This window comes from Yersinia sp. IP36721 (genome assembly GCF_003634395.1).
GTDB classification, from domain to species: domain Bacteria; phylum Pseudomonadota; class Gammaproteobacteria; order Enterobacterales; family Enterobacteriaceae; genus Yersinia; species Yersinia entomophaga.
This window is the reverse complement of record NZ_QCZL01000011.1, coordinates 1-57671: the sequence shown is the minus strand read 5'-3', so window position 1 is coordinate 57671 and position 57671 is coordinate 1. Positions and strand designations below refer to the sequence as shown.

Sequence of the window (57671 nt, the reverse complement as noted above, 5' to 3'; positions counted from 1 at the left end):
GATATCTGGATTATCATCTTTTGCATCATTTTCCGAGAAGCGATACCAAGGTTTCAGATCTATCTCCCAATCTCCGCGCTGCGCCATCACGCGCGCATAGGCGCGATCCCAGCTACGAGAAGTTGGGTCTGCTTTACCGTTAGATTGGTGGTTCAAACCCACTTCTATTTCGCGGAAAGTCCAGCCCGCAAAGTCATAATCCGTTGCCCAGGCCAGGAATACCTGCGGCTCATAGTTAGTTTCGCGGAATGGCGAAGATTCCCCGCTGTTCGAAGCCTGCCACCACGAACGCTGAGTGTAGGATGCGCCCAACAGAGAGTTTTCCCCGGCAATGCCACGCCAGATAGGGAACCCTAAGCTCAGTTGGAATTTAATCTCATCTTTACGGGCATTTTCGGCCCAATCATAGGAACTAATGGCTTCTTTATTGATATTGCTGGAGTAGGTATAAAGCAGGTAATTGGTTTCGTACGGATATAGCAGGAAAGGATTATCGTGGTCTTGCAGCATGGCGGCAATAATACTTCCACGAATCGCAGGCGCATCATGAATCTTTTCTACCTTGGCTTCCTCAGCCTGTGCTAAAACCGGCACAAATAACAATACCATCAATATTCGCCAAAAGTGTCCCATCATTACTCTCATCGCCTCATAGATTATTCGTAATTTTAATGAAAAGCAGCTCATTCTACACACAAATGGCAGTCTGGCTTAGCGTTGTTTATTTTTATGAATCCGTCACTAGCGCGCAACAAGTTATGGGCATAAAATAAACATTTAGTTAACAGCCGCCGTATTATTATCGGCTACGAAAGTGAGAATCAAGCCACATGTCTGGAACCATATTAACCCTTGAAGAAGCGCGCCGCTTGATTGGCGAAGTTTTTGTCTACCACATGCCGTTTAATCGTGAGCTAGGTCTGGAATTACGCCGCTTTGAACAAGATTATGCAGAGTTAGCCTTTAGTCATCAGGATAGATTAGTCGGAAATATCGCTCAGCGCATCCTGCATGGCGGTGTTATTGCTTCCGTACTGGACGTCGCCGCCGGTCTGGTCTGCGTTGGTAACAGCCTGACACGTTACGAACCCTTGATTAAAGAGCAGTTACAGCAACAGCTATCTAAAATGGGCACCATCGATTTGCGCGTGGATTATTTGCGCCCCGGCCGCGGCGAGCATTTCACCGCCAGCAGCAGCATTCTGCGCAGCGGTAATAAAGTCGCTGTCGCTCGCGTTGAATTACATAATCAGGATGCGGTTCATATCGCCAGCGCCACTGCGACTTATTTAGTCGGGTAATTGTCTTTTTTCAGTGAGTAAACGCCAATGATGCTTAGCTACAACAAGTTAAGTACACTCACCGTATCCCTTTTTTGTTCAGAGCTATTCCATGGATAAGCAACAAACGCGTCAGGGCATTTTCTTTGCTCTGGCGGCCTATTTTATTTGGGGTCTTGCCCCGGCCTATTTCAAATTAATCCAGCAGGTTCCGGCAGATGAAATTCTGACCCATAGGATTATCTGGTCATTCTTTTTTATGCTGATTCTGCTCACGCTGAGTCGCAATTGGCCACAGGTACGCCAAGCCTGTCGGAATAAAAAACGCCTGTTATTACTGGCGTTCACTGCACTGCTGATTGCCAGCAACTGGCTGCTGTTTATTTGGGCGGTCAACAACCACCACATGCTGGAAGCCAGCCTGGGCTACTTCATTAATCCCTTGGTTAACGTATTGTTCGGTATGCTATTTCTAGGCGAGCGTTTTCGACGGATGCAATGGGTCGCGGTCGCGCTGGCGTTTGGCGGCGTGCTTATTCAACTGTGGCAGTTTGGCTCGTTACCGGTGATTGGGCTGGGGCTGGCGATAAGCTTCGCGCTTTACGGCTTATTACGTAAGAAAATGGGCATAGACGCGCAGACCGGCATGCTGGTAGAAACGCTGTGGCTGTTACCTATTGCCGCAGTATATTTATTCTTCTTTGCCGATAGCCCAACCAGTCATTTGAGCGCTAACGCCTGGTCGCTCAATCTGCTGCTGGCCGCTGCCGGTGTGATTACCACCATTCCGTTGCTGCTGTTTACCGCCGCTGCCGGCCGGTTGCGCCTCTCTACGCTGGGCTTTTTCCAATACCTCGGCCCAACGCTGATGTTTGTCCTAGCCGTCACTTTCTACGGTGAAACCATCAGTAACGACAAGATGGTGACCTTCGGGTTTATCTGGGCGGCGCTGCTAATATTCACGCTGGATGCGCTCTATACCCAACGTAAGTTACGCAAATAGGCTGCGACGCCCGATGTAGCCTCATCGGGCGCTCACACAGTTTGGGCCTTACAGCCAGTTTTTACGTTTGAAGTACAGATAAGGGGCTAAACCGGCGACGATCATCAGACCAATAGCCCCCGGATAGCCGAATGACCAACGCAGTTCCGGCATAAATTCAAAGTTCATACCGTAGCTCGAAGCCACCAGCGTCGGCGGCAGGAAGACCACGGAGACCACCGAGAAGATTTTGATAATCCGGTTTTGTTCGATGTTGATAAAGCCCATCGCCGCCTGCATCAGGAAGTTAACCTTTTGGAACAGGGATTCGTTGTGCGGCAGCAGGGATTCGATATCTCGCAGCACTTCCCGCGCCTGCTCTAGCTGACCAGTAGGCAAACGCGCTTTACGCACCAGGAAATTCAGGGCGCGCTGAGTATCCATCAGACACAAACGCACCTTCCAGCCGATATCTTCCTGCTCCGCCAACGTGGACAGCGCGGCATCGTACTCATCTCCCTGATGCCCTTCCATAATCACGCGGCTAAGCGCTTCCAGATCGCTGTAAATATTCTCTATTTCGTCAGCCAACTGCTCGATTTTGGTTTCAAACAAGTCCAGCAGCAGCTCATAGGCGTTACCGTCGACCAACGTCTGGTTGCGGGCGCGCATCCGATACAGGCGGAAAGCGGGTAACTCGCGCTCACGCAGGGTATACAGGCGGCCATCCCGAATGGTAAATGCGACGGTGGAGTTACCAGCGTGATCTTCGGCGTCTTCAAAATAGAAGAATGAGTGAATGTGCAAACCGTCTTCGTCTTCAAAGAAACGAGCGGAAGCCTCGATATCATCCAGTTCTGGCCGGGTCGCCAAACTCTGCCCTAACTCACATTGAACACGCTCACGCTCACCTTCTTCTGGCTCCACCAGATCCACCCACAGCGAGGTAGTCAGATCTTCGGATTCATCCAGCTCCAGACGGGATAAGCGATTGTTCTCTAATTTAAATGCGCTCAGCATGTGCCATAACTCCCTTGGGGAATGGATAGAGATTACGCATTGAAGCACAGAAACAAGGGGATGTCGTTACATCAGCAAGTTTCAGACCATAAGGAGATCTGACTCACAGCGACGGTCAAACGAGGTCGCTGACAACCACGAAGGCTATCAGCAAAAGAGGATAGCCTTAGAAGTTGCACCATATGAACAGGTTATTGAGCCAGCATCTACTGGGTGTGTCCAAGGCGAATGTCCTCATTAAGAATAGTGCGCGCATGTTACGCTGAGAAGAAAAAGGCTGTCAACCGCTACGCCGCAGTTAGTCGCAGCCTGAGATTCATCCTATTTCCTGGCAAATATTGTTGTCAGCGTAAACAGATGATAAACGGCAGACTTAGGCTAATCACTCTGGCTTATATCTGCCTTCCGCTTCGGCTACATTGGGCGCTACGCCTCAACTGGAATAACGGTAAATGAAACAAATCACTCGACCTATGCTGGCACAAATGAGCGAACAGGCTAGACAACTCAGCCGTTTGCGCACTCATCATAATTTTCACCCGGAACTGAGCGATTCCGTCCAGCGTCTGGCGATAGCCATGGAGCCACTAACCTACGTGCGCCCACATCGTCATCCACATACCTGGGAAGTACTAACTGCCCTTTCCGGACATTTTGTGGTGCTGTTATTCAACGATAATGGCGAAGTGACAGAGCGGGTAGTACTGGGAAAAGAAGCGACCATTCTGGAGATTCCTGCCAATACTTGGCACGCGGTGCTGTCGATGGAAGAAAATGCAGTGATTTTTGAGGTGAAACTCGGCCCCTATCAGCCAGTCAACGCGGAAGATTTCGCGCCTTGGTCACCGGCAGAGAGTGAACCAGAAGTCGCCAATATGCTGGCATGGTATCAAACGACTACGGTCGGCGAGCGTTATTCCGCTTAACTATTTGATTTAAAAATGATGAAAAAAACCGGAGTTATCATTAGCTCCGGTTTTTTTATGCTGCAACGGCGAATGATGGCTTATACCGCTTCCAGTCTCGCATAGGCTGCAACAAGCCATTTAATCCCTTCGCCTGGAAAAGCAATTTGCAGGCGGCTGTGCTCGCCGCTGCCTTCCAGATTCACCACCGTACCTTCACCGAATTTAGGATGACGAACTCGCTGACCCAGAGTGAAACCGCTGTCGTTTTCATTCATTGGCGTCCCCATACGGCGATGATTTACCGGACGAGAAACGCTGGCGCGTAGTCTGACTTCTTCGATACACTCCTGCGGCAGCTCACCGATAAAGCGGGATGGGCGATGATTGACTTCTTTACCGTACAGTCTGCGGCTTTCCGCATAGCATAAGGTCAGTTTTTGCATCGCACGGGTTAAGCCTACGTAGGCCAGCCGCCGCTCTTCTTCTAAGCGTCCACCTTCATCCAGCGACATTTGGCTCGGGAACATGCCCTCTTCCATACCTACTATGAATACCTGCGGGAATTCCAACCCTTTAGCTGAATGTAGCGTCATTAACTGTACCGCATCCTGATAGGCGTCCGCCTGCCCTTCCCCAGCTTCCAGCGCGGCGTGGGACAAGAACGCCTGCAACGGCATCAGATCTTCATCCTCGTCCTGATAACTGTACTGACGCGTGGCGTTGACCAGTTCCTCAAGGTTTTCGATACGAGCCTGACCTTTTTCGCCTTTTTCCTGCTCATACAGGGTCCACAGGCCGGAATCGCGAATCACGCGGTCGGTTTGCACGTGCAGCGGCATATCTGCTGTTTCGTGAGCCAGTGAATCCACCAGTTCCACAAAACGCTGTAAAGCAGAGGCAGCGCGCCCCGCCAGCACTTTTTCCTGCAATAACGCTCGAGTAGATTGCCACAGCGTAAGCTGGCGATCCCGCGCAGTCTGGCGCACTACATCTAGAGTACGATCGCCGATACCACGGGTTGGCGTATTGACCACTCGCTCAAAGGCCGCGTCATCGTTACGATTGGAAATTAAGCGCAGATAAGCCAATGAGTCTTTGATTTCCTGACGTTCGAAGAAGCGCTGACCACCATAAATGCGGTACGGCATCGCCGTTTGCAGTAAAGCCTCTTCCAATACGCGAGATTGGGCGTTGCTACGGTACAAAATAGCGCAGTCGTTTAACGCACCGCCGTTGTCTTGCCAGGCTTTAATCCGGTTCACCACAAAGCGCGCTTCGTCTAATTCGTTGAAAGCGCAATAGATCGAAATCGGATCGCCTTCCACGCCGTCGGTCCACAGGTTTTTCCCCATTCGGCCATCATTGTTGGCAATCAGGGTATTCGCCGCTTTCAGAATATTACTGGTAGAACGGTAATTCTGCTCCAGACGGATGGTTTCCGCGCCGGGGAAATCCTTCAGGAAGCGTTGAATATTCTCAACCTGCGCACCACGCCAGCCGTAAATCGATTGATCGTCATCGCCGACGATCATTACGTTGGAACGATCGCCCGCCAGCAGGCGAATCCATGCATATTGGATGCTGTTGGTGTCCTGAAACTCATCCACCAGAATATTGGTAAAACGTTCACGATAATGATTCAGAATATGCGGTTTATTCAGCCACAGTTCATGAGCACGCAGTAATAACTCGGCAAAATCGACCAGACCGGCGCGATCACAGGCTTCCTGATAGGCCTGATAAATACGCAGCCAGGTGGCTTCTACCGGATTACCGTAGCTTTCTACGTGCTGCGGCCGTAAACCTTCGTCTTTCTTACCGTTGATGTACCACATTGCCTGACGCGGCGGCCACTGTTTTTCGTCTAAATTCAATGCTTTAACGATGCGTTTCAGTAGCCGATGCTGATCGTCGCTGTCGAGGATCTGAAAGTCCTGCGGCAGATTGGCGTCCAAATGGTGTGCCCGCAATAAACGGTGCGCCAACCCGTGGAAAGTCCCAATCCACATACCGCCCTGGCTGGTACCAATCAAATGTTCGATACGGTGACGCATCTCCGCCGCCGCTTTATTGGTAAAGGTCACGGCAATAATGGAATAGGGTGAAGCATTCTCAACGGAGAGCAGCCAGGCAATTCGATGCACCAGCACCCGGGTTTTACCACTGCCCGCACCGGCCAGTACCAACAGGTTGCAGCGCGGCGCGGCCACGGCTTCACGTTGTTTTTCATTCAGGCTGTCGAGCAGATCAGAAACGTCCATAGGCACCGTTTATCGGGTAAGGGAAAACCGCGCTGTCGCCCGGTTTGACCGGACGACCATCAGCATTCCACTGGGAATTTATACAGAGTAATTGATAGGATTATAACAATGCTGTGAGAGATGCCAACTGCGAAATCTCAATATGTGGCAGTAAACGGGCATCATTGACCGCCATGATATTTTTCTGCCGATCGTTAATCCAGCAGGCCTGCATGCCGCAACGCAGGGAACCAGCGACGTCGGTGGTGAGATCGTCACCCACGTGCAAAATGCTTTCCAGCGGCAAATCCAGCTTATTGGCCGCCTTTTGGTACATATCACGATAAGGTTTGGCACGGCCATTGGGGCCAGAGCGCAGCACAAACTGGAAATAGCGGCTTAAACCGCAGGCGGCAGGATCGGCGTTACCGTTTGTGATAGCCACCAGCGGGAAGCGTTCTGACAAGGTCTCCAGCGTATCGTGAGTCGCCGCAGGCACATGAATACGGCTACGCCACAGGGCGAAATTCTCCATCGCCGCGTCAGCACCTTTACGGGCTTCATCTTTGGTCAGGCCGTGGCGAATAAGACCTAACTCCAACGCCTGCCAACGCCACTGGGTAACATCGTGATAAATATCCGGATCGCTGGCCAGCAGTTCAATGCGAAAACGATGAAAATCCGCCACCTCAAGCTGGCGTAAATTCGGATGATACTGTTGCAGAAACGCCACCGATTCCTGTTCGGTACGGGAAATCACCGGGCGGTTGTCGTACAGAGTATCGTCCAAATCGAAGGTTATAGCCGCAATCGGCTGTAATGGTCGGTAAAAATGCATCAGGATTTGCCTCGTTTGGCTCGCGGATGGGCGGCATCATACACCGTTGCCAAATGTTGAAAGTCGAGATGGGTATAAATTTGTGTGGTCGTTAGATTGGCGTGGCCGAGTAATTCCTGCACCGCACGCAGATCGCCGCTGGATTCCAGCATATGAGTGGCGAAAGAGTGGCGCAGTTTATGGGGATGAATATGGCTGCTAACGCCTTGTTTTATACCCCATTCGGCAAAGCGTTTTTGCACATTGCGCGCAGAAATACGCTTACCGGTATTGGCGAGGAAAATGGCGTCATCGGCGGGTTCAAACAACTCCCGTAGCGCTAGCCAATGCTGTAACCAAGTCACCGCCGTAGCGCCCATCGGTACTTTACGTTCTTTGCTGCCCTTGCCCATCACCCAGATTTCGCCACTGGCCAAATCCACATGTTTGCAATCCATTCCCACCAGTTCGGCTAAACGTAAACCCGCGCCGTACATGACTTCCAGCATCGCCCGATCCCGCACCGCCAAAGGATCGTTAAGATCGATGTCCAACAGTCGACTGACTTCATCCACATCAATATTTTTTGGCAGATGGCGCCCCGTCCTCGGCGTACTGACGCCTTTGGCCGGATTGGCGTGTAACACGCCCTGGCTGACCAACCAATCGAGAAAACTGCGTAATGCCGACAGGCGCAGCGCCAGGCTAGAAGACTGTAATCCAGCACGCTTGCTGCGGGAAACCAGCGAACGTACCTGCGCCGCATCCAAACTCTCCCACTGGCTCAGCCCCATTTGACCCGCCAGTTCCATCACCGCCTGTAGCTGTCGAGAATAACTGGTTATGGTTAAGGGACTCAGTTGCCGTTCAACCTTCAGATAACGCAAAAAGGCTTCAACGGACGGAGAGAGCGTAGCGGGGATTTCACTCATACTCGTTCGATCCAGCGCTCCAACAAGGTAGGCAACATCAGCGCTAACTGATGCAGCATCACCGTACCCATACCCTGCTGATAATGTTGTGTATCACGGCTACTAAAGATAACCACGCCCAAATCGCCATTCGCGCCCATCAGGGACATCGCAACCGAGCCGACCTGTTTAGCCTGAGGCAACAGCAACAAAAGCTCTGGCCCATTTAGGCTGCCGAGGTAATGACGCTCATCCCCCAAACGCTGAATGCGCATCGGTTCAAAAGCGTGGCGTGCTAAACCCAGATGAGTGAAATCGGAAGGCGCGCCAATATGCCAGCGGTCGTTAAACAGGCGCACATTGGCTCCTGCCAATCCAAAATCCCGCGCCCAGCGCTGTAGGCGATTCAGCATATCTTGCAGGCTTTCGGCGGAGGTCAGATTAGTTTGTAACTGTAACAGACGGTTAAACAGCAGCTCATTCAGACCGGCCTGCTCCATCAACAGGGTAATTTCTTCTTCCAGTTGATGAATCTGATTACGTTGACGAGCCAGTTGCCACTCGACCAGAGACACGCTGCCTCTGACCGGATGGGGAATTTGCATCTGTTCAACCAAACGGGCATTACGGATAAAGAAGTCGGGATTTTGCAATAAATACTGCATGACAGCGTCGTCGTCTAACTCAATGCCAGCCAGCGCCTGTTCCTCATAATTCTTCATTCTTCAACACCCATCATAAATGAATAAAACCGTCGTAGACGTGGGTCGCAGGCCCGGTCATATACAACGGGTGACCCGGTCCTTTCCAGCTGATATCCAGGCTGCCACCCGGTAGCTCGACGTGAACCTCTTCACTCAGCAATGCCTGCTGAATACCGACTGCCACAGCCGCACAGGCTCCGCTGCCGCAGGCTTGTGTTTCTCCTGCGCCGCGTTCGTAGACCCGTAAACGAATGTGTTCCCGACTGACAACCTGCATAAAGCCAATGTTGGCGCGCTCAGGAAAACGCTCATGATTTTCCAATACTGGACCCAGCAACTCAACGTTGGCAACCGAAACATCGTCCACTTGCAGTACACAATGGGGATTTCCCATCGAAACCACCCCGCACAGCACCGTGTGCTCTGCCGCGCGCAAAATGTAGGTTTTTTCAGCTTTTATCGCTTTAAACGGAATCGCCTGCGGCTCAAAATTAGGTTCACCCATATTGACGCACACCAGCTCATCCTCCGTCACGCTAAGCACCATACGCCCAGTTTGCGTACTGACGCGAATATCACGCTTGTTGGTCAGCCCCTTAATCCGCACGAAACGAGCGAAACAGCGGGCACCGTTACCACATTGAGAGACTTCGCTGCCATCCGCATTAAAAATGCGATAGTGGAAATCCAGCTCAGGATCGTAAGGCGGTTCAACCACCAGCATCTGATCAAAGCCCACGCCAGTGTGCCGGTCAGCCAGTCGTCGGATAAGCTCCGGCGAAAAATAAACATTCTGTGTGACGGCATCGACAACCATAAAGTCGTTGCCAAGACCGTGCATTTTGGAGAACTGCATATCATGCTCCACTGACTACTGGCTAAATCCGGACGCAATAAAGCGATTTATCGCAGTAAGCATCTGGCCTCCAACAGCAGGAGGCCAACGTCAAACTGCGGGGAGAATCTGGGTTACTGTAAGCCGCCGATAGACTGAGTCTGCTGCGAGCCAACATTATCTTCTTGGTTTTTCTGCACTTTGCCTGAATCTGGCGGTACAGTTTCTGTCTTTGAATTTTCCGCAGGAGGGAAATAAAGTGGCCCTTTTAAGCCACATCCGGATAGCCCCACCAACATCATGGCGACCAGCGGCCAGCGTAGTTCTCTTTTCATTGCATTAATGCCTGTAATTCATGCGTCCAAGGTCTCTATAATCGCAGGTGGATCATGAAAAGCAATAGGAATTGAATATGAACGACAGCGAGTTCCACCAGTTAGCCGATCAATTGATGTCAAACATTGAAAATGCAGTGGATAATTTTGATGGCGACAGCGATATAGACTGTGAAACTAACGGGGGCGTTTTGACCCTGACTTTCGAGAACGGCAGCAAAATTGTGATTAACCGCCAGGAACCCTTTCATCAGGTTTGGCTGGCAACCAAAACCGGTGGTTACCATTTTAACTATCGGGAAAATGAATGGCACTGCGACCGCAGCGGGAAAACTTTCTATACGCTGCTTTCTGAAGCCGCCACGGCTCAAGCCGGTGAAGAGGTTAGCTTCGACTAACCTTTATTCCAGCGCCGGCCAGTAAGAATCGGTAAAAGGACACAAAACAGCGTGTCCTGATTTCCGGTTTACCAATGACGTTTAACGATAACTAGTGCAGCTGAAACTGTTGCGGCGGCGTGGAAGACTCTTTTTCCGTCGCGTTATGACACAGATGAGAAAGCGTAGTGCTGCGGAACGGAATCACCTGAGTGCGCCCGTCTAACTGCACAATCTGATAGAACTGCGGCAGGTTAAAGTTAATAAAGCTGGAGCCATAGGTGAAACGATCGTGAGACGATGAGTAGAAGCGGCTGACATCGCGCACCAACTCTTCTTTACTGCCTTCGCAATGATGGTAAACCTCAACTCTATTGCTCTCGTCGAGAATGTAGATATTGAAGCCTTTCCCATCGCTAGTGCCTTCAAAGAAGAACTGAATAATTCCTTCACTAGCGAATCCGTCGACAACCGGCGGTAAATGAATCTGATCGGTTTCTACCTGAATCGACAGACCATGCAGCTTGTTATTGGAAATGGCACCGTAGAATTCCACCGCATTTTCCAGTTTCTGCACCGATACACTAAGACGCTCGAAGAACAGCCCCCAGGTCTGCCCGGCGACTCGAACCGCTTTAAAGCGACCCGGTTCTTGACGAGTGCTGGAAAGGCGCAGCTCGATGCATTCGGATACCAATTGTTGAATGCGGGTGCGAATCAGCCCGCGTAAATGCTGGCTGTAGCAGAATACATCAACGGATTCCGGCGGCGCGGCGTCCTGATGCATTTTGCCTAAAATGGTTTTCAATGCCTCCAATACCGCCTGTTCGCCGCTGAAATGCAGGGTTCGCACTTCGTTCCACGAGTTGCGATACAGTAAATCGATACTGCCCACCAGACACTGCTGTTGCTCACCGAAACTGAATACGTCCAGTTTTCGGAAATCAAAATGCACAATCTGGTTGCGGAAAGCGGCCGTCGGATCGTTTTCCAGATTGACGATGATCGCCAGATGGCGGATTTCGCACGGGCTGTACAGCGCTTTCGGCGTCGGCGCAGGCAAACGCAATGGGAAATGGTGAGAAACATCCGTCACCAGTTCTTGCAATTTTACCGTATCGCACAAATTGGCGCTTTTAATATGTAAATGCGTTTTTGACGTCAGTAAGCCGTTGAAATAAGCCCAAGCCACCAGTTTGTTCAGATAGCGGTTATATTCCAGCGGCTGATGGCTCACTATGGCATCCATAGACGGAGCCTGATTATACAAATACCAACCGGGCCGGTTAGCGCGTCCTGCCGGTACGTGAATAAAGGTCAAATGTTCTTCGGACAGATCCGGCGAGATTTGTGGGTTAACTAAAGTAACTTTACCCGGTAGCGCCTCAAAGGCCGCATAGAGTTTACGGGTCAATACCCCGATATCCTGCGGACTGGCACTAACGCTCAGATTATTACGACGCGCGAAACGGATCAGATTGCGATAACTCTGCATCATCGCATCCAACAGCTCGTTATGCGCTTCACGCACCCGCTCAATTTTCCAGTTGGCGCGATTGTCCAGCATTTCCAGACGCTCTTCGCTCCAGCCCCACTCACTAACCAGTTGGCTCAGTATCTCCCGACGCCAACCGCTGCTGGCCGGCGTTTTAGACAGTTTTTCGCAAACTTTCAGATAGAAACAGCGGCGGACTAAATCCAGACGAGTAGTATCTTCGATTTGCGTCAGATAACGCGTGACGCGATCCAGCATCATGCAGTAGCCATCCAGACCGAATGACACAATCTCGCCTTTATGCAGACGCTGCTTGATTTCCATCGCCAGCAGCTGAGAATTCGGGTATTCCCACGAATACGCTTCCAACAGCAGCGTTTTCAAGACGGCTTTGTAGGGTGAATCAATACTCTTATAGAGCTGCCACAGGCTGGCTCCGAAATACTCTTCAGCCGATAGGGTACTCAAGCCACCGAGATCCAGCCATTCATTTGGCGTCAGCGCACCTTGGGCATATAAAGAAAGCACGTAATCGTCGTAATGGCCTTCTTCTTCTATCGGCACCATATTCCACAGAATACGTTTCCCCGCCAGGCGCACTGCGCTGCGGTAGAACTCGTCTAATAACAGAATATGTTGCGTAGAACCGCAGTCTTCACCGCCCAAACTGCCGCTGGCATTGTGGCGGAAACGGTTTTCGTCGATCAGGAAAAAGCTGACTTCGACGCCCATAGAGGCCGCCCATTTCTCCAATTGGCTGCATTTTTGTTGTAGCTGATTGCGTTCTTCGTTATCCAGCCAGGCTTGGTGGCACACCCAAATGTCCAGATCCGAAGTGCTGCTTTGCCCAATAGAAGAGGTACTGCCCATGGTGTAAACGCCGGTGATCGGCAGTTCGCCTTCCCGCGCTAATTGCAGCGGTTCACCCCATTTGCTTTCAACTTCAGTAATATACTGTTGTTGGGTTTCCGTAGGCGTGAAGAAACAGACGCCGTGGGGAACGTTACCATCAAGGTAACCTGGCATCAGTGGGTGATGATAATGTAATAAGGTTGGCAGCAGACTGTAGACCTTTTGGAAGGCTGGCCCCATGGCCGCCAAGGCGCGATCGACTCGTAATTGGTTGATCGCATCCAGTCGCTGTTTCAGTGTCTCGATGTAGAGGTACAAGACGTCTCGCCTGATTGTTCCAGTGCCTAGAAAAAAACCCGTGTTCCCGATTCGCCTTTAGTTTAGAAGAATATTTAACGAATTATTGCTGGAAACGTGATCAATCTAACACCTTGCCGATTGACCGTAAAGAAAGTAAAGCTATATGCGCCATTCTAATACTTACCCAGCCACCCTATCCAGCCGTCCATTTGTTACCATAGCGTCTTTCTTGCACGGTTATCCGCCTGAATCCTGTGGCTTCTACACTGACAGTTTTCCCTTCTCGGTGTTAGGATGGTTAGCTAAATATAAAAACGGTAATGAGCATGTTAGACAAAATTATTCGAATTGCCACGCGACAAAGCCCATTGGCATTGTGGCAAGCACATTATGTACAGCAGCTGCTGCAAGCCTGTCATCCGGGGCTACAGGTGGAGCTGGTTCCGATGGTGACCCGCGGAGACATTATCCTTGATACGCCTTTGGCCAAAGTGGGTGGCAAAGGCCTGTTTGTAAAAGAGCTGGAGCTGGCGTTGCTGGAAGGCCGAGCCGATGTCGCCGTGCATTCTATGAAAGACGTGCCGATCGCCTTCCCCGAAGGATTGGGGCTGGTCACTATTTGTGAACGTGACGATCCGCGAGATGCTTTTGTTTCGAATAATTACCAGCATATGGATGAATTACCGGCGGGCAGCGTGGTGGGTACTTCTAGCCTGCGCCGTCAGTGTCAGCTACGCCAACGCCGCCCGGATCTGATCGTCAAAGATTTGCGCGGCAACGTAGGCACTCGTTTGTCGAAACTGGATCAGGGCGACTACGATGCCATTATTCTGGCCGTCGCCGGTTTAAACCGCCTTGGTTTGAAAGAACGTATCCGCTACGCCATGAGTCCGGAAGAATCCTTGCCAGCAGTCGGCCAGGGCGCTGTCGGTATCGAATGCCGTCTGGATGATACTCTCACCCGCGAACTGCTTGCGCCACTCAATCACCGCCAGACTGAGCTGCGCGTGTGCGCCGAACGCGCCATGAATACCCGCCTTGAAGGCGGCTGTCAGGTGCCAATTGGTAGCTACGCGGTGCTAGAAGATGACACTCTGTGGCTGCGCGCGTTGGTCGGCGCGCCGGACGGTAGCCAAATGATCTGCGGTGAACGCCGCGGCCCATCTGCCAATGCAGAACAAATGGGCATCGAGCTGGCCGATGAGCTGCTCTCTCGCGGTGCCAAAGAAATTCTGGCGCTGGTTTATCAGGATAATCCGCCACTATGACTATTCTGGTCACTCGCCCTTCTCCTGCCGGTGAACAGTTAGTCAGCCGCCTACGAGCACTAGGTCGGGTTGCCTATCATGCGCCTTTAATCGATTTCTCTCCGGGCCGAGATTTACCTCGTCTACCGGAAATGTTGGCAGAAATGCAGGCAGGCGATCTGGTTTTTGCGCTGTCGCAGAACGCCATTCGCTATGCCAACCCGCTGTTAAACAGAAATAAACTGTTCTGGCCTGCCGAGCTATCTTATTATGCTATAGGTCGCTCGACGGCATTGGCGCTGCACACGGTGAGTCGCCTACCGGTCACTTTTCCGCCGATGGGTGAAACCAGCGAAATGCTGCTCCTACTGCCTGACTTGCAGGAATTACAGGGTAAAAAAGCCCTGTTGCTGCGTGGTAACGGTGGTCGGGAGCTATTAGGTGAAAGCCTCGCTGCACGCGGCGCCGAGGTCACATTTTGCGAATGTTATCAACGTAGCCCGATCTATTACGATGGCAGTGAGCAAAGCGCCCACTGGCAGCGAGCCGGCGTTGATATCCTGGTGGTAACCAGCGGCGAAATGTTACAGCAGATCTATACTTTAATTCCTGATTACTATCGTTCTTCCTGGCTGCTGCGCTGCCGCCTGATAGTGGTGAGCGATCGTTTGGCCGCCCTTGCCAGTCAACTAGGCTGGAATGACATTCGAGTGGCTGAGAATGCCGATAATGACGCGCTGATCCGCGCGCTACAATAAACCTGACTATGGGATGCCCAATATGACGGAACACACTACCCCATCCGCCCCAGTGGAAGAGACAACCACAGCGGTTGAGCGGCCCCAACAGCCAGAGGCTGAAACACCAAAAGACAAGCGTAGCGGGCCCATTCTCGGCGCTGTTGCTATCGCCATTGCAATTATTCTGAGTGCCGGCCTTTATTATCAGGGCCATCAACAGAAACAACAGTTGGTCGCCGCCAATCAAGCGTTACAAGACCAACTGGCTGCGTTAAAAACCAGCCAAACGCAGGAAAAACAGCGGCTTGAAGCTTTGTTACAGCAACAAGGTAAAGCGCTAGACACCGCTGACCGCCAGCAAGCGTCTTTGGCTCGCCAACTCAATGAACTGCAAGGGAAAGTCGCCACCATTTCCGGCAGTGATGCTAAAGCCTGGCTACTGGCTCAGGCTGATTTTCTGGTGAAAATGGCAGGACGTAAACTGTGGAGCGATCAGGATGTCCTCAGCGCCGCAACCTTATTAAAAAGCGCCGATGCGAGTCTGGCGGATATGAATGATCCGAGCCTGATTGAGGTACGCCGCGCCATTACCGAAGATATCAGCGCACTGTCTGCCCTAAGCCAAATCGATTTTGACGGGATCATTCTCAAGCTAAATCAGCTTTCTAATCAGGTCGATAATCTGCGCATGGCGGATAACGTGACTGATGATGCGCCGATGGATGAAGACAGCACCGAACTGTCCAGCTCCCTTTCCGATTGGAAACAGAATTTATCCAAAAGCTGGCACAGTTTCCTCTCCGATTTCGTGACTATTCGCCGCCGCGATAGCAGCGCCGAGCCGCTGTTAGCACCGAATCAGGATATTTATCTACGGGAAAATATTCGTTCTCGCCTGTTGGTAGCCGCTCAGGCGGTTCCGCGCCATCAGGACGAAGTGTACAAACAGTCGCTGGAAACCATTTCAACATGGGTTCGGGCTTATTTCGACGTTAACGACCCGAGCACCAAGGCTTTCCTCGATGAACTGGAAAGCCTGAGCCAACAATCGATCTCAATGGACGTGCCGGATCAGCTAAAAAGCCAGCCGCTACTGGAAAAGTTGATGCAAACTCGTGTCCGTAACCTGCTGGCGCAAACGCCTGTGGTCAATCAGGAGGGATAAGTATGATTCGAGTCTTACTGCTATTTCTGCTGCTGATCGCCGGGATCATTCTTGGCCCGATGCTCGCCGGTCATCAAGGCTATGTATTGATTCAAACTGATGATTACAATATTGAAACCAGCATCACTAAATTGACCATTATGCTGGTTGGATTGATTTTCGTGCTGTATCTCATCGAATCTGTATTACGTCGAATGTTCCGCACGGGGGCTCGCACCAGAGGCTGGTTTATCGGTCGCAAACGCAGCCGCGCTCGCAAGCAAACCAAAGCCGCGCTGATCAAACTGGCCGAAGGCGATTTTAAGCAGGTTGAACATTTGCTTACCCGCAACGCCGAGCACGCCGAACAGCCAATGGTTAACTATTTGCTGGCAGCCGAGGCGGCTCAGCAATGCGGCGACGAGTTCCGAACCAATCAATATCTGGAGCGAGCTGCCGAAGTGGCAGATACCGACCAATTACCGGTAGATATCACTCGGGTACGTATTCAACTGGCTCAGGGGCAGATCCACGCCGCTCGCCACGGGGTTGATCGCCTGCTGGAACTGGCGCCGCGTCACCCGGAAGTATTAAGGCTGGCGGAGCAGGCTTATCTACGCACCGGGGCTTTCAGCTCATTGCTGGAAATTTTACCGGCGATGCAGAAAATACAGTTGCATACCGCGGCTGAAATCAGCGCGCTGGAACAGCAAGCTTATATTGGCATCATGAATCAGTGCATGGCCGAAGAAGGCAGCGATGGATTGAAGCGCTGGTGGCACGATCAAAACCGCAAAATCCGCCATAATGTGGCGCTGCAGGTAGCTCTAGCTGAACACCTGATTGAGTGTAACGATCACGAAGTGGCGCAACAGGTGATTCTAGATGGGCTAAAACGTCAATATGACGAAAGACTGATCTTACTGATCCCGCGCCTTAAATCAGGTAATCCCGATCCTTTGGAAAAAGCATTACGTCAGCAAATCAAGCAGCACGGCGCGACGCCATTGCTAAATAGTACGCTGGGGCAATTGATGCTGAAGCACGGCGAGTGGGAACAGGCTAGCGAAGCCTTCCGCGCTGCGCTGCAACAGCGTCCCGACGGCTACGATTACGCCTGGCTGGCCGATGCTTATGACAAACTGCACCGTCCAGAAGATGCGGCTCAGGTACGTCGTGAAGGGTTAATGCTAACGCTGAAACAAAACGGCGAGTAAAATCTTTTACTGTGATTGAGACAGGCTCCTGCGGGAGCCTTTCTTTTATCTGCCGAACCGCAAACTTTCCTACCGGCAAAAAAAAACACTTGCCGATTAAGCAAGTGTCATAAAATATCAGGTCTACAGTCAACAGATTGGTGCCTCACTCAACGTTACGCCCGGTATGTGATGAAGGAGGGGATTGGTTACCGCTCAACATCGTTTACGTGGACAATAGGCACCCTAAAATTGGCTCTGCATCATCCCTGGGTTTATGAAGACTAAGCTGTCATAAGAAGTGGGATGAGCATCTACAAGATAGATATTGCACTTCCCGTGCCAACTTATTTAATCTCTTGAACGTTACTGTAAATAAAGCCAAAAAAGTGACTTAACATTATGAAATAAATCAATTTTTAATATTTTTAGACCAAGACCGATTTATTCCTCTTCAGGCTCTGAGTTTCATCACGTTTGGATTTGATCTGTCGCTACAAAACGACGTAAAAACCGATTCCTATTTTTATTCATATTTATCATTATGTTATATGTCTCCATTGAGAGACATTACCGATATCTAGTGTCGCAAAAACCCAACACCGATAAATCGCAATAGCTTTGGCTTTGGCTTTGGCTTTGGCTTTGGCTTTGGCTTTGGCAGGGGAACTGAATCCATTTAGCTGAGAAAACGCTACCTGATGAATCCTTTAATTGAAGTATTGCTCTTTGAATGATGCACAAGAGAATTAAAGCAGCGGAATATTGATAAAGCAGAATGCCAGCGGCATCCTCTTCTCAGCGATAAGCAGAAAGGGTTAACGCTGAGAGACAAATTCAAGACGAAAAAAAACCCCGCATTGCGGGGTTTTCTTCGGAATGTGGTCGGCGAGAGAGGATTCGAACCTCCGACCCACTGGTCCCAAACCAGTTGCGCTACCAAGCTGCGCTACTCGCCGATTTCTTACTGCCTACTCTACATAGTCTTTCGACTTATGTCTATGTAAATATTAATAAAATCTACATAGTTTGTGTGGTGCGAAGGGAGGGACTTGAACCCTCACGTCCGTAAGGACACTAACACCTGAAGCTAGCGCGTCTACCAATTCCGCCACCATCGCATGTTCCACAAAAATTTGGGGTGGCTAATGGGACTCGAACCCACGACAACTGGAATCACAATCCAGGGCTCTACCAACTGAGCTATAGCCACCATAACTTCTTTACTGCTCACAACCGTCGTACGCGGCAATATTACCACCGCAGCTCTTGCACACAAAATTAATGGTGCGCCCGACAGGATTCGAACCTGAGACCTCTGCCTCCGGAGGGCAGCGCTCTATCCAGCTGAGCTACGGGCGCTTAGCGCCGTTGCGGGTGAGGATACTACGGTTTTAATGCCTAACTGTCTAGTGCTTTTTTAGAAGAAATAGTGCGTTTGATTACGCTTTGCTCTCTCTGCCGCAAAAGACAGCTATTTAGTCCCCTCACCCTACCTTTATCGCTGGTTTTATAGACGTTTCGTCATCACACGCGTTTCTTATGCATCCCTAAGGCGAAATAGCACAGTGACACTAACGCCAGGAAAATCGCTCCCACTAATAAAGATAAGCGCGTATCCGGATTAATCCCCATACCAACCAGCACACAAATCAGGAAGGCGATGGTCAGATAGTTCACATAGGGGAACATAATGGATTTAAACGGATGTTGCTTAATCGCTTCTTTATGTACCTGACGGAAACGCAGCTGGCTAATCAGCACCACAAACCACGGTACCATACCTGGCAACACGCTGGCGCTGTAGACATACACAAACACCTGCTGAGGATTAGGAATGATGTAGTTGAGGCTGGAACCGATCAGCAAACACAGAATAGTGACTGCGATACAGTAAACCGGCACGCCGCTGGCAGAGACTTTCGTCAAAATAGCGGGCAACTGGCGATTCATCGCCAAGGCATACAACATACGCCCGCCGCTGTACATACCGCTGTTACAGCCGGACAGCGCAGCGGTCAGCACCACAAAGTTGATAATCCCAGCCGCTGCGGTAATACCAATCTTGGCAAATGTCAGTACGAACGGGCTACCGGTAGAACCAATTTCATTCCACGGGAAGATAGTGACGATCACGAAAATCGCACCGACGTAGAAAATCAGAATCCGCCACAGAATATTGTTAATCGCGCGTTTTAAGGTGACTTGGGGGTTTTTCGCTTCACCGGCGGTGATACCAACCAGTTCCACACCCTGATAGGACGCTACGACAATACACAGTGCAAACAGGAAACCTTTCCAACCACCAGCAAAGAAGCCACCGTGCTGCGTCAGGTTATCGAAACCAATCGCCTGGCCCTGATTGCCGAAACCAAAGAAGATCACGCCGATACCAACCACTATCATCACAATAATAGTGGTGACTTTGATCATCGCGAACCAAAATTCCATTTCACCGTACAGCCGCACCGCTGCGAGATTCGCCAACGCGACAATGACTACGCCGGCGATCGCCGGTATCCACTGTGGCAATTCGGGGAACCAGAAGCTGACGTATAGGCCAATGGCGGTTATCTCCGATATACCCACGGCTATCCACATAAACCAATAGCCCCAGGCCGTCAGATAGCCAAAATACGGGCTGAGATACTTATGGGCGTAAACCGCAAAAGAACCGGCCACCGGCTCCAGATAGAGCATTTCGCCCATGGCACGCATAATGAAAAATACGAACAACCCGGCAATGATGTATGCCAGTAACACTGATGGCCCTGCCCATTTCAGCGTACTGGCTGCGCCCATAAATAACCCGACGCCAATGGTGCCACCTAGCGCTATCAGTTCGATATGCCGGGCTTCCAGCCCACGGTGTAATCCTTTTTTATCTTCGTTGTCTGCCATAAATCCTCTGTAGACTTAATTTTGTTGTGTTCAATCCCCCGGATAACCCCGGTTGTTATAATTATCAGGAAAAGAGAAAAGCGACTGAGTTCACGCCGAACACCTGCGAAAGGAAGCGCTAAAACTGCTGGTCTGCTGCAATCAGGTTAGAAAAATGCATGCCGAGCTAACTTAAAAAAACTGTCGTACTCGTCACGGAAATTAACCGGCCAATATCGTTCCGTATCTGAATCATATAAGCAAACAACAAATTAAAACCTTATGGAATATAAAAATGAATTTTTATTCCTTAAAGGGATATTGCTGGGATGTATTTTTGCGAGGAATAGCTCAGGAGGAAATACTGGCAGGGCTGGATTCACCAACCCTGCGACAGACGCAGTTAAAGACGTCCGGTATAGTAATAACCTACAAATTTAAGCAATTTAAGCTGACGACGAATACGGCTCGGCTGCGACAGCAGGCGATACAGCCATTCTAACCCTAGATTCTGCCAAACCTTAGGCGCTCGCTTTACATGGCCAGTAAACACGTCATAAGTACCACCTACGCCCATATACAGCGCATTAGGGTGAACCTGACGGCAATCGCGCATAAAGATTTCCTGCTTTGGCGAACCCATAGCCACCGTCACAATCGCTGCGCCGCTGGCAGCAATGCGGGTGAACAAGGCGTCCCGCTGTTCTGGAGTAAAGTAGCCGTCCTGTGAGCCGACGATATTCACATTCCACTGCGCCCGCAGTTTTTCTTCTGTTTCTGCCAGGATTTCCGGCTTACCACCGACCAGAAACACCGGTGTCCCCTGCTGACCAGCACGCTGCATCAAGGCTTCCCACAGGTCTGCCCCTGCAACGCGCGACACTTCAGCACCGGCATACTTACGGCGAATCGCACGTACCATGCTGATGCCGTCGGCGTAGAGATACTCCGCATCGTTCAACTGGGTTCGCAATGCGGCGTCATCTTCTGCCTTCAGCAGCTTTTCCGCGTTCATCGCCACCAAAGTACCGGTTTTTACTTGTTCATTTCCCAGCAGATAATCCAGCACCTGGGCCATATCGCGGAACCCCCAGATATTGAAGCCACGCAGGTTGTACTTAGGAATTGCTGTTTTTTGTTCCATTTCTACACTTAAACCTTACAGTTGACTCGTCGTGTCGGCAGAAGAAGCATTGTTCGCCCCAGTATAGCTGCGACGAATACGTTGCGTTATTAGTCCGCTGACGTCGAATAACCAATACAGCAGTTTCGCTACCACCAGACAGGCGCCGAAAATAATGCAAAAGAAGACCACTCGAGAAACAAACGAATCCAGCCCTTCACGCGCCAATACGATCATATTAAATACGGCTCCGAAGCAGAAGCTTTGCAGAATCGCCGCCTTGTAGCGGTTAGTTTCCGCTTTACCTTGCTCGTATAGCCAGTCAAACCACTTAATAATCAGCCCGACAATAATCGCACCGATAGGGATAAACAGCGCGCCGCCCATAACCACCAGAGAACCAATCAGCGTAGGGGAAATCGCCAGCCCGGAATGGTTATCCAATACGTCCCAGGTGAAGTAGTTCGCGGTATTCAGCACCAAATCAGGACGCCCCGGCCAGAGCCAGCTTGGGATAAACACGTAGAAATCTCGAACTATTGGTGCCAGTCCCTGGAAATCTATCTTGTCGTAATTTTGCAGCAACAGCCCCAGATTTTCCCACGGCGAGAAGGTGTCTCGCGTTAGGTACAGGAAGGTATAGAACGCCTCCGCGCCGCTGACATCCAGGCTATAGCGTTTCAGCGCCAGCCAGAACATACCGACAATACCGAATACGCCAGCTGCCACCAGCATCCACAGCGTAATCCAACCGCGCACAATGCCGATAAACAGGAACAATGCAAAAGCGATAATGATATTGGCGCGGGTTCCCCCCACGATAACATAGGTCAGAATGCCGAAGGCTACGGTGCTGGCGAGGAAAAAGAACCATGCCCGCATATCCTGTTTAAGGAAATACACCACCAACATCGCCGGAATGAAGAAGTAGAAGAAACGCTTCAGAGCCACGCCGGAAACATCACTGGAGAATATCTGGCTATAAGAATTCAGCTTAAATAACAGGAAGCCGTTCTGTAGGAAGAAAATACCTACGGTGCCAATCGCCACCAGCGCCAATAAGATCCAGGTCAGGTTGGTTTCAACCCGATTCATCGTAAATATCGGCCGCCGTGGCTGAGTTCGCGGCTTCCGCAGACGCGTTTTATAGGTGACATAGTAAATGGCGTAAAACGCCGTGGCGGACAGTATGGCGTACAGCAAATAGTCCGCCGGAACTACTGCGACATCAAACTGAAATACCAACATGCAGGTCAGCGGAAAACCGAAGTAAAACGTCAGTAAATACAGCATGGAAAAGAAGACGTTAAAGTTGAAGCGAACCCGCCTGAACTCCTGATAGGTCAACGTGAGGATAAAAATCACTGCGATCAAATAGACGCTCAGCAAGCCGCCAAATTGCCCCAACGTCATGGGTTTTCTCCCGCCGCCAGCGCTAATGCCTGCTGCCAACCATCGATATAATTAGGGTTAAAGAAAGCGATGGATTGCTTATCCAGACCGGCCAATTGCCGTTGTGCTTCACGTATCAAAGCTTCATCCAGCGTATCACCGTAGAACAACACTGGAATATGTTGCTCAGCCAAATCCTGCCAGAACGGATTCAGACGGCTAAGGACAAAAGGCACGCCAAATTGGGTTAACAGACACAAAGTGCCGATTCCCTGCTGACGATTAAAAATAAAATAGCCTAAATCGCATTCGCGCAGAATATTCAGATAGTCATCGAAGGCAATTTGTTCGGTCAGAATACGTAGATTTTCTGCCGGAAATAACTTCAGCCCAGCGGTTCGCACCTGATCGATATAAGCATCATTGTTCGCGGGATAGCCCATCGGCAAAATCACCCGAACATCGGCGCCAAACTGCTGACGAATGGATTTCAGCGCTTCAATATGTCGGTTAGTGGTATCACCGGAATTACCGACCAAAATCGTCATTGGCCCGACTAAAGGCTTCTCAGCCTGAACGCCGGTCAGCGTCGGGTCCATACGCGTTGGGAAATAAAGCAAAGACGCTGGCACTCGCGGATGACGCTGCTGATAGTGAATCAAATCCCCGCGAGTAGCAAAAACGTGCCCGACACGCCCTTGAGCCAAGCGGCGCAGCAGGTAAAACAGGCGGAATTTCCAGCTTTTTGCATCTTCATACAGATCGGCACCCCAAACGTGCCAGAAAACCTGATATGGCTTAATTTTGCCGCTTAATAAAGCCAACCACAGCGTGGCATTAAACTGTCCATGCCAAAAGAAACGGGTATTACGATCGGCCTGCGCGCGCCCAATAACCGCCTCAGCCAACGCTTTCTTATTGGGCAGAGTTTCAATCTCTAAAGCATCAAAAACAGCAAAGGAGGCACTGTCTTTCGCCGCGACCATAAAATGCCGCACCTGTTCGGCGGGCAGGCGCGCGGCCAGCACATCGTTAAAGAAGCGCAGCACCGTCTGGTTATGATGCGGGATGTCAGATCCCAATACGTGAATCAGGGTTTTCATGTTTTTCTAGGTAACGAAGATCTACGGTAAATGACGAATACGCAGCTACACAGGGCAAAATAAACGATATAAGTTGCCATATAAGCCTGGGCTGCGCCAAGAGAACCATGTAACGGAATCAGCCAATGGGCAAAACCGGTCAACAACAGGAACTGGCTAACTTCCGCTAGAATATAAAATCGCAGGGAGGCTTTTGCGATAACCAAATAGCCGAAGACATAAGACCCTACTTTTAGCACGTCACCCACCAACTGCCAGGCAAATAAATCGCGCATCGCGGTAAACTGCTTAGAGAATAACAGCCAAATCGCAAAATCACGCAGTAACCACACCATCATGCTGGCTGCGGCAACCACCGGCAGTACAAACTTCAGCGAGCGTAAAATCTCGCGGGAAATATCCGCTTTATCCTTTAAACGCGACAGCGTCGGCAACAAATAAACGGTAAAAGAGGCGGTAATAAACTGCAGGTAGGCATCTGAAATACTGCTTACCCCTTGCCAAATACCAACTTCATCCCAGCCATACTGTTTTGCCAGAAGATTACGCATCATCACGTAAGCGACAGGAAGCGTTACTGAGGTAATCAGCGCCATTATGGTGAACTTACCCAAATGGCTGGCCAGCGCCTTATCCCAACTTAGTTTAAGGTAGCTGAAGGGAATAGTCTTGCGACGCACCAGAATAAAAGTCGCTGGCACGACGACCAACGCAGGAACCAATGCTAAACCCACTAACGCGCCAAAATAGCCGCCTAATCGGAAGCAAAGATAATAAGCCACTACGCCAATCAGACTACCGCCGATAATCGCCAGCGCGTTGCCCATCGCATCGCGATAACCTTTAAGAATAGCCAGAAACAGGTTCGCGTAGGCGATACCCATTTGAATAAAGGCGACGGCACGCACCACGTTCTCATAATCAGCACGGCCAAATAGCGCCACGCTCACCGGTTTTGCCGCAAATAAAAACAGCAAAGCCAATAAGGTAGAGAAACCCAACACTATCGCCGACGAGGTGCCTAATACCGCACGTAGCCGCTCCGGTTGCTGATGATATTCTGCGACATATTTGGTAACGCCGTTAAAAATACCGGCTCCTGATAATACGCCTAATACCGTAATTAACTGGCGGAAGTTACCCGCCTGTCCTACGCCGCTGGGGCCAAAAGTGACCGCCAGCAGTTTAACTACCAGCAAACCTACGCCGATCTTAATCAGCGTAGAGCCTGCGGTCCAAATAGATGCTTTTGCCAATGACATATCAGGCGAAGAAACTCAGTACGCGGTTAATAATGATTTTCTGGTTGGCCTCGGTCAGCATATAGAAGATCGGTAGACGCACCAGACGCTCACTCTCTTTGGTGGTAAAGCAATCCTCACCGGATAAACGGCCAAATTCGGCACCCGCCGGGCAGGCATGCAACGGAATATAATGGAAGACCGTCAAAATATCGGCTTCTTTCATATAGCTGATAAAGGCCGAACGCTCTTCAATATCACGAAGTTTGATATAAAACATATGAGCATTCTGTTCAACATCAGCAGGGACTATTGGTAAATCGATACGGCCTGCGTCAGCAAGAGGCTTGAATGCAGCGTAGTAATTTTGCCACAGAGACAGTCGACGTTGATTAATCTGTTCAGCAGCTTCCAACTGCCCCCATAGATAGGCAGCCTGTAAATCAGCCATCAGATAGCTAGAACCGATATCACGCCAGGTATATTTATCCACCTGACCGCGGAAGAACTGGCTGCGGTTGGTGCCTTTTTCACGGATGATTTCGGCGCGATCGATCAGAGATGGATCATTAATCAGCGTTGCGCCGCCTTCTCCACCCGCCGTGTAGTTTTTGGTTTCATGGAAGCTAAAGCAACCAATATGGCCAATAGTACCCAGCGCTTTGCCTTTGTAAGTCGACATCACGCCCTGAGCGGCATCTTCAACCACAAACAGATCGTATTTTTTTGCCAGCGCCATGATGGTATCCATCTCGCAGGCAACGCCAGCATAGTGAACGGGCACAATCACTTTAGTTTTATCGGTAATCGCCGCTTCAATTTTGGTTTCATCGATATTCATGGTGTCGGGACGAATATCGACAAATACCATTGTTGCACCGCGCAATACAAAGGCATTAGCGGTGGAAACAAAGGTAAAACTCGGCATGATCACTTCATCGCCGGGCTTAATGTTCAGCAACAAAGCCGCCATTTCCAACGATGCGGTGCAAGAAGGGGTCAGCAAGACTTTCGGGCAGTTAAAACGCTGCTCCATCCACTGCTGGCAACGATGGGTAAAACCGCCATCTCCGCAAAGCTTCCCGCTGTTAATTGCATCTTGCATATAACCCAGTTCGGAGCCAACAACCGGTGGTGTGTTAAATGGAATCATTTCATCCCCTGCATAACCAATAAGCGGTGCTCTCAATAGATGCCCCGCTACGAATATAGAGACGCAAAGCTGCGATGTTACTCATCTGAGTGGCGACATATAGCCGCTGTAACCCGTGATGCTGACACCACTGCTTTGCCGCCGACATAAGTTTTGTACCAATACCTTGCCCTGCGGCTCCCGGAAACGCCGCCAGCAAACCAATTCGAGCCGAGCCATCCTGCAAATTACGCAAAGTGACAAACCCGATAGCCTGATTATGGCTATCGACCACCAGCAAACATTGGTGGTCGAAAGTTCCCAGTACCGCTTTTTCGGCCCATAGCGCGTAGAAACGCCCGCTATCCTGCGACTCATACCAAGGCGCACGGAAACGACTAAGAGCAAAAGCGCGGGCTGCGGCGCTGCGCAACTGAGGAATATCCAATTCAGTTGCGATCCGAACTGAGCCTGCAGCCAGCATATCGGAAAAGGCGGAACTCGCCGTCGTTCCCGAATGGTCAGCGACAGAAGCAGTTTCCGTGCCAATTGGCAGTGAAAGATCGATTTCACTTTCAACCAGACGAAAACCCAGCAGATTAAGGGCATCAACCCAATCCAGACGGTGCGCAGGGATTTTAGCCTGAACCAAAGCATAGGCATCCAATTCTGCCGGGTTCAGCAACGGGGCAGAATCAGATAAATTCAGTTTTGCGCTGTGTCTCTGGAAAAATTCACTTTCCCAGTTCAGCGGTTCAATATTGGCGCGGACGAGCATGCAATAAATCCAGCAGATATTTACCGTAACCCGTTTTTGCCAGAGCGGTGGCAGCGCGTTTTACGCCATCATCATCCAGCCAGCCATTACGCCAGGAAATTTCTTCCAGACAGGCGATTTTAAAGCCCTGACGCTTCTCTACCGTTTGTACGAAGGTACTGGCTTCAATCAGGCTATCGTGGGTACCGGTATCTAACCAGGCAAAGCCACGACCTAGTAGCTCAACCGTTAACTCACCGCGCTCCAGATACATCTGGTTGATGGTGGTAATTTCCAGTTCACCGCGGGAAGAAGGTTTAACCTGCTTGGCAAAATCAACCACTTGATTATCGTAGAAATAAAGCCCGGTTACTGCCCAATTGGATTTAGGCACGCTTGGCTTTTCTTCGATGGAAAGCGCTCGGAAATTATCGTCGAACTCCACCACGCCAAAACGCTCTGGGTCCATCACCTGATAACCGAAAACGGTCGCGCCTTTCTTTCGGGCAACGACACTTTTCAGTTTAGGGCTAAACCCTTGACCAAAGTAGATATTATCCCCAAGAACCAGACAGCAGGATTCACCGTTAATGAACTCTTCGCCGATCAAGAAAGCCTGCGCCAAGCCTTCTGGCTTCGGCTGCTCGGCATAACTTAGGTTAATACCAAACTCAGAACCATCACCCAGCAAACGCCGGAAGGAAGGCAAATCTTCAGGAGTGGAAATAATCAGAATATCGCGAATGCCGGCCAGCATTAAGACTGACAACGGATAATAAATCATCGGCTTATCGTAAACCGGAAGCAGCTGTTTAGAGACGCCGCGAGTAATAGGGTGTAAACGGGTACCGGAACCGCCCGCCAGAACTATGCCTTTCATAGAAACTCCTGATTTGACCTGTAACAACGCGCTGTTCAAATGAAGCAGCGCGTTAGATGGCCGTACAGTGACTTTTAGACGTGCTGGCGAAATTTAATCGCTCAGACCCAAACGTTCGCCGGCATAAGAGCCGTCCTGTACGCGTTGCCACCAGGATCTGTTGCCAAGATACCAATTGACGGTCTTACGAATACCGCTCTCAAAGGTTTCCTGCGGACGCCAGCCCAGCTCTCGCTCAATCTTCCCGGCATCAATGGCATAGCGCATATCGTGGCCTGGGCGATCTTTGACGTAAGTGATCAAATCACTGTAGTGGGCGATTCCCGCGGGTTTGTTGGGCACCAGTTCGTCTAGCAAAGTGCAAATGGTTTCTACCACTTCGATATTTTTGCGCTCGTTGTGCCCGCCGATATTGTAGGTTTCGCCTACTACGCCCTCGGTCACTACCTGATATAGCGCGCGCGCGTGGTCTTCTACATATAACCAGTCGCGAACCTGAGCGCCGTTGCCATAAACAGGCAAAGACTTACCGGCCAGCGCGTTTAAAATCACCAGCGGAATCAGCTTTTCAGGGAAATGGTATGGGCCATAGTTATTGGAACAGTTAGTGACCAACGTCGGCAGGCCATAAGTACGCAACCAGGCTCTAACCAAATGGTCGCTGGAAGCTTTTGACGCAGAATACGGGCTGCTTGGGGCGTAAGGCGTGGTTTCGGTAAAGAGACAGTCCGTGCCGTGCAGATCGCCATACACTTCATCGGTAGAGATATGATGGAAACGAAATGCCTGCTTTTTCTCTGCTGCCAGCGCCTGCCAGTAGTGCCGAGCAGCTTCCAACAGCGTGTAAGTACCCACAATATTGGTTTCTATAAAAGCGGCTGGGCCATCAATGGATCGATCCACGTGGCTTTCAGCGGCCAGATGCATCACTGCATCTGGCTGATACTGCGCAAAGATACGATCCAGCGCGGCGCGGTCGCAAATATCAACATGCTCAAACGCATAGCGATCGCTGTCTGCCACGACGGTCAGAGATTCCCTATTCCCTGCATAGGTGAGTTTATCAACCACCACAACGCTGTCGGCCGTGTCATTGATGATATGTCTCACCACGGCGGAGCCGATAAAACCGGCGCCACCAGTGACCAGAATACGTCTCAACGCCATACTCCTTTGGTATCAACAATCCACTGTTGCTTCACTTCTTCAGGTTTAATTGCCTTAAACTGGCTGTGATCGACCAGCATCACCAGCACATCTGCTTGCTGCAGCGCTTCCGCCGTGTTTTTCAGCGTAACGTTACCTGCTAATGATTTCGGCAATTGCTCTACGTTCGGCTCAACCACCAAGGTTTCACCCGCATGCCATTCTGCAATCAGGTGTGCGATTTCTACCGCCGGGCTTTCACGTAGGTCATCAATGTTTGGCTTAAACGCCAGACCGAAGCAGGCAATTTTTACTTCTGATGCACGCTTGTCGCTGTTCGCCAGACAATCAGCCACCGCCGCTTTCACGCGGTCGACAACCCATAAAGGTTTGCCATCATTGACCAGACGTGCGGTATGGATCAGACGCGCCTGCTGCGGATTTTGCGAAACGATAAACCATGGATCGACGGCGATACAGTGGCCGCCAACGCCCGGACCAGGTTGCAGAATATTGACGCGCGGATGGCGGTTCGCCAAACGAATCAGTTCCCACACGTTAATGCCCTGGTCGGCACAAATCAGCGACAGTTCGTTAGCAAAAGCAATGTTGACATCGCGGAAGCTGTTTTCAGTCAGTTTGCACATTTCAGCGGTGCGGGCATTGGTCACCACACATTCGCCTTCCAAGAAAATCTTGTACAGCTCACTGGCGCGGGCAGAACATTTTGGCGTCATACCGCCAATCACCCGATCATTCTGAATCAGTTCAACCATCACCTGGCCCGGCAGTACGCGCTCTGGGCAATAGGCGATATTAATGTCTGCTGCTTCTCCAGCCTGCTGTGGGAAGCTCAGGTCTGGGCGGAATTCAGCCAACCACTGAGCCATTTGTTCTGTAGCGCCAACCGGCGAAGTCGACTCCAGAATCACCAGATCGCCTTTCTTCAGCACCGGTGCAATAGATTTAGCCGCAGACTCTACGTACACCATGTCGGGTTCGTGATCGCCTTTAAACGGCGTTGGCACGGCAATCAGGAAAGCATCGGCAGCCAATGGCTTGGTGAACGCCTGCAAATAGCCGCCTTCAACGGCAATTTTGACAACTTTATCCAAATCCGGCTCGACGATATGAATCGCACCGCGATTAATGGTCTCGACCGCATGAGCGTTAACATCGACGCCAATCACCTTTTTCTTGCGCGAGGCAAAAGCGGCTGCGGTAGGTAAACCGATATATCCAAGACCGATAACAGAAATAGTTTCAAAACTCATAGCGTCACCTGATGATTCTTTAATGCTTCTAGGATGCGTTGACAGGCGTGCCCGTCACCGTAAGGATTATGTGCCCGACTCATTTGGTGATATGCATTTTCATCCACCAGCAAATGGGTTACAGCATCTACAATTTTTTTAACGTCGGTGCCCACCAGCAGAACGGTGCCTGAATCTACCGCTTCTGGGCGCTCGGTAGTGTCACGCATAACCAGCACCGGCTTGCCTAGCGATGGCGCTTCTTCCTGAATTCCGCCCGAGTCTGTCAGAATCATATAAGCATGGTTCATCAGGTAGACAAATGGCAGGTAATCCTGCGGATCGATCAGAATGATGTTGTCGACACCGTGCAGGATACGGTTAACCGGCTCGCTGACGTTGGGATTAAGGTGAACTGGGTATACAACCTGCACGTCCGGGTGATTACGGGCAATTTCAGCCAGTGCGCTGCAAATGCGCTCAAACCCGCCGCCAAAGCTCTCGCGACGATGGCCTGTCACCAGAATCATTTTTTTATTGGCATCGAGGAAAGGATAGCGAGCGTCCAGATCCTTACGCAGTTTCTCGTCTTTCAACACCCGATCGCGCACCCAAAACAGCGCGTCAATCACGGTATTTCCAGTCACAAAAATACGATTATCCGGCAGCAACTCACGCAACAGGTTCTGACGCGAATTTTCCGTTGGCGCAAAGTGGTACATGGCCAAATGGCCTGTAAGCTTACGGTTGGCTTCTTCTGGCCACGGAGAATAAAGGTCTCCGGTACGCAGGCCCGCTTCAACGTGGCCTACTGGAATTCGCTGATAAAACGCGGCCAAGCTGGTTGCCAAAGTCGTGGTGGTATCACCGTGGACTAAAATGACATCCGGTTTAAATTCGGCCAGAACGGGCTTTAAACCTTCCAAAATACGGCAGGTTATTTCAGTCAGTCCCTGTCCCGGCTTCATGATATTCAAATCATAATCGGGCTCAATTTCAAACAATCTTAGGACCTGATCCAACATCTCTCGGTGTTGAGCAGTGACGCAGACTTTTGATTCAAAGGCTTCATCCTGAGCCAAGGCATGCACCAGAGGAGCCATTTTGATGGCTTCAGGACGGGTGCCAAAAACAGTCAACACTTTCACAGTGAATCTCTTTTAGGTCAGTTAGCCGCAGACAACGCCTGCAAGTTGGGCGCTTACGCGCCCATTAGCAATTTAGTGCTTTACGCCGGGACGACGGGCCAATGCCACGCCAGCTCCGACTAGTGCGCCAATCGCTCCCCACATAATCATCAGGAAAGCGCGACGCGGGCTATCGCGAGTTACCGGATCTTCCGGAGTACGCAGGTAACGGTAGGTCTGGAATTTCTCTTCCAGAGTCGGCCCAACGTTTAATGTTGCCAGCATAGCGCGGTTTTGATCGTAATCGATATCAAAGCTTGGGCCTGATGCTGCCAGAGTTTCTAAACGCGCCTGAAGCATAGGTTTGCCCAGCAGGAACATTTTGGAATCCGGCAGTTGCTCCGCAGGCGTATCCGTTTGGTTACGGCTAATACCCTGTTTTTCGGCCACTTTCAGCGCTTGCTTAACCGCATTCAGCTCACGATCGTAAACCGCCTGCGCTACGGCTTCCTGCCGCTTAACCTGTGCTTTCATTGACTGAGTTCGCGCGGCCCATGCCCCTTGAATTTCATCATTTAAGTGACTGGCAGCACGCTGGCTAGCAAAATCGACATACTCACGTAGCAATTTGTTCGAGTCAGTAGCGGTTTCCGCGGTCAGTTTCACGCTGTCATTCAGCACTTTTTTGTCATCGTGCGGCGTGAATTGAATATTATTGACCAGCTCATCCAGCAAAGCTGCATCCGCTTTGGCATCCCCTTCCTGACGTTGCTTGTAGTAATCACTCTTCAGCCAGAAGTCACGACGGGTATCGTAAGCCGCTAGTTGAATAATGAACTCATTATAAGCTTCGTCAGAAATACTCGGCTGCTCGCTAGCCGAACCTGAAACTAAACGGGAATCCAGGTTACGCAAAAACTGCTGTTGGGAATAATAGCCGCCCAGATTATTAACTGTTGGCTTATCGGTAATCGCAGTGGCGCTCCACTGCTGCTTCACTAAGTAGGACACGCTTAGGGCAATGACGGCAAACAGAACCGCCATACCGATAATCCAGGCTTTACCACGCCACAGCGTGCAGCAAAGGCCGCGGATATCTAACTCGTTATCGACAGCCAGTTCATTGTTAGTAGACGTTTTTTCTGGTTTCATCACTGCCCAAAAGCCTCTGATTAAGATACATGCTTATTATTAGCCCGCCGCATCCGGCGCTTAATACGCTTGATGAAACGCGCCACTCGCCAGGCTCGTTTGATGCAGTAGCCATACAGGAAGAATGCAAGCAAGAATAATGCCAACATTACCCATTCAGGAACAAATACCAGTCGTTCGCCGATAACACCGACGGCCGCCAGCAAGGCCGCAGCCAAGGTAATTAGGACAAATGCCTGTCGGGAAGTGAAGCCTGCACGCATGATGAGATGGTGGATATGCTGGCGGTCAGGCGAGAACGGACTCATACCTTTACGCAAGCGGCGATACATAATGGCAATCATGTCCATTAGCGGAATCGCGATAATCCACAGAGCGGTAACCGGATTGATCGGATGGGTTTTACCCTGAGTGGTCTGCAACAGAATCCAAATGGCGGTAAAACCAATCAGCGTGCTACCCGCATCGCCCATAAAGACTTTATAGCGGCGCCCCAACAAACCGAGATTTAGCAAGATATATGGCGTAATCGCCGCAATCATCGCAAAACACCAAAACGCCAGTGCCATATGCCCGGCCTGATAGAGCAAGATGCCCATCGCACCGAATGACACGCAAGACAGCCCACCCAGCAGCCCGTCAATACCGTCAACCATATTGAATGCATTGATAGCCGCCCACACGGCAAACAGCGTAACCACGTAACCGAACGGGCCGAGAACCATTTCCCACGGGCCAAGAACGTGTCCAAGGCTGTGCAGATAGAGTCCGGCAAACGCCATCATTACTACACCGACTAAAGCCTGAACAAAAGCGCGGATTTTAACGCTAATATCAAAGCGGTCATCCAAAGCACCAACGAACACTAATAAACCGGCGCAAGCCAGATAGAGTGAACCGAAGGGAATTTGCTGGCTGGATATCAGGAAGGCAAAACAGATACCCGCATACACAGAAATACCGCCGACTAAGGGAATCAGCCCCTGATGGCGTTTACGGTAATTGGGTTTATCGACGAGACCGATTCTCTTTGCCACTTTACGGGCGATGAATAAAAAAGCTAAAGAAAACAGCAGGACGATTAGAATCTCTGTACTCATGGTGAGTAATTTCACGTTAAACAGCTCTCTGCAAAAGATAAGGCAGCTTAGCATGTGAGTAAACTTACTCCACGATGCAAAACAACCTTTCAGTCATTTCCTATTAGGGTGACAGCCTATATTGTTTTTACAACAATATCCTCGTTCTATTCACGGATAACCTAGAGCTAGATACGAAAATGCCATCACCATTAACGGTGTAGATCTACTGATCAAATAAATAAGCGTATTTATCGTATATTCCAAACGTGAAAAACGCCACGACTGAGCGTGGCGTTTTGTTCGTTTTATTTAAATTACGAACGTCTCATCATATCGAAGAAGTCGTCGTTGGTCTTCGTCATAGCTAATTTATTAATGAGGAATTCCATTGCATCAATTTCACCCATTGGATGGATAATTTTGCGCAGAATCCACATTTTTTGTAATTCTTCAGTCGTGGTGAGCAACTCTTCTTTACGAGTACCGGAACGGTTGTAATCGATAGCAGGGAATACACGTTTCTCAGCGATTTTACGCGCCAAGTGCAATTCCATGTTACCAGTACCTTTAAATTCTTCGTAAATCACTTCATCCATCTTCGAACCGGTATCAACCAGAGCGGTTGCGATGATGGTCAGGCTTCCGCCCTCTTCCACATTACGCGCCGCACCGAAGAAACGCTTAGGACGATGTAGGGCGTTAGCATCCACACCACCGGTCAGAACCTTACCTGAGGCAGGCACCACGGTGTTATAGGCGCGAGCCAGACGAGTAATGGAGTCCAGTAGGATGATAACGTCTTTTTTGTGCTCAACCAGACGTTTCGCCTTCTCAATAACCATTTCGGCTACCTGAACGTGGCGAGACGCTGGCTCATCAAAGGTAGAAGCAATAACTTCACCTTTAACCAGACGCTGCATCTCGGTAACTTCTTCCGGACGCTCATCAATCAACAATACCATCAGCACGCAGTCTGGGTGATTGTAGGCAATGCTGGTTGCAATGTTCTGCAACAGCATGGTTTTACCCGCTTTTGGCGGTGCTACGATCAAACCACGTTGTCCGCGGCCAATTGGCGAAGCCAGATCCAACACGCGCGCCGTTAAGTCTTCTGTTGAACCGTTACCGCGTTCCATACGCAAACGTGAATTTGCATGCAGCGGGGTTAAGTTTTCAAACAGAATTTTATTACGGGCGTTTTCCGGTTTGTCATAGTTAACTTCGTTAACTTTTAACAGTGCAAAATAACGCTCGCCTTCTTTTGGCGGACGAATCTTACCGGAAATGGTGTCACCAGTGCGGAGGTTGAAACGGCGAATTTGACTTGGGGATACATAGATGTCGTCGGGACCGGCGAGGTAGGAGCTGTCTGCTGAACGGAGGAAACCAAATCCATCCTGCAATATCTCCAATACGCCGTCACCGAAGATATCTTCTCCACTTTTAGCATGTTGCTTCAGGATAGAGAATATGATGTCTTGTTTACGCATCCGGGCCAGGTTTTCCAGCCCCATATTTTCGCCAAGTGTAATCAGATCAGAAACCGGCGTATTCTTTAATTCGGTAAGATTCATAATGGTGGGTTCTTAAACTCGGGGTATGTCTCGAACTTTAGTCGTGAATGGGTATGGCAGCGTCATCCGTGCCTGTTTAATGGACATTCAATCTCGGCCTTGTGTGCTGCGCGAGTAATAGCTTGCGCAAAATTCGCACTCAACGACGGCAATAAATTGAAGGTACCTTAGACTGATTTTTTAAAACCGTTAGACTGTCAAAAAACCGATTGAGTTCATATATATTCTCAACGCAAATGTTTCGACATAGAGTAAAACTTTAGATTCAAACTATTTAGGTGCTACAGAATTTTTTAGATGCTACAAACCTAGATTCTACTCACAGGTATGTTCTATACGCAGTGGAATAAACTTAACACGCTTCTTTGCAGGCGTCTAGCGGTCAGTGTGAAAATCACACCCACCGCAGGACACCCGGCTTTTGACACTAATATCGACTACAGATTTTCGTCCAGGAACGCTTTCAGCTGGCTCTTGGACAGGGCACCCACTTTAGTTGCCGCAACCGCACCGTCTTTAAACAGCAACAACGTCGGGATACCACGGATGCCGTATTTTGGCGCGGTGCCCGGGTTCTGATCGATGTTCAATTTAGCGATGGTCAGTTTGCCTTCGTATTCTTCGGCAATCTCATCCAAAATCGGAGCAATCATCTTGCACGGACCACACCATTCAGCCCAGAAATCGACCAACACCAGGCCAGTGGCTTCCAGCACGTCAGTGGCGAAGCTGTCGTCACTCAGGTGAATAATTTTATCGCTCATGTTCTACTCCAAAGGATTGTGTCTACCTAGTTGATGTAGCATTAACCAACATTAGGTTGACTTTATTTCACCGGATACGCTTTCGTAAAGCAATAGTTAGCTGATATTCTACCACACTATGAGCAAAACACACTTGACTGAACAGAAGTTTTCCGACTTCGCCCTGCACCCGCTAGTTGTTGAAGCCCTTGAAAACAAAGGGTTTCAATATTGCACGCCGATTCAGGCGTTAGCATTGCCTCTCACCCTGTCTGGGAGAGATGTAGCAGGTCAGGCGCAAACCGGTACCGGAAAGACGCTAGCATTCCTGGCGTCTACTTTTCATTATTTGCTTTCGCACCCAGCAGAAGAGGGTCGTCAGACTAACCAGCCTCGTGCATTAATTATGGCACCGACGCGGGAACTGGCGGTACAGATTCATTCTGATGCTGAAGCCTTATCCCAGATTACCGGTTTGAAACTGGGTCTGGCCTACGGCGGTGACGGCTACGACAAACAGCTTAAAGTGCTGGAAAGCGGCGTCGATATTCTTATCGGTACCACTGGCCGTTTGATCGACTACGCAAAGCAAAACTACATTAATCTGGGCGCTATTCAGGTAGTGGTACTGGATGAAGCCGATCGTATGTACGATTTGGGCTTTATTAAAGATATCCGCTGGTTGTTCCGCCGCATGCCTGCGGTAGAAAAACGTCTGAATATGCTATTTTCCGCTACGTTGTCCTACCGCGTACGTGAACTGGCGTTTGAACAGATGAATAACGCCGAATACGTGGAAGTGGAGCCGTTACAAAAAACCGGCCACCGCATTAAAGAAGAACTGTTCTACCCTTCAAACGACGAAAAGATGCGCCTGTTACAGACGCTGATTGAAGAAGAATGGCCTGACCGCTGCATCATTTTTGCCAACACCAAGCACCGCTGTGAAGAAATCTGGGGCCATCTGGCTGCCGATGGACACCGCGTTGGCCTGCTGACCGGCGATGTCGCGCAGAAAAAACGTCTGCGAATTCTGGAAGATTTCACCAAAGGCGATTTGGATATTCTGGTAGCAACCGATGTTGCGGCTCGTGGCCTACACATTCCGTTGGTGACTCACGTATTCAACTACGACCTGCCTGACGATTGCGAAGATTACGTTCACCGTATCGGTCGTACCGGTCGTGCTGGCGAAAGCGGCCATTCAATTAGTCTGGCGTGCGAAGAGTATGCATTAAACTTACCGGCTATTGAGACCTATACCGGTCACAGTATTCCTGTCAGCAAATACAATAGCGATGCGCTGTTGACTGATTTACCGGCACCAAAACGTCTGGCACGTACCCGCACCGGGAATGGCCCGCGCCGTAATTCTGCCCCTCGCCGTAACGGCGCGCCGCGGAACAACAACCGTAAACGACCAGGCTGATAACGCGATGCTAAGCTCCACCTCACTTTATGCTGCCATCGATCTTGGCTCCAACAGTTTCCATATGTTGGTGGTACGTGAGGTGGCTGGCAGTATCCAAACGCTGGCCCGAATTAAACGCAAAGTCAGGCTGGCCGCAGGATTAGATGCTAATAACCATCTGTCACATGAAGCAATGGAACGCGGCTGGCAATGTTTGAAGCTGTTTTCCGAACAGTTGCAGGATATTCCGCGGCAACAAATTCGCGTGGTCGCCACGGCAACCTTGCGTTTGGCCTCAAACGCCGACCAATTCCTGCAAACGGCCATTGAAATTCTGGGTTGCCCGATTCAAGTGATTAGCGGTGAGGAAGAAGCGCGGCTGATTTATCACGGCGTCGCTCACACTACTGGCGGGCCAGAAAAGCGTCTGGTGGTCGATATTGGCGGTGGCAGTACCGAGCTGGTAACAGGTTCCGGCGCTCAGGCGTCCATATTGGTCAGTCTGTCGATGGGCTGCGTAACCTGGCTGGAACGTTATTTCAGCGATCGCAATCTGCAACAGGAAAACTTTGACCAAGCCGAATTAGCGGCGCGTGAGATGATCAAACCGGTCGCGGCACGTTTTCGTGAGCACGGTTGGCAAATTTGCGTCGGCGCTTCCGGCACGGTGCAGGCTTTACAGGAAATTATGGTCGCCCAAGGCATGGACGAACTGATTACGCTGCCAAAGCTGCAACAACTGAAACAAAGAGCCATTCACTGTGGCAAGCTGGAAGAACTGGAAATTTCAGGTCTGACGCTGGAAAGAGCCTTGGTATTCCCCAGCGGCCTATCGATTTTGATCGCTATTTTCCAGGAATTGGGTATCGAAAGCATGACGTTGGCTGGCGGCGCACTGCGCGAAGGTCTGGTGTACGGCATGCTGCATTTACCTATTGAGCAAGATATTCGCAGCCGCACTATTCGTAATCTGCAACGCCGCTATTTGCTGGATATTGAGCAAGCCCAGCGCGTCGCGCAGTTAGCGGATAACTTTTTTCTACAGGTTGAGAAACAGTGGAAACTAGAGGGTCGATGTCGGGAATTATTGCAAAATGCCTGTTTGATCCACGAAATCGGCCTTAGCGTTGATTTCAAGCTCGCTCCGCAGCATGCCGCCTACCTGATTAGGTATCTGGATCTGCCTGGATTTACCCCCGCGCAAAAACTGCTTCTCTCCGCTCTCTTGCAAAACCAAAGCGGCACTCTGGATTTATCACTGCTTAGTCAGCAAAACGCGTTACCCGTAGTCATGGCGCAGCGTTTATGTCGCTTGCTACGTCTGGCGATCATTTTCTCCAGCCGTCGTCGGGATGACACCTTACCAGCGGTAAGATTACGCGCCAATGGCGACACTCTGTGCGTGCTATTACCACAAGGCTGGCTGCAGCTGCATCCTTATCGTGCTGAATCACTGGTACAAGAAAGTCACTGGCAAAGCTATGTTCAGTGGCCTCTTACTCTGGAAGCGTTTGGTTAAGCATTATCTCGGGCGGTTATAGATAGCCGCCCATTATTTCTCCCTTTTCTTATTCAGTAACCCTCCCTCACCACTATTTCGTCTAAAAAAACAGTAAGCACTCGATATGTGATCGCCTTCATCTTAAAAATAAAACTATGTGTGTATTTTTATAGAACAGCGTTTCTATTTTAAAATTATCTCCTCCATCAGAAGACAGCGCTGTCTGCGACAACTCTCTCCATTTCAATGAGGAATAAGAATGCGCGTACAGCTTCAACGTCGTCATCCCCTGAATATGCTGTTGATTCTTTCTGGTTTGGCACTTGCCCCTGCCACAGCATTGGCCGAACTGAAAGCACCGCAAAATCTACAGGTTCCCACGCTGGCTTATAACGAAAACAGCTTAGTATTAGTGTGGGAAGCGCCGCATGATAACGGTCAAATCGTCGATTATCAGGTGTATTCCGCAGGGAAACTGCTGGGCCTTGCCAGTGAAAATAATGACCGATACTCTCCGGCCAAACCCTATATCAATCATTTCTACGCAAATGATAAGCAGCAATTTCAGCACAAGATTCTGATACAGAATTTCACCGTACAGGGGCTACAACCTGACACGACTTACTCGTTTAGCGTCAAAGCGCGCTATGCTGACGGTTCACTGTCACCTGACAGTCAGGTGATTACCGCGAAAACAACGGCGTTACCTCAGGTGCTGAATATTCGTGATTTCGGTGCCAAAGACGATGGAAAAACCCTCAATACCCAAGCGATTCAACAGGCGATCAATAGCTGTAAACCTGGTTGCCGCATTGATATTCCCGCTGGGGTGTATAAAACCGGCGCGCTGTGGCTAAAAAGCGATATGACGTTGAATCTTGAGGCTGGCTCGACCTTGCTGGGTTCGGAAAATCCGACGGATTACCCCGCAGGCTATTATCTTTATAGCTATTCCACCGTCCAGCGTCCGGCTTCGCTGATTAATGCCATAAATCCTGATCAGACCGCGCCGGGCACCTTCCGAAATATCCGCATCGTTGGCTTTGGAACTATCGATGGCAATGGCTGGCTCCGCGCGAAAACCGGCGAAATATCAGATGAATTAGGCAATAAGCTGCCGCAATACGCCGCGAGCAAAAATACCAAAGTGCACGAAGACGGCATTCTAGCCAAAAATCAGGTTGAACAGGCTGTTTCCGCAGGAATAGATCTAAAAACGGCTTACGGCCAGAAACGATCCAGTTTGATCACCTTGCGCGGCGTAGAAAATCTGTATCTAGCCGGATTCACCGTTCGTAATCCGGCATTTCACGGCATTATGAATCTGGAAAACCATAACGTGGTGGCTAATGGTTTAATCCATCAAACTTATGATGCTAATAACGGCGACGGTATTGAGTTCGGCAATAGTCAGAATGTCATGGTGTTCAATAACTTCTTCGATACTGGCGATGATTGCATTAACTTTGCCGCAGGCACTGGCGAAATGGCTCAGCAACAGGAACCAATGAAAGGAGCGTGGTTATTTAACAACTATTTCCGCATGGGCCACGGCGCTATCGTCACCGGCAGCCATACTGGCGCATGGATTGAGGATATTCTGGCGGAAAATAACGTGATGTATCTGACGGATATTGGCCTGAGAGCCAAAAGTACCCGCTCAATCGGCGGTGGCGCGCGCAACGTCACTTTCCGCAATAATGCTATGCAAGATATCGCCAAACAGGCTGTCGTCATGACGCTGGACTATGCGGATAGCAATGCCAATCTGGATTATCCTCCGGCGAAAATTCCTGCTCAATTCTATGATTTTACAGTAAGAAATGTGACAGTGAATAACCAGACAGGAAAAAACGCATCCATTGAGATTAAGGGTGACAGTGACAAACAGGCCTGGCACCGTCTGGTGCATTTCGACAATGTGAAATTCGATCGGGTCACGCCAACGGCAATCAGCGATTTACGTGATAGCCAGTTCAATCAGGTTATTTTCACCCAGCTACGTGGCGAAAACCCTTGGCATTTCAGCGCGATACAAAATGTAACCGTAGATGGGAAACCCGTGACACCATAGGGTTCATCAACAGATTTCCCTACCCATTATTTCTTGGCATTTGCCAATTGAGCACGAATACTGGCCAGATGACTCTGGCCTTTTTGCATCCGTTCTTCCGGCGTAATCACTTTACGCTCCGATTCCCAGTCCAAATCATCCTGCGGCAATTCCATCAGAAAACGGCTAGGTTCCGGCCGCATTAATTCACCGTATTGCCGGCGTTCCCGACAGTGTGTGAAGAACAGTTCCCGCTGGGCGCGAGTGATGCCAACGTAGGCCAGACGTCGTTCTTCATCCACATTATCTTCGTCGATACTGCTTTGGTGAGGCAGTAGCCCTTCTTCCATGCCGACTAAAAATACGTAGGGAAATTCCAGACCTTTCGAAGCGTGCAAAGTCATTAACTGCACCTGATCCAACTCTTCGTCGCTTTCTCCGCGCTCCATCATATCCCGCAGGGTGAAACGCGTGACAACCTGGGTCAAAGTCATTTGCTCGTCCAGTTCCGAGCCTTCCAACATTTCCGTCATCCAGCTAAACAGCATGTTGACGTTTTTCATCCGCATTTCTGCCGCTTTCGGGCTGGGAGAAGTTTCAAACAGCCAACTTTCGTATTCCATTCCGTGAAGCAAATCCCGCACTGCGGCAATAGGTTCACGCTCCACCAGCCGAATAATACTCTCCAGCCAGTGGGTGAAACGCTGTAAAGACTCTAGTCCACGGCCTGTCAGATGCTGGCTCAAACCTAAGTCAAAGCTGGCGTGATACAGGCTCTTGTTCCGGATATTCGCCCATTCGCCTAGTTTCTGAATCGTTGCCGGGCCGATTTCTCGTTTAGGCGTATTCACAATGCGCAGGAAGGCGCTGTCATCGTCCTGATTGGTTAAGACACGTAGATAGGCTAGCAAGTCTTTGATTTCAGGGCGAGAAAAGAAAGAGTCTCCGCCGGAAATGCGGTAAGGAATTCGGTTTTGCACCAACAATTTCTCGAAAAGCCGCGATTGATGGTTACCGCGGTATAAAATAGCGTAATCACCGTACTGAGTTTTCTTAATAAAGTGATGGGCGATCAGTTCTCCCACCACTCTTTCGGCTTCATGATCTTCATTATTGGCGGTAATAACCTTCAGCGGTTCGCCGTAACCTAATTCGGAAAACAGTCGTTTTTCAAAAACGTGCGGGTTATTGGCGATCAAAATATTGGCCGCTTTCAATATCCTCCCAGAAGAACGGTAGTTTTGTTCCAGCTTAATCACCTGCAACTGAGGAAAATCTTGATTCAGCAACACCAGGTTCTGCGGCCGAGCGCCACGCCAGGAGTAAATTGACTGATCGTCATCTCCCACCACGGTAAAGCGCGCCCGATTGCCCACCAGCAACTTAACCATTTGATATTGGCTGGTATTAGTATCCTGATACTCATCTACCAGCAGATAACGCAGTTTGTTCTGCCAACGTTCGCGCACTTCTTCGTTTTTTTGCAGCAGCAGCGTTGGCAGAGAAATTAAATCGTCAAAATCCAGTACGTTGCAGGCTTTTAAGTGATCGTCATATAAGGTATAGCAGTGAGCAAAGATCTTATCGCGTTCCGAACGCGCCTGTGCAGCCGCGGCGGCCGGAGTCATTAGATCGTTTTTCCAATTAGAGATCGTCGAGATCAACTGCTGTAGCTGAGTTTTATCTTCTTCCAACCACTTGCTGGTAAGATCTTTTAGCAACCCCATCTGATCCTGTGCGTCAAACAGCGAGAAGTTAGATTTCATCCCCAGCGCTTTATATTCTTTCTTAATGATTTCCAGCCCCAAAGTATGGAAAGTTGAAATCATTAAACCGCGAGCTTCTTTACGCCCCAGCGTTTGCGCCACGCGTTCTTTCATCTCGCGAGCGGCCTTATTGGTAAAGGTTACAGCGGCGATATGGCTGGGCTTATAGCCACACTGACGGATCAAGTGCGCGATTTTATTAGTAATTACACGGGTTTTACCCGAGCCAGCACCGGCCAGCACTAGGCAGGGTCCGGTGACAAATTCGACGGCTTGTTGTTGGCTGGGATTTAATCGCATAGCGCTCGGTTACTCACGGTTACTCTGTGGGATGGTGGGGAGGAAGAGTGTAGCAGAAAGAAGCGGGTGAAAAAAAACGCCTGTCATTTTGCTTTCCCGCTTTCAAGCCGCCAAAAGCTTCAATCGTCGGCAAAATACGCTACACTGGCGGCCGATTAAAGGCGATATTCATTCAAATTACATTGTGGTGATAAGTATTATGGCGAACAAAGCTTCTGCGTTGCATATTCTGGTCGATGATGAAAAACAGGCAAATGATATTCTGGCGCAGTTGAACAATGGCGCTAATTTCCAGGAATTAGCCAAGAAATACTCTAATTGTCCGTCTAAACGTAACGGCGGCGATCTGGGCGAGTTTAACAAGGGCGATATGGTGCCAGCTTTTGATAAAGCGGTATTTAGCTGTGAATTGCTACAACCTTATGGCCCGGTAAAAACCCAGTTCGGTTATCACATCATTAAAGTGCTGTACCGTAGCTAATATTGCTGAGCTTGAATGTAAAAAAACCGGCACGCATGGCCGGTTTTTTATAGCGAACATCTCGAGCACTGACCCATCTCAAAATGGCCAGCAAGGTAGCTTGATTAGCCCGCAACCGCGATGCGCTTCATATCCTTCATATACCCACGCAGCTTATGCCCTACCGCCTCAATCGGATGGTTACGAATCGCTTCGTTAACATCACGCAACTGAGCGTTATCTACCGCAGTACCCGCTACGCTTTTGCCCAGATCCCCGGCTTGCAGAGAATCCATAAATTTGGCTTTCAGCAGCGGTACCGCTGCATTAGCGAACAGGTAGTTACCGTATTCTGCGGTATCAGAGATAACCACGTTCATTTCATACAAACGCTTACGAGCGATGGTATTGGCGATCAACGGCAGCTCATGCAGCGATTCGTAATAGGCTGATTCTTCGATAATACCTGAATCAACCATGGTTTCGAACGCCAATTCTACCCCGGCTTTTACCATGGCAATCATCAGCACGCCGTGGTCAAAATATTCCTGCTCGGAGATTTTACCTTCGAACTGCGGCGCGTTTTCAAAGGCCGTTTTACCGGTTTCTTCGCGCCACTTCAGCAGTTTCACGTCGTCTTCTGCCCAGTCGGCCATCATGCCGCTGGAGAATGCGCCGGAAATGATGTCATCCATATGTTTTTGGAACAGCGGCGCCATGATTTCTTTCAGTTGCTCTGACAGCGCGTAGGCACGCAGTTTCGCCGGGTTGGACAGACGATCCATCATCAGAGTGATACCGCCCTGTTTCAGCGCTTCGGTGATGGTTTCCCAGCCGAATTGAATCAGTTTTTCAGCGTAGGCTGCATCAGTACCTTCTGCCACCAGTTTGTCGAAGCACAGCAGGGAACCCGCTTGCAACATACCGCACAGAATGGTTTGCTCACCCATCAGGTCGGATTTCACTTCCGCAACAAATGATGATTCCAACACGCCAGCGCGGTGACCACCGGTTGCAGCAGCCCAGGCTTTCGCGATTGCCATGCCTTCGCCCTTAGGATCGTTTTCCGGGTGAACGGCGATAAGCGTTGGTACACCGAAACCGCGCTTGTATTCTTCACGTACTTCGGTGCCCGGACATTTCGGCGCAACCATCACTACGGTAATGTCTTTACGTACTTGCTCGCCAACTTCCACGATATTAAAACCGTGCGAGTACCCCAGCGCCGCCCCGTCTTTCATCAACGGCTGAACGGCCTGAACCACGGCGGAATGCTGTTTGTCTGGCGTCAGGTTGACCACTAAATCAGCCTGCGGAATCAGTTCTTCGTAAGTGCCAACTTTGAAGCCGTTTTCCGTCGCTTTGCGCCATGATGCCCGCTTCTCTGCGATGGCTTCTTTACGCAGCGCGTAGGCTACGTCCAGGCCAGAGTCGCGCATATTCAAACCCTGATTCAGCCCCTGAGCACCACAACCGATGATCACCACTTTTTTACCTTTCAGGTAGTTCGCTTCATCTGCAAACTCTTCACGTCCCATAAAGCGACATTTACCCAATTGCGCCAACTGCTGACGCAGGTTCAATGTGTTGAAATAATTAGCCATAGTGGTACTCCGTTCGATGTTGTGTTGCGTTATTTTCACATCCCCCAATCTGTGTGAGGGATTCTCTTGAATTCACTATATGTCAGGAAATCCGTTGCTGAAATTGATATATTTACAAGGTGTCGTTGCAGATTTTGCAATATAACAATTTCCTCGCCAACGAGAGCCAGCGCTATGGATTTACGTGACCTGAAGCTGTTTTTACATCTGGCTGAGAGCCGCCATTTTGGCCGCTCGGCCAAAGCAATGCATATCAGCCCATCTACCCTTTCCCGCCAGATTCAGCGGTTGGAAGAAACCATAGGGCAGCCGTTGTTTCTGCGGGATAACCGTACCGTGCAACTCACCGATGCCGGCACCCAGTTGAAAGCCTTTGCTCAACAAACCTTATTGCAATATCAGCAATTGCGTCATGCGCTGGGGCAGCACGGGCCGTCACTGAGCGGCGAGCTAAGACTGTTTTGCTCCGTTACCGCCGCCTACAGCCACTTGCCGCCGATTCTGGATCGTTTTCGCGCCGAACACCCACTGGTGGAAATCAAACTGACCACCGGCGACGCCGCCAACGCCGTAGACAAGGTGCAGTCTAACGAAGCCGATTTGGGGATTGCTGGTCGCCCTGAAACCCTGCCTGGCACGGTAGAATTCACCCAAATCGGCGAGATTCCATTAGTACTGATTGCGCCTGCGCTCCCCTGCGCCGTTCGTACTCAGGCTGCTGAAGCTCATCCTGATTGGAACAATATTCCGTTTATCCTGCCGGAACACGGCCCGTCGCGAAAACGCATCGATTTATGGTTCCGCCGCCATCGCATTACTAACCCACTGATTTACGCCACCGTTTCCGGTCATGAGGCGATTGTTTCGATGGTTGCGCTCGGTTGCGGTATTGCCCTGATTCCGGAAGTGGTGGTGGAAAACAGCCCAGAACCCGTGCGAAACCGTATTTCTTTACTCGATAATATTTCGCTGGTTGAACCCTTTGAGTTGGGAGTCTGCGTGCAGAAAAAACGTTTAAACGAACCCTTGATCGAGGCATTTTGGGGGCTGCTGCACAGCCCCGTTTGATGCAAATTAACCGGCGAGGAAGAATCTAAACGCCGGATTATCGGTTTCATCGTGGCAAATGTAGCCCAGCGCAGTCAGGTGCTGTTCAAATTCCGGCTCGATCTCGGATAGCTCGAAGCCCGCCAGCACCCGGCCAAAATCAGTGCCGTGGCTGCGATAATGGAACAACGAGATATTCCAGTGGGTACCGAGCGTATTGAGGAATTTCAACAGCGCGCCCTGTGATTCCGGGAATTCAAAACTGTACAAACGTTCGCGCAGCGGCTTAGGAGGACGACCGCCAACCATATAGCGCACATGCAGTTTGGCCATTTCATCGTCGGACAAATCCACTACCTGATAACCATCCGCCTGTAATTCAGCGATGATTTCAGCCCGTTCGGCGAATCCTCGGGTCAAACGCACCCCGACAAAAATGCAGGCGTTATCCGCGTCCGCGTAGCGATAGTTAAATTCGGTTACCGCCCGACCGCCCAGCAATTGGCAAAAGCGCAGGAAACTGCCTTTTTGCTCAAGGATCGTTACGGCTAACAGCGCTTCTCGCTGCTCACCTAGTTCACAACGCTCTGAAACATAACGTAAACCGTGGAAATTAACGTTAGCGCCAGAAAGTATATGAGCCAGACGTTCACCTTGAATATTATGCTGCTGAACATATTTTTTCAGCCCCGCCAACGCCAGCGCACCGGAAGGTTCCGCAATCGCACGAACGTCTTCAAAAATATCTTTGAGCGCCGCGCAGATGGCGTCGCTATCCACGGTGATAACGTCATCCAGATATTCCTGACACAGGCGGAAAGTCTCGTCACCAATGCGTTTCACTGCCACACCTTCGGCAAACAGCCCGACGCGAGCCAAATCAACCGGAGCTCCCGCCGCTAATGCCGCTTGCAAACAGGCAGAGTCTTCCGCTTCCACGCCGATCACTTTGATTTGCGGCATCAGTTGTTTAATTAATACCGCCACGCCAGCGGCCAGACCACCGCCGCCAACGGGAACAAAAACCCGATCCAAATGGGCGTCCTGTTGCAGTAGTTCCATCGCCAGCGTGCCTTGTCCAGCAATGACCGCCGGATGATCGAAAGGCGGTATAAAGGTGTAACCCTGCTGGCGGGAAATTTCGATGGCTTTAGCTTTGGCCTCATCAAAATTGGCACCAAACAACAGCACTTCGCCACCAAAGCTACGCACCGCATCCACTTTGATGTCTGCGGTGGCAACCGGCATCACAATCAGCGATTTAATGCCCAGTTTACTAGCAGAAAGCGCCACGCCCTGTGCGTGATTACCCGCAGAAGCGGTCACTACGCCGCAGGCTTTCTGTTCTTCATTCAGCCCCGCCAGCATGGCGTAAGCGCCACGCAGCTTAAAACTGTGTACCGGATGGCGATCTTCCCGCTTAACCAAAATGGTGTTACTCAAGCGAGATGAAATTTTCTCCATCACCTGTAATGGCGTGACCTGCGTAACTTCATATACCGGCGCGCGCAGCACCGCTCGCAGGTACTCTGCGCCACTGGGCGCATCGGGTAACGCTTGTGATTCCGCCATAGCCCTTAACCTCCCAGCTTACTTTTATCACGAACAGCGCCTTTATCTGCGCTGGTTGCCAGTGAGGCATAGGCACGCAAAGCGTAGGAAACCTGGCGTACGCGGTTTTTAGGTGTCCAGGCAGCGGAGCCGCGAGCTAATTCGGCTTCATGACGAGCCGCCAGTTCAGCGGCCGGTACATCTAATACCATGCTGCGCTGAGGAATATCGATATTGATCATATCGCCGTCCTGCACTAGGCCAATCAGGCCACCGCTGGCCGCTTCTGGCGAAACGTGGCCAATAGACAAACCGGAAGTCCCACCGGAGAAACGCCCGTCGGTAATCAAAGCGCAGCTTTTGCCTAAGCCCATAGATTTCAGATAGGTCGTTGGGTACAGCATTTCCTGCATGCCCGGCCCGCCTTTCGGCCCCTCGTACCGAATAATCACTACGTCCCCGGCAACCACTTTTCCACCCAGAATCGCCTCTACGGCAGCGTCCTGGCTTTCATAAACTTTGGCTGGGCCACGGAAAGTCAGGCTTTCTTTATCCACACCGGCAGTTTTTACGATACAACCGTTTTCAGCCATATTGCCGTACAGCACGGCTAAGCCGCCGTCCTGACTGTAGGCATACTCGCGCGTACGAATGCAACCTTCCTGACGGTCGGTATCCAGCGACGGATAGCGGCAATCTTGCGAGAAAGCTTTGGTGGTACGAATACCCGCAGGCCCCGCGGAATACATGCTTTTGACTTTTTCATCGCTGGTCAGCATAACGTCATAGGCTTTCAGGGTTTCCGGCAGACTCAGCCCCAATACGTTTCGGACTTCGCGGTTCAGCAAGCCGGCTCGATCCAACTCCCCCAAGATCCCTACAACACCACCGGCACGGTGCACGTCTTCCATATGGTATTTCTGAGTACTCGGCGCCACTTTGCATAAATGCGGAACTTTACGCGACAGACGATCGATATCCGTCATGCTGAAATCCACTTCACCTTCCTCCGCCGCCGCCAGCAAGTGCAGAACGGTATTGGTAGAACCGCCCATGGCGATATCCAGCGTCATGGCGTTTTCAAACGCAGCCTTGTTGGCGATATTGCGTGGCAGCGCACTGACATCATCTTGCTCGTAATAGCGTTTAGTCAGCTCAACGATATGTTTGCCGGCATCGAGGAATAATTGTTTACGATCGGCGTGAGTCGCCAGCAATGAACCGTTACCTGGGAGCGCTAAACCTAAAGCCTCATTCAGGCAGTTCATCGAGTTGGCGGTAAACATACCGGAGCAGGAACCGCAGGTCGGGCAGGCGGAACGTTCAATTTGCGCGCTATCTTCGTCGCTGACGTTCGGGTTCGCGCCCTGAATCATCGCATCGACCAAATCCAGCTTGATAATTTTGTCTGACAGCTTGGTTTTACCCGCTTCCATTGGGCCACCGGAAACGAAAATAACCGGAATATTCAGACGCAGAGACGCCATCAGCATCCCTGGGGTGATTTTGTCGCAGTTGGAAATACACACCATGGCGTCGGCACAGTGCGCATTAACCATATATTCCACGGAATCCGCGATTAACTCTCGTGAAGGCAGAGAATAGAGCATGCCACCGTGTCCCATGGCGATACCGTCATCCACCGCAATGGTATTGAACTCTTTTGCCACGCCGCCTGACGCTTCGATTTGCTCGGCCACCAGCTTGCCTAAATCGCGCAAATGAACGTGTCCAGGTACGAATTGGGTAAAGGAGTTAACCACCGCAATAATTGGTTTGCCGAAGTCATCATCGGTCATACCCGTAGCGCGCCAAAGTGCTCGGGCACCAGCCATATTGCGGCCATGAGTGGTGGTATGGGAACGGTACTTAGGCATTATCTCTTCACTCCTGTGTCTTTTATAAAGCAGGTGGCGAACGAACCACCCGCGGGTTCTGTCTGTCACTTTTTAGTTATTATTGATTGATAGGATCCAGCCAGCCGTACTTGTCTTCAGTTTCGCCGGTGAACAGGCCAAAGAACGCCTGCTGGATTTTCTCGGTAATCGGGCCACGTTTACCTATACCGACCTGAATACCATCAACGCTGCGTACTGGGGTAATTTCGGCGGCGGTGCCGGACATAAACACTTCGTCAGCCAGATACAGAGATTCGCGAGACAGCACCTGCTCACGCACTTCCAGGCCCATATCTTTAGCCAGCTTGATAATGGCATCGCGGGTAATACCCGGCAGAGCGGATGAGGTAAATGGCGGAGTGAACAATACTCCGTCTTTCACTTCAAACAGGTTCTCGCCCGCACCTTCGGACAAGAAGCCGTGAACGTCCAGCGCAATCCCTTCCTGATAACCATGACGGCGCGCTTCGCTGCCCACCAGTAAGGAAGAAAGGTAGTTACCACCGGCTTTAGCGGCAGTTGGAATGGTATTCGGCGCAACGCGATTCCAAGATGAAACCATTGCGTCAATGCCCTGTGCCAGCGCTTCTTCTCCCAGATAAGCACCCCAAGGGAATGCGGCGATGATAACGTCGGTTTTGTAGCCTTCCGGCGGATTAACGCCCATTCCCACGTCACCGATAAACACCAGAGGACGGATGTAGGCGCTAGTCAGTTTATTTTTGCGCAGCGTCTCGCGACAGGCTTCCATCAACTCATCGACGGATTGTGAAACTGGCATCCGATAGATCTTGGCCGAATCATGCAAACGCTGCATATGTTCGCGATGGCGGAATACAACCGGGCCTTTATGCTTGGTTTCATAGCAACGGACACCTTCAAAGACTGATGTTCCGTAATGTAACGCATGAGACATTACGTGAACTTTGGCTTCTGCCCACGGAACCATTTCGCCGTTAAACCAAATGTAATCAGCTTTCTTAGTCATTCTGTACTTTCCTTCTAGCGCCTCAGGCGCGTATTTGTAATGTATTGGTCTGCTGGATTTCTACACTCGCAACATCCAACAACTTATTCAACTGAGAAGACAGTAAATCTACCGAACGTTGGCTAGCAACGGTCAGCTCGATATTAATATTTTCGTTATTAAGGATAGGCGACATATTCATAGCACAAACCTGAAAGCCGCGGTGGCGCACCACTCGCAATACGCGCTCTAACATTTCAGGGCGGAAGCGGGCTTGGATCGAGAGCTGATGTTGCATCATGAAATTTTCTCCAGCATGGTTTCGTTACCTGCGCCCGGCGGAACTAACGGCCAGACATTTTCGAGTTCGTCGATGGAAACCTGAAGCAGGTACGGGCCGGTACTGTTAAACAGAGCGTCCAATGCGGCATCGACTTGGTCTTTGCGGGTGATACGTTGGCCGGGAATATCAAAAGCGCTGGCCAAAGTGATGAAATCGGGGTTATCGGATAAGTTGGTCTCACTGTAGCGGGCATCAAAGAACAGCTGCTGCCACTGTCGAACCATGCCCAAACGCTGGTTATCCAACAAAACGATCTTCAGCGGCAACTGTTTGCGCTTTATCGTTCCCAGCTCCTGAACATTCATCATAAAGGAGCCATCGCCGGACACGCAGATAACCATGTCGTCCCGACGAGCCATTTGCGCACCGACGGCCGCCGGAACACCAAAGCCCATCGTGCCCAACCCGCTAGAAGTGATGAAGTTTTCCGGACGGGTAAAACTCATATGCTGTGCAGTCCACATTTGATGCTGACCGACATCGGTAGTGATAACGGTTTCAGGCCCTTTACGATCGGAAATCTGTTTCAGTAACAGCGGCGCATAAATTGCTTGCCCCGGATGGTCATAACGCCAGCTATGCTGCTGCTTCAACGCAATAACTTCATCGCGCCACGGCTGGATGTCCAGAGGTTGCTGCAACGCGGGAAGCAAGGTTTTCAAATCACCCTGCAAAGCAACGTGAGCCTGCCGCAGTTTGTTCAACTCCGTCGGATCGATATCCATATGAATAACTTTGGCTTTCGGCGCGAACGCGTTCAACTTACCGGTCACTCGATCATCGAAACGTGCTCCGACGGCGATCAACAAATCGCACTCCTGCACCGCCAGATTGGCTGCCTTAGTGCCGTGCATACCCAGCATGCCTAAATAGCAAGGATGCTCAGCGTCAGGGGCACCCAAACCCTTCAAAGTCACTACGGCGGGAACCCCGGTTTCAGCGATAAACGCTCGCAAGGCAGGCACCGCCTGTGCCATACCTACGCCACCACCGACATAAACGATCGGTTGTTTGGCCGCACTTAACATGTCATAAGCCTGCTGGCGTTCGGCACTGGAATCCAGATAGTGTTCTTCCACCGACAGCAAATGCGGATGTAACTCTGCGACGGCTAACTGAATATCTTTCGGAATATCAATCAAAACCGGCCCAGGGCGACCGCTACTGGCGATGGCAAAGGCTTCAGCCATGATGCCCGGCAACGCGTCTAAAGACTCAACCAGAAAACTGTGTTTGGTACAGGCCAAAGACAGCCCCAGCACATCAATTTCCTGAAAAGCGTCGGTGCCGATTAAGGCAGAACCCACCTGACCGGTGATAGCGATAATCGGAACAGAATCCAATAACGCATCTGCCAGACCTGTGATCAAGTTAGTGGCTCCGGGGCCTGAAGTGGCGATGCACACCCCGACCTTTCCGGTTGCACGAGCATAACCGATGGCAGCCATTACTGCCCCTTGCTCATGGCGACACAGTAGATGTTCAACGCCACCGTCATACAAGGCATCGTAGACTGGCATAATTGCCCCACCCGGATAGCCGAATACCGTCTCTACCCCTTGCGCACGTAGCGCTTGAACCACCCACTGAGCACCATTCATAGTTATTTCCCCGAACTTTTGCGAGCGACACAGGATTTTATTCTGTTGTGCATTTTACGTTCACCGCGTCTTTTTACCGGCCAATAAAAAACCCCCGGACCTTTCGGTGCGGGGGTTCTCTTGTGATTAAGGCTTGATTTTTATGCCTTTCTTCGTCCAAGTGCAGCCCCGCACGGTGGGATAATAATCACCACCACGCTAATTAGGACTAGGTTAATCACTTGGACGAAAGCTTTCATAATCGGTTGTTCACATGTCTGTTGTCGAACGAATACCTACAGAGTTATCACAGTTATTATCGCTATGACAATATTTTTTTAAAAAGTCATTTTGTGACCCAAGACTACAATTGCAATAATTGTGTTAATTATCAAACGATAAAACCGATATTTCTTTCCCTGATTTTTATACAGAAAATTTACGCTTAACGTCCCCATGCTTAAAAAAATGTCAGAGATACTTTTGCACTGAGCCTGAAATTTCTTCATAACCGAGACGTTTTTACGATAGGCCACGCAAAATTCATGTCTTCCCTCGTAATCAAAACGATAGTTTTCGCGCCTTCTCGCAGGCTAAACACCACCCTAATGACAAAAAAACTCAATTCGGCAAGATACCAAACATCAGAAGGGGGAAAACTATGTCACTGGCCGTCATCCATACCCGCGCTTCCATTGGCGTACAAGCACCTCCAGTCACCGTTGAAGTGCACATTAGCAACGGGTTACCGGGGCTGACATTAGTCGGATTACCCGAAACAACGGTGAAAGAAGCGCGGGATAGGGTACGTAGCGCCTTATTAAACAGTGGATTTACCTTTCCGGCTAAACGGATTACCGTCAGTCTGGCGCCAGCAGACTTACCCAAAGAAGGTGGTCGCTACGATTTGCCAATAGCCTTAGCCATCCTCGCAGCCTCAGAGCAGATCCCCGTAGATAAGCTAGGTCAATATGAGTTTCTTGGTGAACTCGCCCTGTCAGGCGGTTTACGCAGCGTTAGCGGCGCTATTTCAGCCGCTCTGGCCAGTACAGGCGCCTCTCGTCTGTTAATACTGCCCTGCGCCAATGAAATGGAAGTTGGCTTAATCGTCAAAGGAAACAGTTTGGTTGCAGAGCATCTTCTGGCTGTTTGCGGTTTTCTGCGTGGAGAAGGCTCACTTTCCTCCCCAAAACAAGCAAGTGATTGGCAGGAATGGGATAACACACTCGACCTGCAGGATATTATCGGCCAGCAACAGGCTAAACGCGCACTGGAAGTCGCCGCTGCCGGAGGACATAACTTACTGTTACTTGGGCCACCTGGCACCGGGAAAACGATGTTAGCCAGCCGATTAAATGGTTTACTGCCACCCTTAAGCAATCAGGAAGCACTGGAAACTGCCACCGTAGCCAGCTTACTGCAAGGGCATCAGGCTCCCACGCATTGGTGCAAGCGCCCATTTAGATCACCACACCATAGTGCATCAATGGCAGCGTTAATTGGCGGCGGTTCCATACCTCGTCCCGGAGAGATCTCGCTGGCACACAACGGCGTGTTATTTTTGGATGAACTGCCTGAATTCGAGCGCAAGGTACTGGACTCATTACGGGAACCCTTAGAATCTGGCGAAGTGGTTATCTCGCGAGCAACGGCAAAAGTGTGTTTCCCGGCCAAAATACAGCTTATCGCCGCGATGAACCCCAGCCCCAGTGGACATTATCAGGGGCGACACAATCGCGCACAGCCACAGCAAATACTGCGTTACCTTGCCAAATTATCCGGCCCATTCCTCGATAGATTTGATTTATCCATTGAAGTGCCATTGCTACCGAAAGGTTTATTGAGGATGCAAAAAAATAGCGGGGAAGATAGCGCAACCGTCAGGCAGAGAGTATTACAGGCAAGAGAAAAACAATTGCATCGTTCAGGAAAGATAAATGCCCAACTCAACAGCAAAGAGGTTGCTCGATTTTGTGCGGTCACGCCGCAAGACGCACAATTTCTTGAACAAGTGCTGCTGAAGCTCGGTTTATCCGTACGAGCCTGGCATAGAATTTTGAAAGTCGCGCGCACGCTGGCCGATTTGGCACAACAGGATGACATTCAAAAGCCACACATTTCTGAAGCCTTGAGCTATCGTTGTATGGATCGTTTACTGTTACAGCTACACAAAGCGTTGACGTAAAAATGGGGCTTTCGCCCCATTTCTATTAGTCATCGCTATCGACATAGTCTTCCGTTGCATCTGCCTGCGGTTTACCGCCAGACAGCGTATGGAAGCGCTTTGGACGCCGGATTCGGGTGATGTATTTGGACCACACTTTTTCCGCATCGCTAACAGGCTCGCGCTCGCCACGACAAACGGCAACAAACAGTTGCTCTTCTTCGTTTGCTGGCTCACGTTTGCCTAAATCCAGCTCGTTGAAAGCATAGCCATGGCGCTCTAGCAATTGCGCCTCTTTAATGGTGAAATCACCGTGACGCGAGAACCCGCGAGGATAGTGTTTGTTATCAAAAAAACGATTGGTTGTGATGAAGCTATCCGCCATCTGACACGCTCCTAATTCTGTCATGGTCGTGCTGTTTATGGCGCGGAGTATTAGATAGGCTTGACATCGTGTAAAACAAAACATTTAAATCTTAACGACAAAAAAAATTGGAGATAGGTGTGGACACCGAATTACTGAAAACCTTTTTGGAGGTCAGTAGAACCCGCCACTTTGGCCGCGCAGCGGAATCTTTATACTTAACACAGTCAGCAGTGAGTTTTCGAATCCGTCAGTTGGAAAATCAATTAGGTGCAAGTTTATTCACTCGCCACCGGAATAATATTCGTCTGACGCCAGCCGGCGAACGTTTGGTGCCCTACGCAGAAACCTTGATGAATACCTGGCAGTTGGCCAAGAAGGAGGTCATACACTCTCTTCAGCATACTGAGCTATCGATTGGCGCAACGGCATCACTATGGGAAGCCTATCTCACTCCATGGTTACAGACACTCTATCTCCAACGAGAAGGGCTGCGACTCGAAGCTCGTATTGCGTTACGCCAGTCTTTAGTGAAGCAATTGCATGAACGGCAACTCGACCTTTTAATCACTACCGAGCCGCCCAAAATGGACGAATTAGCCAGCCAACTGTTAGGGAATTTTTCATTGCGGCTTTTTTCATCAGGTCAGCAAGATAAAACCGAAGAAATGCCGTATATAAAACTGGAGTGGGGGGCAGATTTTCATCAACAGGAAAATCGCCTGTTAGACCATGAGCAAATGCCAGTTCTGACAACGACTTCTGCCCATTTGACGCGACAACTCTTAGACACGACTGGCGGCTGTGCATTTTTACCTGAGCATTGGCAAAAAGATTACCCGCAGCTTGTTGCTAACCCGGAGATCCCCGCAATAGTGAGGCCTATGTACGCGGTGTGGCTACAAAATAGCGATCAGCAGATATTAATCCGCCAATTATTAAAAACTCCGATGAATAACGCCACTGAAGGGGCCACACGGAGTTAATCGAGAAACGCTTAGCCCATGATTGCGGAATCATATAAAAAGCTCTCATTGCCTTCTGGGCGGCAATAAAGCGCAATGACAGAACGGCAATGGTCATCTTCCCCACCATGAACCGACAGTACCGCGAAAGAGAACATAACCCAGGATTAAGTTCTAAATCAGCACGCTAAACAGCGTGCCAACACCCTAGTTAATTAGGTTGCCATCTATCACCATCGCTGCGAACACATTCTATTCTGCTTCGCTGAGAAACAACGCTTAGCCTATCGAGATGGCAGGAAGTGAAAGTAATTTCAGATAATCTAGCGAGCATTCTGGATAGCATATAGACCTCAGTACTGATGTATTTGTATCCGTACGAATCTCCCCATTCCAGAGCGACTATTTCCAGCAATCGCGCAAACGTGGCGCCCAAAATACGGGGAAAAATACCAAAGCCGCAGCTAACAGCATAATCATTGCTAAGGGTGTAAAATAGTTTCTATAGTGAATACAGTGCAACCAAGCTATCCAATCATGGGAATAACGAACTGGGAACCAATGAACGACAGACCAATCTGATTGCACCTAAAGGCAATACTCAACTGACTTGTTGCTGATACCAAACTATCCATAACAGACTGTTTAATATTGTTTTGTGCATTACTATTCGCAATAGACCTGAACAGATATCTCCCGCATAAGGGATTGAATAATAAGAATATTGCCGTTTTAATCCGGCTTCCTCGCCTCGCCATATATCGACAATTGTAAGCGTAATGCCTCGTTTTCTATCATTATGTAAATACTTTCGTTTCCACAAACACCCTGTCTCTTTGAAACCGACGTTAAAGAAATCACGACTGAGAAACAACCTGACCTGCAGTGCATATAGTCGTTACCACACCAGCTGCAAACATTGGTGTCAATTTTCTTATCACAGGGTTCCTTCACGGCACTATCATCTCAAGGTGACAGGTAACATTTCTATATTATTCAAAAAATAAGCAGAGAATTCATAAACAATCTGAGTGGGTCAGAATTGATTCAATCTTTATTGAAGAGAGACAAATGCAGATTATTAATTAATTCTATATACAAGTTATTGTAGTGATAATAAGTAGAATTCCACTATAAATTAACAATGTGCTGTACGAAATTGGCCTTAAAAATGTAATTAATTAACACTTTTATCGTTTTTATGTTAATATTTTAATATTTTAAATTATATAATTAGTTCAAGTTATCATGTTTTCATCTGATCATGTGACCATCTCAGTATGTCAGGAGGTCAGGAGGTCAGGAGGTCAGGGTAATGGATAATAACTGCAAAAGTGTAGCTTTTATTTGTTTGATCCAAATAAAAAACCCCTCGCTTTCGCGAAGGGTTATTTATTTGGCAGGGGCGGAGAGACTCGAACTCCCAACACCCGGTTTTGGAGACCGGTGCTCTACCAATTGAACTACGCCCCTAAAAGAGGGTGGCGGAACGGACGGGGCTCGAACCCGCGACCCCCTGCGTGACAGGCAGGTATTCTAACCAACTGAACTACCGCTCCACCGATTCTGTTACTTATACTTCCGTATATATTCCCGTTAGGGCCAGCATGTCCTTGCTGTTTAGCCACCAGATGTCACTCTGATAACTTGTGTTTGATGCCTGGCAGTGTCCTACTCTCGCATGGGGAGACCCCACACTACCATCGGCGCTACGGCGTTTCACTTCTGA

At 50.1% G+C, this 57671-nt stretch carries 48 protein-coding genes and 6 tRNA genes (1 of these 54 running past the window's edge); 15 read left to right on the top strand and 39 right to left on the bottom strand.

The window, feature by feature from the left end; genetic code table 11:
• On the bottom strand, window positions 1-633 hold the 5' portion of the coding sequence (pldA, locus tag DBA33_RS11030) for a phospholipase A (protein ID WP_071889780.1). Its footprint begins 246 nt before the window's first position; 633 of the gene's 879 nt are visible here — the first part of the coding sequence; its start codon is at window positions 631-633; its stop codon lies beyond the left edge, outside the window.
• Between the two features lie 197 nt (window positions 634-830).
• Here pldA and DBA33_RS11025 point away from each other — a divergent pair, with 197 nt between their 5' ends.
• Together DBA33_RS11025 and rarD are read left to right on the top strand one after the other, a co-directional pair.
• Entirely contained in the window at window positions 831-1301 is a 471-nt protein-coding gene (locus DBA33_RS11025) for a thioesterase family protein (protein WP_064514403.1), read from the top strand.
• A 91-nt stretch (window positions 1302-1392) separates the two neighbouring features.
• On the top strand, window positions 1393-2283 hold the full coding sequence (rarD, locus tag DBA33_RS11020; protein ID WP_120806469.1) for an EamA family transporter RarD: 891 nt from the start codon (window positions 1393-1395) through the stop codon (window positions 2281-2283).
• Between the two features lie 48 nt (window positions 2284-2331).
• Here rarD and corA read toward each other — a convergent pair whose 3' ends face one another.
• Entirely contained in the window at window positions 2332-3282 is a 951-nt protein-coding gene (gene corA / locus DBA33_RS11015; RefSeq protein ID WP_064514406.1) for a magnesium/cobalt transporter CorA, read from the bottom strand.
• A gap of 452 nt (window positions 3283-3734) precedes the next feature.
• Here corA and DBA33_RS11010 point away from each other — a divergent pair, with 452 nt between their 5' ends.
• A complete protein-coding gene (locus DBA33_RS11010) occupies window positions 3735-4208 on the top strand; it encodes a WbuC family cupin fold metalloprotein (protein ID WP_064514408.1) in 474 nt (157 codons plus the stop codon).
• Between the two features lie 80 nt (window positions 4209-4288).
• Here DBA33_RS11010 and uvrD read toward each other — a convergent pair whose 3' ends face one another.
• The 6 genes from uvrD to DBA33_RS10980 all read right to left on the bottom strand — a co-directional run bounded on the left by uvrD (window position 4289) and on the right by DBA33_RS10980 (window position 10032).
• Window positions 4289-6451, bottom strand: a complete 2163-nt coding sequence (uvrD, locus tag DBA33_RS11005) for a DNA helicase II (RefSeq protein WP_064514410.1) — start codon at window positions 6449-6451, stop codon at window positions 4289-4291.
• Window positions 6452-6551: 100 nt separating this feature from the next.
• A complete protein-coding gene (gene yigB / locus DBA33_RS11000; RefSeq protein WP_064514411.1) occupies window positions 6552-7268 on the bottom strand; it encodes a 5-amino-6-(5-phospho-D-ribitylamino)uracil phosphatase YigB in 717 nt (238 codons plus the stop codon).
• Window positions 7268-8179 (bottom strand): tyrosine recombinase XerC, encoded by a 912-nt coding sequence (gene xerC, locus DBA33_RS10995; protein ID WP_064514413.1) that lies wholly within the window; start codon window positions 8177-8179, stop codon window positions 7268-7270. Before xerC ends, yigB begins: the two co-directional genes overlap by 1 nt.
• Entirely contained in the window at window positions 8176-8880 is a 705-nt protein-coding gene (locus tag DBA33_RS10990) for a DUF484 domain-containing protein (protein WP_064514415.1), read from the bottom strand. Before DBA33_RS10990 ends, xerC begins: the two co-directional genes overlap by 4 nt.
• Before the next feature lie 13 nt (window positions 8881-8893).
• Complete coding sequence (dapF, locus tag DBA33_RS10985) at window positions 8894-9718, bottom strand: diaminopimelate epimerase (RefSeq protein WP_049600810.1); 825 nt, start codon at window positions 9716-9718, stop codon at window positions 8894-8896.
• Between the two features lie 113 nt (window positions 9719-9831).
• Window positions 9832-10032, bottom strand: coding sequence for a lipoprotein (locus DBA33_RS10980; protein WP_064514417.1), 201 nt, complete (start codon window positions 10030-10032; stop codon window positions 9832-9834).
• Between the two features lie 77 nt (window positions 10033-10109).
• On the opposite strand from DBA33_RS10980, the gene cyaY reads away from it, so the two are divergent.
• Complete coding sequence (gene cyaY / locus DBA33_RS10975) at window positions 10110-10430, top strand: iron donor protein CyaY (protein WP_064514419.1); 321 nt, start codon at window positions 10110-10112, stop codon at window positions 10428-10430.
• Between the two features lie 91 nt (window positions 10431-10521).
• Here cyaY and DBA33_RS10970 read toward each other — a convergent pair whose 3' ends face one another.
• The gene (locus tag DBA33_RS10970) at window positions 10522-13074 is read right to left on the bottom strand and encodes a class I adenylate cyclase (protein ID WP_064514421.1); all 2553 of its coding nucleotides are present in this window, start codon (window positions 13072-13074) and stop codon (window positions 10522-10524) included.
• Window positions 13075-13382: 308 nt separating this feature from the next.
• Here DBA33_RS10970 and hemC point away from each other — a divergent pair, with 308 nt between their 5' ends.
• Genes hemC through hemY form a run of 4 tightly spaced genes read left to right on the top strand, consistent with a single transcriptional unit; the run spans window position 13383 to window position 17404 of the window.
• Complete coding sequence (hemC, locus tag DBA33_RS10960; RefSeq protein WP_064514423.1) at window positions 13383-14324, top strand: hydroxymethylbilane synthase; 942 nt, start codon at window positions 13383-13385, stop codon at window positions 14322-14324.
• Entirely contained in the window at window positions 14321-15061 is a 741-nt protein-coding gene (hemD, locus tag DBA33_RS10955; protein ID WP_064514426.1) for a uroporphyrinogen-III synthase, read from the top strand. The genes hemC and hemD overlap by 4 nt, the downstream gene beginning before the upstream one ends.
• A gap of 22 nt (window positions 15062-15083) precedes the next feature.
• Entirely contained in the window at window positions 15084-16208 is a 1125-nt protein-coding gene (gene hemX / locus DBA33_RS10950; RefSeq protein WP_064514427.1) for a uroporphyrinogen-III C-methyltransferase, read from the top strand.
• A gap of 2 nt (window positions 16209-16210) precedes the next feature.
• A complete protein-coding gene (gene hemY, locus DBA33_RS10945) occupies window positions 16211-17404 on the top strand; it encodes a protoheme IX biogenesis protein HemY (protein WP_064514430.1) in 1194 nt (397 codons plus the stop codon).
• Window positions 17405-18265: 861 nt separating this feature from the next.
• On the opposite strand, the gene DBA33_RS10940 is transcribed toward hemY, so the two are convergent.
• The 19 genes from DBA33_RS10940 to trxA form a co-directional block, all read right to left on the bottom strand.
• A tRNA-Pro gene (locus tag DBA33_RS10940) sits at window positions 18266-18342 on the bottom strand.
• A 75-nt stretch (window positions 18343-18417) separates the two neighbouring features.
• Window positions 18418-18504: transfer RNA gene (locus DBA33_RS10935), tRNA-Leu, on the bottom strand.
• 16 nt (window positions 18505-18520) lie between these two features.
• A tRNA-His gene (locus tag DBA33_RS10930) sits at window positions 18521-18596 on the bottom strand.
• Window positions 18597-18668: 72 nt separating this feature from the next.
• A tRNA-Arg gene (locus tag DBA33_RS10925) sits at window positions 18669-18745 on the bottom strand.
• 165 nt (window positions 18746-18910) lie between these two features.
• Window positions 18911-20284, bottom strand: a complete 1374-nt coding sequence (locus DBA33_RS10920) for an amino acid permease (protein WP_064514433.1) — start codon at window positions 20282-20284, stop codon at window positions 18911-18913.
• A 382-nt stretch (window positions 20285-20666) separates the two neighbouring features.
• A complete protein-coding gene (gene wecG / locus DBA33_RS10915; protein WP_064514436.1) occupies window positions 20667-21407 on the bottom strand; it encodes a lipopolysaccharide N-acetylmannosaminouronosyltransferase in 741 nt (246 codons plus the stop codon).
• Window positions 21408-21422: 15 nt separating this feature from the next.
• Entirely contained in the window at window positions 21423-22799 is a 1377-nt protein-coding gene (gene wzyE, locus DBA33_RS10910; RefSeq protein WP_064514439.1) for an ECA oligosaccharide polymerase, read from the bottom strand.
• A complete protein-coding gene (locus DBA33_RS10905) occupies window positions 22796-23881 on the bottom strand; it encodes a TDP-N-acetylfucosamine:lipid II N-acetylfucosaminyltransferase (protein ID WP_064514443.1) in 1086 nt (361 codons plus the stop codon). Before DBA33_RS10905 ends, wzyE begins: the two co-directional genes overlap by 4 nt.
• On the bottom strand, window positions 23878-25143 hold the full coding sequence (wzxE, locus tag DBA33_RS10900; protein WP_064514446.1) for a lipid III flippase WzxE: 1266 nt from the start codon (window positions 25141-25143) through the stop codon (window positions 23878-23880). Before wzxE ends, DBA33_RS10905 begins: the two co-directional genes overlap by 4 nt.
• A 1-nt stretch (window position 25144) precedes the next feature.
• On the bottom strand, window positions 25145-26275 hold the full coding sequence (gene rffA / locus DBA33_RS10895; protein WP_064514449.1) for a dTDP-4-amino-4,6-dideoxygalactose transaminase: 1131 nt from the start codon (window positions 26273-26275) through the stop codon (window positions 25145-25147).
• A gap of 1 nt (window position 26276) precedes the next feature.
• Window positions 26277-27032, bottom strand: a complete 756-nt coding sequence (gene rffC / locus DBA33_RS10890; protein WP_064514452.1) for a dTDP-4-amino-4,6-dideoxy-D-galactose acyltransferase — start codon at window positions 27030-27032, stop codon at window positions 26277-26279.
• Window positions 27010-27891, bottom strand: a complete 882-nt coding sequence (gene rfbA / locus DBA33_RS10885; protein WP_120806468.1) for a glucose-1-phosphate thymidylyltransferase RfbA — start codon at window positions 27889-27891, stop codon at window positions 27010-27012. The genes rffC and rfbA overlap by 23 nt, the downstream gene beginning before the upstream one ends.
• Window positions 27892-27984: 93 nt before the next feature.
• A complete protein-coding gene (gene rffG, locus DBA33_RS10880) occupies window positions 27985-29058 on the bottom strand; it encodes a dTDP-glucose 4,6-dehydratase (protein ID WP_205582774.1) in 1074 nt (357 codons plus the stop codon).
• Window positions 29049-30311, bottom strand: coding sequence for a UDP-N-acetyl-D-mannosamine dehydrogenase (wecC, locus tag DBA33_RS10875; protein WP_064514458.1), 1263 nt, complete (start codon window positions 30309-30311; stop codon window positions 29049-29051). Before wecC ends, rffG begins: the two co-directional genes overlap by 10 nt.
• Window positions 30308-31438 (bottom strand): UDP-N-acetylglucosamine 2-epimerase (non-hydrolyzing), encoded by a 1131-nt coding sequence (wecB, locus tag DBA33_RS10870; RefSeq protein WP_064514461.1) that lies wholly within the window; start codon window positions 31436-31438, stop codon window positions 30308-30310. The genes wecC and wecB overlap by 4 nt, the downstream gene beginning before the upstream one ends.
• A gap of 72 nt (window positions 31439-31510) precedes the next feature.
• Entirely contained in the window at window positions 31511-32569 is a 1059-nt protein-coding gene (gene wzzE / locus DBA33_RS10865) for an ECA polysaccharide chain length modulation protein (protein WP_064514463.1), read from the bottom strand.
• Between the two features lie 20 nt (window positions 32570-32589).
• Entirely contained in the window at window positions 32590-33684 is a 1095-nt protein-coding gene (gene wecA / locus DBA33_RS10860; protein WP_120806496.1) for a UDP-N-acetylglucosamine--undecaprenyl-phosphate N-acetylglucosaminephosphotransferase, read from the bottom strand.
• A gap of 281 nt (window positions 33685-33965) precedes the next feature.
• Entirely contained in the window at window positions 33966-35225 is a 1260-nt protein-coding gene (rho, locus tag DBA33_RS10855) for a transcription termination factor Rho (protein ID WP_049600753.1), read from the bottom strand.
• Window positions 35226-35662: 437 nt separating this feature from the next.
• A complete protein-coding gene (gene trxA, locus DBA33_RS10850; RefSeq protein WP_049600750.1) occupies window positions 35663-35989 on the bottom strand; it encodes a thioredoxin TrxA in 327 nt (108 codons plus the stop codon).
• A 118-nt stretch (window positions 35990-36107) separates the two neighbouring features.
• Between trxA and rhlB the strand changes: the two genes are divergently transcribed.
• The 3 genes from rhlB to DBA33_RS10835 all read left to right on the top strand — a co-directional run bounded on the left by rhlB (window position 36108) and on the right by DBA33_RS10835 (window position 40954).
• Window positions 36108-37397, top strand: coding sequence for an ATP-dependent RNA helicase RhlB (rhlB, locus tag DBA33_RS10845; RefSeq protein WP_064514466.1), 1290 nt, complete (start codon window positions 36108-36110; stop codon window positions 37395-37397).
• Between the two features lie 7 nt (window positions 37398-37404).
• The gene (gene gppA / locus DBA33_RS10840) at window positions 37405-38898 is read left to right on the top strand and encodes a guanosine-5'-triphosphate,3'-diphosphate diphosphatase (protein WP_064514468.1); all 1494 of its coding nucleotides are present in this window, start codon (window positions 37405-37407) and stop codon (window positions 38896-38898) included.
• Between the two features lie 241 nt (window positions 38899-39139).
• Window positions 39140-40954: a glycoside hydrolase family 28 protein gene (locus tag DBA33_RS10835; protein ID WP_120806466.1), complete on the top strand. Its 1815-nt coding sequence runs from the start codon at window positions 39140-39142 to the stop codon at window positions 40952-40954.
• A gap of 26 nt (window positions 40955-40980) precedes the next feature.
• On the opposite strand, the gene rep is transcribed toward DBA33_RS10835, so the two are convergent.
• Window positions 40981-42999 carry a DNA helicase Rep gene (gene rep, locus DBA33_RS10830; RefSeq protein ID WP_064514472.1) on the bottom strand — a complete coding sequence of 673 codons (2019 nt, stop codon included), beginning with the start codon at window positions 42997-42999 and terminating at the stop codon, window positions 40981-40983.
• A gap of 199 nt (window positions 43000-43198) precedes the next feature.
• Here rep and ppiC point away from each other — a divergent pair, with 199 nt between their 5' ends.
• Window positions 43199-43480 carry a peptidylprolyl isomerase PpiC gene (gene ppiC / locus DBA33_RS10825; RefSeq protein WP_042526483.1) on the top strand — a complete coding sequence of 94 codons (282 nt, stop codon included), beginning with the start codon at window positions 43199-43201 and terminating at the stop codon, window positions 43478-43480.
• A gap of 104 nt (window positions 43481-43584) precedes the next feature.
• On the opposite strand, the gene ilvC is transcribed toward ppiC, so the two are convergent.
• Complete coding sequence (gene ilvC, locus DBA33_RS10820; protein ID WP_064514474.1) at window positions 43585-45063, bottom strand: ketol-acid reductoisomerase; 1479 nt, start codon at window positions 45061-45063, stop codon at window positions 43585-43587.
• A gap of 174 nt (window positions 45064-45237) precedes the next feature.
• On the opposite strand from ilvC, the gene ilvY reads away from it, so the two are divergent.
• Complete coding sequence (gene ilvY / locus DBA33_RS10815; protein WP_064514476.1) at window positions 45238-46131, top strand: HTH-type transcriptional activator IlvY; 894 nt, start codon at window positions 45238-45240, stop codon at window positions 46129-46131.
• Between the two features lie 6 nt (window positions 46132-46137).
• Here the strand turns inward: ilvY and ilvA are convergent, their stop codons facing one another.
• From ilvA to ilvL, 6 genes are all read right to left on the bottom strand, one after another.
• Window positions 46138-47682: a threonine ammonia-lyase, biosynthetic gene (ilvA, locus tag DBA33_RS10810; RefSeq protein ID WP_064514477.1), complete on the bottom strand. Its 1545-nt coding sequence runs from the start codon at window positions 47680-47682 to the stop codon at window positions 46138-46140.
• A gap of 5 nt (window positions 47683-47687) precedes the next feature.
• Window positions 47688-49538: a dihydroxy-acid dehydratase gene (gene ilvD / locus DBA33_RS10805; RefSeq protein WP_064514479.1), complete on the bottom strand. Its 1851-nt coding sequence runs from the start codon at window positions 49536-49538 to the stop codon at window positions 47688-47690.
• Between the two features lie 79 nt (window positions 49539-49617).
• Window positions 49618-50547 (bottom strand): branched-chain amino acid transaminase, encoded by a 930-nt coding sequence (locus tag DBA33_RS10800; protein ID WP_064514481.1) that lies wholly within the window; start codon window positions 50545-50547, stop codon window positions 49618-49620.
• Between the two features lie 22 nt (window positions 50548-50569).
• Window positions 50570-50827, bottom strand: coding sequence for an acetolactate synthase 2 small subunit (ilvM, locus tag DBA33_RS10795; protein ID WP_064514483.1), 258 nt, complete (start codon window positions 50825-50827; stop codon window positions 50570-50572).
• Window positions 50824-52470, bottom strand: coding sequence for an acetolactate synthase 2 catalytic subunit (gene ilvG / locus DBA33_RS10790; protein WP_064514485.1), 1647 nt, complete (start codon window positions 52468-52470; stop codon window positions 50824-50826). The genes ilvM and ilvG overlap by 4 nt, the downstream gene beginning before the upstream one ends.
• Before the next feature lie 140 nt (window positions 52471-52610).
• Window positions 52611-52709 carry an ilv operon leader peptide gene (gene ilvL, locus DBA33_RS10785; protein WP_071889786.1) on the bottom strand — a complete coding sequence of 33 codons (99 nt, stop codon included), beginning with the start codon at window positions 52707-52709 and terminating at the stop codon, window positions 52611-52613.
• Window positions 52710-53110: 401 nt separating this feature from the next.
• On the opposite strand from ilvL, the gene DBA33_RS10775 reads away from it, so the two are divergent.
• Window positions 53111-54634, top strand: coding sequence for a YifB family Mg chelatase-like AAA ATPase (locus DBA33_RS10775; protein WP_064514489.1), 1524 nt, complete (start codon window positions 53111-53113; stop codon window positions 54632-54634).
• A 25-nt stretch (window positions 54635-54659) separates the two neighbouring features.
• Here the strand turns inward: DBA33_RS10775 and DBA33_RS10770 are convergent, their stop codons facing one another.
• The gene (locus DBA33_RS10770) at window positions 54660-54998 is read right to left on the bottom strand and encodes a DUF413 domain-containing protein (protein ID WP_064514491.1); all 339 of its coding nucleotides are present in this window, start codon (window positions 54996-54998) and stop codon (window positions 54660-54662) included.
• A gap of 119 nt (window positions 54999-55117) precedes the next feature.
• On the opposite strand from DBA33_RS10770, the gene hdfR reads away from it, so the two are divergent.
• Window positions 55118-55963, top strand: coding sequence for an HTH-type transcriptional regulator HdfR (gene hdfR, locus DBA33_RS10765; protein ID WP_064514494.1), 846 nt, complete (start codon window positions 55118-55120; stop codon window positions 55961-55963).
• Between the two features lie 1376 nt (window positions 55964-57339).
• On the opposite strand, the gene DBA33_RS10760 is transcribed toward hdfR, so the two are convergent.
• Window positions 57340-57415: transfer RNA gene (locus DBA33_RS10760), tRNA-Trp, on the bottom strand.
• Between the two features lie 9 nt (window positions 57416-57424).
• Window positions 57425-57501, bottom strand: a tRNA-Asp gene (locus DBA33_RS10755).
• Window positions 57502-57671 lie beyond the last annotated feature (170 nt).

Bases quoted from the DNA above. Each gene is read 5' to 3' on its own strand.
- rffC (WP_064514452.1), bottom strand. From the start codon at position 27,032: ATGCTCGTCCGCGCCAATATTGAACCGCTGAACTGGGAAAGTGAATTT.
- DBA33_RS10800 (WP_064514481.1), bottom strand. From the start codon at position 50,547: ATGACTAAGAAAGCTGATTACATTTGGTTTAACGGCGAAATGGTTCCG.
- ilvY (WP_064514476.1), top strand. From the start codon at position 45,238: ATGGATTTACGTGACCTGAAGCTGTTTTTACATCTGGCTGAGAGCCGC.
- ilvM (WP_064514483.1), bottom strand. From the start codon at position 50,827: ATGATGCAACATCAGCTCTCGATCCAAGCCCGCTTCCGCCCTGAAATG.
- dapF (WP_049600810.1), bottom strand. From the start codon at position 9,718: ATGCAGTTCTCCAAAATGCACGGTCTTGGCAACGACTTTATGGTTGTC.
- hemD (WP_064514426.1), top strand. From the start codon at position 14,321: ATGACTATTCTGGTCACTCGCCCTTCTCCTGCCGGTGAACAGTTAGTC.
- hemC (WP_064514423.1), top strand. From the start codon at position 13,383: ATGTTAGACAAAATTATTCGAATTGCCACGCGACAAAGCCCATTGGCA.
- trxA (WP_049600750.1), bottom strand. From the start codon at position 35,989: ATGAGCGATAAAATTATTCACCTGAGTGACGACAGCTTCGCCACTGAC.
- DBA33_RS10905 (WP_064514443.1), bottom strand. From the start codon at position 23,881: ATGAAAACCCTGATTCACGTATTGGGATCTGACATCCCGCATCATAAC.
- hemX (WP_064514427.1), top strand. From the start codon at position 15,084: ATGACGGAACACACTACCCCATCCGCCCCAGTGGAAGAGACAACCACA.
- cyaY (WP_064514419.1), top strand. From the start codon at position 10,110: ATGAACGACAGCGAGTTCCACCAGTTAGCCGATCAATTGATGTCAAAC.
- wzxE (WP_064514446.1), bottom strand. From the start codon at position 25,143: ATGTCATTGGCAAAAGCATCTATTTGGACCGCAGGCTCTACGCTGATT.
- DBA33_RS10775 (WP_064514489.1), top strand. From the start codon at position 53,111: ATGTCACTGGCCGTCATCCATACCCGCGCTTCCATTGGCGTACAAGCA.
- yigB (WP_064514411.1), bottom strand. From the start codon at position 7,268: ATGCATTTTTACCGACCATTACAGCCGATTGCGGCTATAACCTTCGAT.
- ilvG (WP_064514485.1), bottom strand. From the start codon at position 52,470: ATGAATGGTGCTCAGTGGGTGGTTCAAGCGCTACGTGCGCAAGGGGTA.
- rfbA (WP_120806468.1), bottom strand. From the start codon at position 27,891: ATGAAAGGCATAGTTCTGGCGGGCGGTTCCGGTACCCGTTTACACCCT.
- rarD (WP_120806469.1), top strand. From the start codon at position 1,393: ATGGATAAGCAACAAACGCGTCAGGGCATTTTCTTTGCTCTGGCGGCC.
- wecC (WP_064514458.1), bottom strand. From the start codon at position 30,311: ATGAGTTTTGAAACTATTTCTGTTATCGGTCTTGGATATATCGGTTTA.
- DBA33_RS10920 (WP_064514433.1), bottom strand. From the start codon at position 20,284: ATGGCAGACAACGAAGATAAAAAAGGATTACACCGTGGGCTGGAAGCC.
- rep (WP_064514472.1), bottom strand. From the start codon at position 42,999: ATGCGATTAAATCCCAGCCAACAACAAGCCGTCGAATTTGTCACCGGA.
- rffG (WP_205582774.1), bottom strand. From the start codon at position 29,058: ATGGCGTTGAGACGTATTCTGGTCACTGGTGGCGCCGGTTTTATCGGC.
- ilvL (WP_071889786.1), bottom strand. From the start codon at position 52,709: ATGAAAGCTTTCGTCCAAGTGATTAACCTAGTCCTAATTAGCGTGGTG.
- uvrD (WP_064514410.1), bottom strand. From the start codon at position 6,451: ATGGACGTTTCTGATCTGCTCGACAGCCTGAATGAAAAACAACGTGAA.
- wzzE (WP_064514463.1), bottom strand. From the start codon at position 32,569: ATGAAACCAGAAAAAACGTCTACTAACAATGAACTGGCTGTCGATAAC.
- DBA33_RS10990 (WP_064514415.1), bottom strand. From the start codon at position 8,880: ATGAAGAATTATGAGGAACAGGCGCTGGCTGGCATTGAGTTAGACGAC.
- hemY (WP_064514430.1), top strand. From the start codon at position 16,211: ATGATTCGAGTCTTACTGCTATTTCTGCTGCTGATCGCCGGGATCATT.
- DBA33_RS11025 (WP_064514403.1), top strand. From the start codon at position 831: ATGTCTGGAACCATATTAACCCTTGAAGAAGCGCGCCGCTTGATTGGC.
- rffA (WP_064514449.1), bottom strand. From the start codon at position 26,275: ATGATTCCATTTAACACACCACCGGTTGTTGGCTCCGAACTGGGTTAT.
- ilvC (WP_064514474.1), bottom strand. From the start codon at position 45,063: ATGGCTAATTATTTCAACACATTGAACCTGCGTCAGCAGTTGGCGCAA.
- ilvD (WP_064514479.1), bottom strand. From the start codon at position 49,538: ATGCCTAAGTACCGTTCCCATACCACCACTCATGGCCGCAATATGGCT.
- DBA33_RS10770 (WP_064514491.1), bottom strand. From the start codon at position 54,998: ATGGCGGATAGCTTCATCACAACCAATCGTTTTTTTGATAACAAACAC.
- rhlB (WP_064514466.1), top strand. From the start codon at position 36,108: ATGAGCAAAACACACTTGACTGAACAGAAGTTTTCCGACTTCGCCCTG.
- DBA33_RS10835 (WP_120806466.1), top strand. From the start codon at position 39,140: ATGCGCGTACAGCTTCAACGTCGTCATCCCCTGAATATGCTGTTGATT.
- DBA33_RS11010 (WP_064514408.1), top strand. From the start codon at position 3,735: ATGAAACAAATCACTCGACCTATGCTGGCACAAATGAGCGAACAGGCT.
- ppiC (WP_042526483.1), top strand. From the start codon at position 43,199: ATGGCGAACAAAGCTTCTGCGTTGCATATTCTGGTCGATGATGAAAAA.
- wecG (WP_064514436.1), bottom strand. From the start codon at position 21,407: ATGGAACAAAAAACAGCAATTCCTAAGTACAACCTGCGTGGCTTCAAT.
- wzyE (WP_064514439.1), bottom strand. From the start codon at position 22,799: ATGACGTTGGGGCAATTTGGCGGCTTGCTGAGCGTCTATTTGATCGCA.
- DBA33_RS10980 (WP_064514417.1), bottom strand. From the start codon at position 10,032: ATGAAAAGAGAACTACGCTGGCCGCTGGTCGCCATGATGTTGGTGGGG.
- rho (WP_049600753.1), bottom strand. From the start codon at position 35,225: ATGAATCTTACCGAATTAAAGAATACGCCGGTTTCTGATCTGATTACA.
- corA (WP_064514406.1), bottom strand. From the start codon at position 3,282: ATGCTGAGCGCATTTAAATTAGAGAACAATCGCTTATCCCGTCTGGAG.
- ilvA (WP_064514477.1), bottom strand. From the start codon at position 47,682: ATGGCGGAATCACAAGCGTTACCCGATGCGCCCAGTGGCGCAGAGTAC.
- gppA (WP_064514468.1), top strand. From the start codon at position 37,405: ATGCTAAGCTCCACCTCACTTTATGCTGCCATCGATCTTGGCTCCAAC.
- xerC (WP_064514413.1), bottom strand. From the start codon at position 8,179: ATGAGTGAAATCCCCGCTACGCTCTCTCCGTCCGTTGAAGCCTTTTTG.